Origin of the sequence: Lysinibacillus sp. RC79, from assembly GCF_041262405.1 — a bacterium.
Classification (GTDB): Bacteria; Bacillota; Bacilli; order Bacillales_A; family Planococcaceae; genus Lysinibacillus.
The window spans coordinates 1-54194 of sequence record NZ_JBGCCD010000034.1; the positions used below are offsets into that span (position 1 = coordinate 1).

At 36.0% G+C, this 54194-nt stretch carries 81 protein-coding genes and 1 pseudogene (1 of these 82 running past the window's edge); 15 read left to right on the top strand and 67 right to left on the bottom strand.

Annotation, left to right across the window (positions count from 1 at the left end; all coding sequences use genetic code 11):
- Window positions 1-227: 227 nt before the first annotated feature.
- Window positions 228-926 carry a hypothetical protein gene (locus tag ABH968_RS22720; protein ID WP_370047703.1) on the top strand — a complete coding sequence of 233 codons (699 nt, stop codon included), beginning with the start codon at window positions 228-230 and terminating at the stop codon, window positions 924-926.
- Window positions 927-1016: 90 nt separating this feature from the next.
- Here ABH968_RS22720 and ABH968_RS22725 read toward each other — a convergent pair whose 3' ends face one another.
- The 39 genes from ABH968_RS22725 to ABH968_RS22915 all read right to left on the bottom strand — a co-directional run bounded on the left by ABH968_RS22725 (window position 1017) and on the right by ABH968_RS22915 (window position 27905).
- Complete coding sequence (locus tag ABH968_RS22725) at window positions 1017-1358, bottom strand: YhjD family protein (protein WP_370047705.1); 342 nt, start codon at window positions 1356-1358, stop codon at window positions 1017-1019.
- Window positions 1355-1576, bottom strand: coding sequence for a transcriptional regulator (locus tag ABH968_RS22730; protein ID WP_370047707.1), 222 nt, complete (start codon window positions 1574-1576; stop codon window positions 1355-1357). The genes ABH968_RS22725 and ABH968_RS22730 overlap by 4 nt, the downstream gene beginning before the upstream one ends.
- Before the next feature lie 115 nt (window positions 1577-1691).
- Window positions 1692-2042: a hypothetical protein gene (locus ABH968_RS22735; RefSeq protein ID WP_370047708.1), complete on the bottom strand. Its 351-nt coding sequence runs from the start codon at window positions 2040-2042 to the stop codon at window positions 1692-1694.
- 416 nt (window positions 2043-2458) lie between these two features.
- On the bottom strand, window positions 2459-3202 hold the full coding sequence (locus ABH968_RS22740; protein ID WP_370047710.1) for a peptidoglycan recognition protein family protein: 744 nt from the start codon (window positions 3200-3202) through the stop codon (window positions 2459-2461).
- Entirely contained in the window at window positions 3202-3462 is a 261-nt protein-coding gene (locus ABH968_RS22745) for a phage holin (protein ID WP_370047712.1), read from the bottom strand. The genes ABH968_RS22740 and ABH968_RS22745 overlap by 1 nt, the downstream gene beginning before the upstream one ends.
- Complete coding sequence (locus ABH968_RS22750; RefSeq protein ID WP_370047713.1) at window positions 3452-3751, bottom strand: hypothetical protein; 300 nt, start codon at window positions 3749-3751, stop codon at window positions 3452-3454. Before ABH968_RS22750 ends, ABH968_RS22745 begins: the two co-directional genes overlap by 11 nt.
- Window positions 3752-3820: 69 nt before the next feature.
- A complete protein-coding gene (locus ABH968_RS22755) occupies window positions 3821-4210 on the bottom strand; it encodes a DUF2513 domain-containing protein (RefSeq protein WP_370047715.1) in 390 nt (129 codons plus the stop codon).
- 76 nt (window positions 4211-4286) lie between these two features.
- Complete coding sequence (locus ABH968_RS22760; protein WP_370047836.1) at window positions 4287-4442, bottom strand: XkdX family protein; 156 nt, start codon at window positions 4440-4442, stop codon at window positions 4287-4289.
- The gene (locus ABH968_RS22765; protein WP_370047716.1) at window positions 4442-4657 is read right to left on the bottom strand and encodes an XkdW family protein; all 216 of its coding nucleotides are present in this window, start codon (window positions 4655-4657) and stop codon (window positions 4442-4444) included. Before ABH968_RS22765 ends, ABH968_RS22760 begins: the two co-directional genes overlap by 1 nt.
- Complete coding sequence (locus ABH968_RS22770) at window positions 4657-6066, bottom strand: hypothetical protein (protein ID WP_370047718.1); 1410 nt, start codon at window positions 6064-6066, stop codon at window positions 4657-4659. Before ABH968_RS22770 ends, ABH968_RS22765 begins: the two co-directional genes overlap by 1 nt.
- A gap of 1 nt (window position 6067) precedes the next feature.
- Window positions 6068-6667, bottom strand: coding sequence for a hypothetical protein (locus ABH968_RS22775; protein WP_370047720.1), 600 nt, complete (start codon window positions 6665-6667; stop codon window positions 6068-6070).
- Window positions 6660-6968, bottom strand: coding sequence for a hypothetical protein (locus ABH968_RS22780; protein ID WP_370047722.1), 309 nt, complete (start codon window positions 6966-6968; stop codon window positions 6660-6662). The genes ABH968_RS22775 and ABH968_RS22780 overlap by 8 nt, the downstream gene beginning before the upstream one ends.
- Window positions 6965-7633: a hypothetical protein gene (locus tag ABH968_RS22785; protein ID WP_370047724.1), complete on the bottom strand. Its 669-nt coding sequence runs from the start codon at window positions 7631-7633 to the stop codon at window positions 6965-6967. The genes ABH968_RS22780 and ABH968_RS22785 overlap by 4 nt, the downstream gene beginning before the upstream one ends.
- Window positions 7626-8801, bottom strand: a complete 1176-nt coding sequence (locus tag ABH968_RS22790) for a baseplate J/gp47 family protein (protein ID WP_370047726.1) — start codon at window positions 8799-8801, stop codon at window positions 7626-7628. The genes ABH968_RS22785 and ABH968_RS22790 overlap by 8 nt, the downstream gene beginning before the upstream one ends.
- Window positions 8779-9135 (bottom strand): contractile injection system sheath initiator, encoded by a 357-nt coding sequence (locus tag ABH968_RS22795; RefSeq protein WP_370047728.1) that lies wholly within the window; start codon window positions 9133-9135, stop codon window positions 8779-8781. Before ABH968_RS22795 ends, ABH968_RS22790 begins: the two co-directional genes overlap by 23 nt.
- A gap of 10 nt (window positions 9136-9145) precedes the next feature.
- Window positions 9146-9685, bottom strand: coding sequence for a Gp138 family membrane-puncturing spike protein (locus tag ABH968_RS22800; RefSeq protein ID WP_370047730.1), 540 nt, complete (start codon window positions 9683-9685; stop codon window positions 9146-9148).
- Entirely contained in the window at window positions 9682-10518 is an 837-nt protein-coding gene (locus tag ABH968_RS22805) for a phage protein (protein WP_370047731.1), read from the bottom strand. The genes ABH968_RS22800 and ABH968_RS22805 overlap by 4 nt, the downstream gene beginning before the upstream one ends.
- Window positions 10511-10837, bottom strand: coding sequence for a phage baseplate plug family protein (locus ABH968_RS22810; RefSeq protein ID WP_370047733.1), 327 nt, complete (start codon window positions 10835-10837; stop codon window positions 10511-10513). Before ABH968_RS22810 ends, ABH968_RS22805 begins: the two co-directional genes overlap by 8 nt.
- Window positions 10834-11343 carry a phage baseplate protein gene (locus ABH968_RS22815; protein WP_370047734.1) on the bottom strand — a complete coding sequence of 170 codons (510 nt, stop codon included), beginning with the start codon at window positions 11341-11343 and terminating at the stop codon, window positions 10834-10836. Before ABH968_RS22815 ends, ABH968_RS22810 begins: the two co-directional genes overlap by 4 nt.
- A gap of 11 nt (window positions 11344-11354) precedes the next feature.
- Window positions 11355-13421: a tape measure protein gene (locus ABH968_RS22820; RefSeq protein ID WP_370047736.1), complete on the bottom strand. Its 2067-nt coding sequence runs from the start codon at window positions 13419-13421 to the stop codon at window positions 11355-11357.
- Between the two features lie 183 nt (window positions 13422-13604).
- Complete coding sequence (locus ABH968_RS22825; RefSeq protein WP_370047737.1) at window positions 13605-13871, bottom strand: hypothetical protein; 267 nt, start codon at window positions 13869-13871, stop codon at window positions 13605-13607.
- 5 nt (window positions 13872-13876) lie between these two features.
- Window positions 13877-14266: a phage structural protein gene (locus ABH968_RS22830; protein WP_370047739.1), complete on the bottom strand. Its 390-nt coding sequence runs from the start codon at window positions 14264-14266 to the stop codon at window positions 13877-13879.
- 15 nt (window positions 14267-14281) lie between these two features.
- Complete coding sequence (locus tag ABH968_RS22835) at window positions 14282-15304, bottom strand: DUF3383 family protein (protein WP_370047740.1); 1023 nt, start codon at window positions 15302-15304, stop codon at window positions 14282-14284.
- A gap of 4 nt (window positions 15305-15308) precedes the next feature.
- Complete coding sequence (locus ABH968_RS22840; protein ID WP_370047742.1) at window positions 15309-15791, bottom strand: phage neck terminator protein; 483 nt, start codon at window positions 15789-15791, stop codon at window positions 15309-15311.
- Window positions 15788-16147: a hypothetical protein gene (locus ABH968_RS22845; RefSeq protein WP_370047743.1), complete on the bottom strand. Its 360-nt coding sequence runs from the start codon at window positions 16145-16147 to the stop codon at window positions 15788-15790. The genes ABH968_RS22840 and ABH968_RS22845 overlap by 4 nt, the downstream gene beginning before the upstream one ends.
- Window positions 16147-16608 (bottom strand): phage virion morphogenesis protein, encoded by a 462-nt coding sequence (locus tag ABH968_RS22850; protein ID WP_370047745.1) that lies wholly within the window; start codon window positions 16606-16608, stop codon window positions 16147-16149. The genes ABH968_RS22845 and ABH968_RS22850 overlap by 1 nt, the downstream gene beginning before the upstream one ends.
- A gap of 1 nt (window position 16609) precedes the next feature.
- Window positions 16610-16969: a DUF4054 domain-containing protein gene (locus ABH968_RS22855; protein WP_370047746.1), complete on the bottom strand. Its 360-nt coding sequence runs from the start codon at window positions 16967-16969 to the stop codon at window positions 16610-16612.
- Between the two features lie 11 nt (window positions 16970-16980).
- Window positions 16981-17292 (bottom strand): hypothetical protein, encoded by a 312-nt coding sequence (locus ABH968_RS22860; RefSeq protein ID WP_370047748.1) that lies wholly within the window; start codon window positions 17290-17292, stop codon window positions 16981-16983.
- A gap of 13 nt (window positions 17293-17305) precedes the next feature.
- Window positions 17306-18211, bottom strand: a complete 906-nt coding sequence (locus ABH968_RS22865; RefSeq protein ID WP_370047749.1) for a DUF2184 domain-containing protein — start codon at window positions 18209-18211, stop codon at window positions 17306-17308.
- Between the two features lie 14 nt (window positions 18212-18225).
- Window positions 18226-18672, bottom strand: a complete 447-nt coding sequence (locus tag ABH968_RS22870) for a structural cement protein Gp24 (protein ID WP_370047751.1) — start codon at window positions 18670-18672, stop codon at window positions 18226-18228.
- Between the two features lie 13 nt (window positions 18673-18685).
- Window positions 18686-19747: a DUF2213 domain-containing protein gene (locus ABH968_RS22875; RefSeq protein WP_370047752.1), complete on the bottom strand. Its 1062-nt coding sequence runs from the start codon at window positions 19745-19747 to the stop codon at window positions 18686-18688.
- A gap of 35 nt (window positions 19748-19782) precedes the next feature.
- Window positions 19783-20661: a hypothetical protein gene (locus tag ABH968_RS22880; protein ID WP_370047754.1), complete on the bottom strand. Its 879-nt coding sequence runs from the start codon at window positions 20659-20661 to the stop codon at window positions 19783-19785.
- 52 nt (window positions 20662-20713) lie between these two features.
- Window positions 20714-21508: a phage head morphogenesis protein gene (locus ABH968_RS22885; protein WP_370047755.1), complete on the bottom strand. Its 795-nt coding sequence runs from the start codon at window positions 21506-21508 to the stop codon at window positions 20714-20716.
- The gene (locus ABH968_RS22890) at window positions 21501-22835 is read right to left on the bottom strand and encodes an anti-CBASS protein Acb1 family protein (protein ID WP_370047757.1); all 1335 of its coding nucleotides are present in this window, start codon (window positions 22833-22835) and stop codon (window positions 21501-21503) included. Before ABH968_RS22890 ends, ABH968_RS22885 begins: the two co-directional genes overlap by 8 nt.
- Before the next feature lie 9 nt (window positions 22836-22844).
- Window positions 22845-24308 (bottom strand): phage terminase large subunit, encoded by a 1464-nt coding sequence (gene terL, locus ABH968_RS22895; protein ID WP_370047758.1) that lies wholly within the window; start codon window positions 24306-24308, stop codon window positions 22845-22847.
- On the bottom strand, window positions 24286-25206 hold the full coding sequence (locus ABH968_RS22900; RefSeq protein ID WP_370047759.1) for a terminase small subunit: 921 nt from the start codon (window positions 25204-25206) through the stop codon (window positions 24286-24288). The genes terL and ABH968_RS22900 overlap by 23 nt, the downstream gene beginning before the upstream one ends.
- 62 nt (window positions 25207-25268) lie before the next feature.
- Window positions 25269-25775, bottom strand: coding sequence for a hypothetical protein (locus ABH968_RS22905; RefSeq protein ID WP_370047761.1), 507 nt, complete (start codon window positions 25773-25775; stop codon window positions 25269-25271).
- Between the two features lie 498 nt (window positions 25776-26273).
- On the bottom strand, window positions 26274-26549 hold the full coding sequence (locus tag ABH968_RS22910; RefSeq protein WP_370047762.1) for a hypothetical protein: 276 nt from the start codon (window positions 26547-26549) through the stop codon (window positions 26274-26276).
- Between the two features lie 942 nt (window positions 26550-27491).
- A complete protein-coding gene (locus tag ABH968_RS22915) occupies window positions 27492-27905 on the bottom strand; it encodes a LuxR C-terminal-related transcriptional regulator (RefSeq protein ID WP_370047764.1) in 414 nt (137 codons plus the stop codon).
- Between the two features lie 138 nt (window positions 27906-28043).
- On the opposite strand from ABH968_RS22915, the gene ABH968_RS22920 reads away from it, so the two are divergent.
- The 3 genes from ABH968_RS22920 to ABH968_RS22930 all read left to right on the top strand — a co-directional run bounded on the left by ABH968_RS22920 (window position 28044) and on the right by ABH968_RS22930 (window position 29086).
- On the top strand, window positions 28044-28235 hold the full coding sequence (locus tag ABH968_RS22920; RefSeq protein ID WP_370047765.1) for a hypothetical protein: 192 nt from the start codon (window positions 28044-28046) through the stop codon (window positions 28233-28235).
- Between the two features lie 93 nt (window positions 28236-28328).
- Entirely contained in the window at window positions 28329-28616 is a 288-nt protein-coding gene (locus ABH968_RS22925) for a transposase (RefSeq protein ID WP_370047766.1), read from the top strand.
- A gap of 317 nt (window positions 28617-28933) precedes the next feature.
- Entirely contained in the window at window positions 28934-29086 is a 153-nt protein-coding gene (locus tag ABH968_RS22930) for a YjcZ family sporulation protein (RefSeq protein WP_370047768.1), read from the top strand.
- A 72-nt stretch (window positions 29087-29158) separates the two neighbouring features.
- Here ABH968_RS22930 and ABH968_RS22935 read toward each other — a convergent pair whose 3' ends face one another.
- The 21 genes from ABH968_RS22935 to ABH968_RS23035 form a co-directional block, all read right to left on the bottom strand.
- Window positions 29159-29881 (bottom strand): phosphoadenosine phosphosulfate reductase domain-containing protein, encoded by a 723-nt coding sequence (locus ABH968_RS22935; RefSeq protein WP_370047769.1) that lies wholly within the window; start codon window positions 29879-29881, stop codon window positions 29159-29161.
- 31 nt (window positions 29882-29912) lie between these two features.
- Window positions 29913-30086 (bottom strand): DNA strand exchange inhibitor protein, encoded by a 174-nt coding sequence (locus ABH968_RS22940; RefSeq protein WP_370047771.1) that lies wholly within the window; start codon window positions 30084-30086, stop codon window positions 29913-29915.
- A gap of 231 nt (window positions 30087-30317) precedes the next feature.
- A complete protein-coding gene (locus tag ABH968_RS22945; protein WP_370047772.1) occupies window positions 30318-30731 on the bottom strand; it encodes a RusA family crossover junction endodeoxyribonuclease in 414 nt (137 codons plus the stop codon).
- Window positions 30732-30809: 78 nt separating this feature from the next.
- Window positions 30810-31208, bottom strand: a complete 399-nt coding sequence (locus ABH968_RS22950; RefSeq protein WP_370047774.1) for a hypothetical protein — start codon at window positions 31206-31208, stop codon at window positions 30810-30812.
- Between the two features lie 17 nt (window positions 31209-31225).
- On the bottom strand, window positions 31226-31405 hold the full coding sequence (locus tag ABH968_RS22955; RefSeq protein WP_370047775.1) for a helix-turn-helix transcriptional regulator: 180 nt from the start codon (window positions 31403-31405) through the stop codon (window positions 31226-31228).
- A gap of 8 nt (window positions 31406-31413) precedes the next feature.
- On the bottom strand, window positions 31414-32031 hold the full coding sequence (locus tag ABH968_RS22960; protein WP_370047776.1) for a dUTP diphosphatase: 618 nt from the start codon (window positions 32029-32031) through the stop codon (window positions 31414-31416).
- On the bottom strand, window positions 32009-32209 hold the full coding sequence (locus ABH968_RS22965) for a hypothetical protein (RefSeq protein ID WP_370047778.1): 201 nt from the start codon (window positions 32207-32209) through the stop codon (window positions 32009-32011). The genes ABH968_RS22960 and ABH968_RS22965 overlap by 23 nt, the downstream gene beginning before the upstream one ends.
- Before the next feature lie 13 nt (window positions 32210-32222).
- A complete protein-coding gene (gene ssb, locus ABH968_RS22970) occupies window positions 32223-32732 on the bottom strand; it encodes a single-stranded DNA-binding protein (protein ID WP_370047779.1) in 510 nt (169 codons plus the stop codon).
- Window positions 32729-32950 carry a DUF6877 family protein gene (locus tag ABH968_RS22975; protein WP_370047781.1) on the bottom strand — a complete coding sequence of 74 codons (222 nt, stop codon included), beginning with the start codon at window positions 32948-32950 and terminating at the stop codon, window positions 32729-32731. The genes ssb and ABH968_RS22975 overlap by 4 nt, the downstream gene beginning before the upstream one ends.
- A complete protein-coding gene (locus ABH968_RS22980) occupies window positions 32943-34370 on the bottom strand; it encodes a DnaD domain protein (RefSeq protein WP_370047782.1) in 1428 nt (475 codons plus the stop codon). Before ABH968_RS22980 ends, ABH968_RS22975 begins: the two co-directional genes overlap by 8 nt.
- Before the next feature lie 304 nt (window positions 34371-34674).
- The gene (locus tag ABH968_RS22985) at window positions 34675-35478 is read right to left on the bottom strand and encodes a PD-(D/E)XK nuclease-like domain-containing protein (protein WP_370047784.1); all 804 of its coding nucleotides are present in this window, start codon (window positions 35476-35478) and stop codon (window positions 34675-34677) included.
- Window positions 35429-36322, bottom strand: coding sequence for a hypothetical protein (locus tag ABH968_RS22990; RefSeq protein WP_370047786.1), 894 nt, complete (start codon window positions 36320-36322; stop codon window positions 35429-35431). Before ABH968_RS22990 ends, ABH968_RS22985 begins: the two co-directional genes overlap by 50 nt.
- 71 nt (window positions 36323-36393) lie before the next feature.
- On the bottom strand, window positions 36394-36624 hold the full coding sequence (locus ABH968_RS22995) for a YqaI family protein (RefSeq protein ID WP_370047787.1): 231 nt from the start codon (window positions 36622-36624) through the stop codon (window positions 36394-36396).
- Window positions 36621-36830 (bottom strand): hypothetical protein, encoded by a 210-nt coding sequence (locus ABH968_RS23000; RefSeq protein WP_370047789.1) that lies wholly within the window; start codon window positions 36828-36830, stop codon window positions 36621-36623. The genes ABH968_RS22995 and ABH968_RS23000 overlap by 4 nt, the downstream gene beginning before the upstream one ends.
- A 123-nt stretch (window positions 36831-36953) precedes the next feature.
- Window positions 36954-37289: a RyR domain-containing protein gene (locus ABH968_RS23005; protein ID WP_370047790.1), complete on the bottom strand. Its 336-nt coding sequence runs from the start codon at window positions 37287-37289 to the stop codon at window positions 36954-36956.
- A gap of 80 nt (window positions 37290-37369) precedes the next feature.
- Window positions 37370-37504 (bottom strand): hypothetical protein, encoded by a 135-nt coding sequence (locus tag ABH968_RS23010; protein WP_370047792.1) that lies wholly within the window; start codon window positions 37502-37504, stop codon window positions 37370-37372.
- Entirely contained in the window at window positions 37488-37754 is a 267-nt protein-coding gene (locus tag ABH968_RS23015; RefSeq protein WP_370047793.1) for a hypothetical protein, read from the bottom strand. Before ABH968_RS23015 ends, ABH968_RS23010 begins: the two co-directional genes overlap by 17 nt.
- Window positions 37742-38017, bottom strand: a complete 276-nt coding sequence (locus ABH968_RS23020; RefSeq protein WP_370047794.1) for a helix-turn-helix domain-containing protein — start codon at window positions 38015-38017, stop codon at window positions 37742-37744. The genes ABH968_RS23015 and ABH968_RS23020 overlap by 13 nt, the downstream gene beginning before the upstream one ends.
- A gap of 204 nt (window positions 38018-38221) precedes the next feature.
- Complete coding sequence (locus ABH968_RS23025; protein ID WP_370047796.1) at window positions 38222-38443, bottom strand: hypothetical protein; 222 nt, start codon at window positions 38441-38443, stop codon at window positions 38222-38224.
- Window positions 38440-39183, bottom strand: a complete 744-nt coding sequence (locus ABH968_RS23030) for a phage antirepressor KilAC domain-containing protein (protein WP_370047798.1) — start codon at window positions 39181-39183, stop codon at window positions 38440-38442. Before ABH968_RS23030 ends, ABH968_RS23025 begins: the two co-directional genes overlap by 4 nt.
- Window positions 39184-39194: 11 nt before the next feature.
- Window positions 39195-39437, bottom strand: coding sequence for a helix-turn-helix transcriptional regulator (locus ABH968_RS23035; RefSeq protein WP_370047799.1), 243 nt, complete (start codon window positions 39435-39437; stop codon window positions 39195-39197).
- A 162-nt stretch (window positions 39438-39599) separates the two neighbouring features.
- Here ABH968_RS23035 and ABH968_RS23040 point away from each other — a divergent pair, with 162 nt between their 5' ends.
- Both ABH968_RS23040 and ABH968_RS23045 read left to right on the top strand, forming a co-directional pair.
- Window positions 39600-40280, top strand: a complete 681-nt coding sequence (locus ABH968_RS23040; RefSeq protein ID WP_370047800.1) for a helix-turn-helix domain-containing protein — start codon at window positions 39600-39602, stop codon at window positions 40278-40280.
- Between the two features lie 32 nt (window positions 40281-40312).
- Entirely contained in the window at window positions 40313-41224 is a 912-nt protein-coding gene (locus ABH968_RS23045; protein WP_370047801.1) for a hypothetical protein, read from the top strand.
- Here the strand turns inward: ABH968_RS23045 and ABH968_RS23050 are convergent.
- Window positions 41186-41377 carry a hypothetical protein gene (locus ABH968_RS23050; protein WP_370047803.1) on the bottom strand — a complete coding sequence of 64 codons (192 nt, stop codon included), beginning with the start codon at window positions 41375-41377 and terminating at the stop codon, window positions 41186-41188. The genes ABH968_RS23045 and ABH968_RS23050 overlap by 39 nt on opposite strands.
- A gap of 433 nt (window positions 41378-41810) precedes the next feature.
- On the opposite strand from ABH968_RS23050, the gene ABH968_RS23055 reads away from it, so the two are divergent.
- The 3 genes from ABH968_RS23055 to ABH968_RS23065 all read left to right on the top strand — a co-directional run bounded on the left by ABH968_RS23055 (window position 41811) and on the right by ABH968_RS23065 (window position 45336).
- The gene (locus tag ABH968_RS23055; RefSeq protein ID WP_370047804.1) at window positions 41811-42248 is read left to right on the top strand and encodes an ImmA/IrrE family metallo-endopeptidase; all 438 of its coding nucleotides are present in this window, start codon (window positions 41811-41813) and stop codon (window positions 42246-42248) included.
- Between the two features lie 100 nt (window positions 42249-42348).
- Window positions 42349-43509 (top strand): tyrosine-type recombinase/integrase, encoded by a 1161-nt coding sequence (locus tag ABH968_RS23060; RefSeq protein WP_370047806.1) that lies wholly within the window; start codon window positions 42349-42351, stop codon window positions 43507-43509.
- 1191 nt (window positions 43510-44700) lie between these two features.
- Window positions 44701-45336: a GDSL-type esterase/lipase family protein gene (locus ABH968_RS23065; RefSeq protein WP_370047808.1), complete on the top strand. Its 636-nt coding sequence runs from the start codon at window positions 44701-44703 to the stop codon at window positions 45334-45336.
- A gap of 1097 nt (window positions 45337-46433) precedes the next feature.
- On the opposite strand, the gene ABH968_RS23070 is transcribed toward ABH968_RS23065, so the two are convergent.
- The 3 genes from ABH968_RS23070 to ABH968_RS23080 all read right to left on the bottom strand — a co-directional run bounded on the left by ABH968_RS23070 (window position 46434) and on the right by ABH968_RS23080 (window position 48583).
- Entirely contained in the window at window positions 46434-47711 is a 1278-nt protein-coding gene (locus ABH968_RS23070) for an IS110 family RNA-guided transposase (RefSeq protein ID WP_370047809.1), read from the bottom strand.
- Window positions 47712-47868: 157 nt separating this feature from the next.
- Window positions 47869-48033, bottom strand: coding sequence for a hypothetical protein (locus ABH968_RS23075; RefSeq protein ID WP_370047810.1), 165 nt, complete (start codon window positions 48031-48033; stop codon window positions 47869-47871).
- Window positions 48034-48271: 238 nt separating this feature from the next.
- Window positions 48272-48583, bottom strand: coding sequence for an inner-membrane translocator (locus ABH968_RS23080; RefSeq protein WP_370047812.1), 312 nt, complete (start codon window positions 48581-48583; stop codon window positions 48272-48274).
- 623 nt (window positions 48584-49206) lie between these two features.
- Between ABH968_RS23080 and ABH968_RS23085 the strand changes: the two genes are divergently transcribed.
- On the top strand, window positions 49207-49386 hold the full coding sequence (locus ABH968_RS23085) for a hypothetical protein (protein ID WP_370047814.1): 180 nt from the start codon (window positions 49207-49209) through the stop codon (window positions 49384-49386).
- 15 nt (window positions 49387-49401) lie between these two features.
- Window positions 49402-49674 (top strand): annotated as a pseudogene (locus tag ABH968_RS23090) (GNAT family N-acetyltransferase); the annotation flags it as partial.
- A gap of 142 nt (window positions 49675-49816) precedes the next feature.
- Here the strand turns inward: ABH968_RS23090 and ABH968_RS23095 are convergent.
- Window positions 49817-50068 carry a hypothetical protein gene (locus ABH968_RS23095; RefSeq protein ID WP_370047815.1) on the bottom strand — a complete coding sequence of 84 codons (252 nt, stop codon included), beginning with the start codon at window positions 50066-50068 and terminating at the stop codon, window positions 49817-49819.
- A gap of 300 nt (window positions 50069-50368) precedes the next feature.
- On the opposite strand from ABH968_RS23095, the gene ABH968_RS23100 reads away from it, so the two are divergent.
- The 4 genes from ABH968_RS23100 to ABH968_RS23115 all read left to right on the top strand — a co-directional run bounded on the left by ABH968_RS23100 (window position 50369) and on the right by ABH968_RS23115 (window position 52342).
- Window positions 50369-50998 (top strand): LysE family translocator, encoded by a 630-nt coding sequence (locus ABH968_RS23100; RefSeq protein ID WP_370047816.1) that lies wholly within the window; start codon window positions 50369-50371, stop codon window positions 50996-50998.
- A gap of 430 nt (window positions 50999-51428) precedes the next feature.
- The gene (locus ABH968_RS23105) at window positions 51429-51581 is read left to right on the top strand and encodes a YjcZ family sporulation protein (protein WP_370047818.1); all 153 of its coding nucleotides are present in this window, start codon (window positions 51429-51431) and stop codon (window positions 51579-51581) included.
- 238 nt (window positions 51582-51819) lie between these two features.
- Window positions 51820-52050 (top strand): GNAT family protein, encoded by a 231-nt coding sequence (locus ABH968_RS23110; RefSeq protein WP_370047820.1) that lies wholly within the window; start codon window positions 51820-51822, stop codon window positions 52048-52050.
- Window positions 52037-52342, top strand: coding sequence for a GNAT family N-acetyltransferase (locus tag ABH968_RS23115; RefSeq protein ID WP_370047821.1), 306 nt, complete (start codon window positions 52037-52039; stop codon window positions 52340-52342). The genes ABH968_RS23110 and ABH968_RS23115 overlap by 14 nt, the downstream gene beginning before the upstream one ends.
- Before the next feature lie 230 nt (window positions 52343-52572).
- Here ABH968_RS23115 and ABH968_RS23120 read toward each other — a convergent pair whose 3' ends face one another.
- Both ABH968_RS23120 and ABH968_RS23125 read right to left on the bottom strand, forming a co-directional pair.
- The gene (locus ABH968_RS23120) at window positions 52573-53403 is read right to left on the bottom strand and encodes a phosphoenolpyruvate hydrolase family protein (RefSeq protein ID WP_370047823.1); all 831 of its coding nucleotides are present in this window, start codon (window positions 53401-53403) and stop codon (window positions 52573-52575) included.
- Window positions 53369-54194, bottom strand: the 3' portion of a protein-coding gene (locus tag ABH968_RS23125) for a Tm-1-like ATP-binding domain-containing protein (protein ID WP_370047825.1). The gene runs 434 nt beyond the window's last position; only the last 826 of its 1260 coding nucleotides appear in the window; its start codon lies beyond the right edge, outside the window — the gene reads right to left on this strand; the stop codon is at window positions 53369-53371. The genes ABH968_RS23120 and ABH968_RS23125 overlap by 35 nt, the downstream gene beginning before the upstream one ends.

The following is a 54194-nucleotide window of genomic DNA, read 5'->3' on the forward strand; positions in this document are numbered from 1 at the left end:
GGCAAAATTAAAAACGAGTCCGGTGCAATACCGAACTCGTTTTACCCAAGCTGCCTAATGAAATAACCGTGTCTAACTTTTAGGGGTCACTTCAAATGAGTGGTTTTAACAGGTTATTCATTTTATAAAACAGCATTTACACTTATTTTCGGACTAATACTGACAACACTTTCCATTATTGATACAATTTAATAGAACTAACATATACAAAGGAGAATACTTTACAAATGAAGAAAAAATTAATTTTTAGTGCAGCATTAGTACTAAGCCTTGGACTAGCTGGATGTGGTGAAGATAAAGCAAAAGAAGAACCGAAAAAAGAGGAAACGCAACAACCTACTGCTGAAAAAGCACAAAAAGATTCTGGTGAAAAAGAGTCTAAAGAAAGTGCAGCTAGCGATGGTGAAGAAGTAAAAAATAGACCACTTACTAAACCAGGTCAATGGTCAATTGATGGAGAAGATAAGGTCACTCTAGTTAAAATTGCTGACCCTAAGCAGACTTATGATCTTGGACCTGTAAAATTAACTATTAATTCAGTTAAGCTATTAAAGCATTCAAATGTTTCGAATGAAATTTCAGAAACAATTAAAAATGTATTTGGTAAAGATATTAATGGTGAACTGAATACAATTCAAGTTACCTATAAAGTGGAAAATACTACTGATACAAATGTTATGTTCCGTACTGTAGATACTTTGACAACGGACACGAAAGCTCAAATTAAAGGTATAAATAACATTGCTCGAAATACTGACATTGGGACTTTCATGGGAAAAGTTGAAGCAGAAGGACTTTATATTTTACCTTATTTCAATGGTGCTTTAGATGACCTCAATATAGTGAATATTATCACAGGTGATGTATGGGAAAATGACAAGCCAAATAAACTTGGCGAAAGTCAAAAAATCGAAATATCATTTTAATATACAATAGAAGAAAGCCACTCATTATTTTTCAAATGAGTGGCTTTCTTTTGTTGTATAAAAATAGGCACTCTTTTATTTAGTGCCTAGTCAATTATTTTGGTGACTTAATAATAATTTTTCAACTTGCGTTTTTAATGCTTGATTTGCATATGTCAGCACTAGGTCTTCACCAGCTGTGGCAACAGTCAAATCACTAAAGTATTCATTAGACTTTTCCCATTTCACCACTCTAATTTTATCTTTAGCTAACAGCCTTTTAGAGTTGTAACATTCTTGAAATATGTCGTTTAAAAGTTTATCAAACATTGGTAAATATACTTTACTCAATTTTAGGTTTTCAATCACCTTGTAATCCCTTTGCAATGATTGAACAGCCATATCATAAACCACATATTTGTGCAGCAGTCGCCTTTGCTCAAAATTTATCATACAACGGAACGCTCCTTGTGGAAGACCGGAACAACCGCCAACACGCTATCAATCATGAATGTACGCTTGGCTTGCCTTGTAAAACAATATGCCTGAAACGAATTACCAACAATTTTAATAATCTTGATACGCCTTTGTGACACTTTACCGTCTTTGGCCATGTACATCATATTTAAAAATTGGTTGCGCTGCATTGCTTTAATCAATTGTTCTTTCATCATCTGCACTCCTAAAATAAGAACGTTTGTTTGTTTATATTCTAGAACAAATGTTTGTGTTTTAGCAAGAAAAAAAACCAGGCTCACAAATTTTTGTGAATACCTGGTTTTTTTATTAATTTTGTAAAGTCAGCGTCCCACCATAGACGTATTTAGCTGAAGTACTTTGACTAGAAATATAAAACAATTTGCCCGTGTAAACATATGGAGCGTATGGTGCATCTCGCGGTCTTAATCTTGTAGCATTTACATACGGTCCTTGATAAGATGAATACTCTTCAGAAACATACCAGTTGTCTGTTACGCGTAAATTAGTAATTGATGGTTTTGTTTCTTGTTTTGTTGAGTAATTAATTGATTTAGGTGATTCTGAAGGTTCAATTTCCTGTGCTGAGGAACTTAATGCTCCTGGAAAAATTAGAGCTCCACAAACAACTAAACCAGTAAATACTTTAGATATTTTCATATATTATGTACTCCTTTTGTTTTATAGTGTAGTTTTTTTATTTAATTGTATGAATGCTATAGCATATTAACTTACCCTCGAGTTAACTCAAGTTTATCAATACAAATGCCGAATTCTCAATGGTGGGTTTCCGAAATTTCATTTTCAGTCACCGCAATTTTTCGCGATGTATTATTCGCTTCATTGTCGTATACCGTCAAATCACGCCATCTATAACGCCATTTTTTGGCGTACCTACTATTTTTTATAGTACATAAGTAATTTTTTTAGTGAATTTTACGTTTAAATACTTGAAATTCTTATTTAGTTTTGTTCATATATTTAAATAAGAATTTTCACTAAACTGTCAATTTTAATATAATTATTTCAAGAAAAAAGACCAACTTGGCTAAAATTAGCTTTGCTGGTCATAGCTATTATTCAGCTACTATATTTGTTACCTGTGCTAACTTAGCTGTTTCAATTTTGCTTGCTCCTAATTTGGCTGCATCTATACCTGTAAACGTCCCTGTTTTAACACGCCATTTAGCGCCATCTGGTTCGATATATGCAACCCATCCGAAACGATGTTTTAATACATCAAGTACATTTTCGGCTGCTTGTTTTGTAGCGTATGTGCCAGTTAAGACACGATATTTACTAGTATCTGCGGAAGGCTTATGTTGCTGTGTATTACCACTAGCGTTTTTAACCATTGTAATAAATTGTGACCAACTAACTTTTCCAGCACGCATTTGACTAGGGCAGTTCTTACCACTGCAATGATTATGTTGGACCACATTACTAATTGGAATACCCTCATCCTTCAAGATCTTAGCAACTAACTCGGCTGTATTTTGTACAGCTTTTAAATAGTTGCCATCAGCATTTACACAAATTTCAACCTGAATACCTTCATTGTTTCCTTTATTACTTCCTGCAGCCCAACATCTCCAAGCATGTTCAAAAGATTGAACTGCTTCTTTGTCGTCCACAGTATAATGCCAGGAAGCTGAACGGCTATTACCATTGTATTGTAAACGTGCGTGTGCGTCCGCATCGGCTCCTGATCGTGTATTATCTGTTTCATGGACAACAATGTATTTTTTAGCATTACCCTTACCATAAGATACCTTGTTTGCTTGTACATCAGGAACAAGCTTTTTACGAGTTACAACCATTATTGTCCACCGTCCTTTGGTTTGTCATAATTTAATGCTTGTGCGCTATCTGATACGCCATTTGTTGTAGGGTCGATGATAATGCCTAGTAAACCTAAAATACTCAGAACCGTCTCTGAAATAGCTGTAATTTGCTCATTGTAAATAGTAATATCGACATTAAAAATGCCCGCTATTTGATTAGCGAGCACAATAAGTAATGCGATTAGTGATACCCAAAATTGTTTGTGTTGTAAGCGTACTTTCCAATTAATTTTCATGAATGATTCCCTCCACTTTATCCATTCGTTTATGTGCCTGTTTGCTTGATTCCTCTACACGAATAACACGCTCTGACAAGTCTGTTACACGCATTTCCTGTGCTTTTATATCAATCCTGATAGATTCTACACCTGAATTGATATTGTCTAATTTTGTACGTATTACAGCGGAATCAGAGGCATCACTTTTTACATCCTTATCACGATTACGATTGTAAGATAATACACCAATAATGGCGCCTAGTATCGTACATAAAATCCCTATTAACGCTACTGTTTGACTGTCCATAAAACACCTTCCTTTTTGCATAATAAAAGCCCTCCACAATTATCTGCGGAAGGCAAATTAAAATCGCTTTTATTCAATACCTAACATTTGTTTCGATTGTTGCATTGCTAAATTTTTCAAAACATCGAATGAAACTTTTGCAATTTCCAACCCTTTTTCTTTAGCTATACCCTTTGTTTTATTCCAAATGGTATCATCTTCAATTGTACTTAAATAATCTTGACCATCCCAAGTTAGTTCTACGTCATAGACAGAACAGATCCCCCCATAATCTTCAATCACTTTAAAGTTTAGTAAATTCTTTTGAGCCATAATTTTAATATGATAAAAAAGCTTTTCATCATTTCTTACTTGATTTACATCCGCATCTGCACTACGTCCTATATATAACCTATAATTATCTAAGCCATTAGCAGTATCAATTAAAATTTTACGAATAAGCTCCATATCTCTTCGCATTTGTCTCACCCTCTCTATAATATTTTTATTCTATAGAGAAAGTAGTAAACCTTTATTTTAGATAATAAAAATAACGCTAAGCTTCTGCTTGCGTTTCAAAATCTTGCTTTGTTATTTCCTTATACTGTTCAGGTGTGATTTCTCCGAATGGGTTAGCATCCGTTTTAACCGCAATCCGTAATTCTGCTGCAGTTACCCACTTAGATATAAATGCGATTTGCCAAAACCCCATCATTCTCCACCACCTTTCATTGAGATGAAATCAAGTTTTAATTGTGTCAATTGTGAACCAAGACTATTAATCAAGAGGTCTTTTTGAATGTTTTTTACTTTCTCTTGAGTCAACTCTTCACCTAAAGAAAGGACTTGTTCGTCAGTTGTTGGTAACGAACCTATCTTTTCAAGTTCACCCCATGAGCCATCAGGCAATCTTCTGCGTCTAAGCATTATTCAACCACCCCCATGATTAAATAGATTTTATGATCGATGTTAATGTTTGCTCTAGATGTGGTTAATTTAAGAATGATATTATCCTTCGGTTCTATAGTTTCATGGTAATATTCATCTTCAACAATTCCTTCAGCAACTGGTAATATTTTTTTTGGGTCTAATTCGAGTAATGTATATTGCTCCTGTTCACCTTTTAGAGTCATCGATAACTCAACAGTTAAATCAAGTTCCTTATCTCGCTGAATCCACAATAAAACGCCTCTTGCGGATCCAGATGGAGGATTAATTTTGTACCTCGTTACTGATTGCAAAATAGGCGTTTTTACTTCGTTTTTATTTAATTTTATCGTTTTGCTAGTCTTAGCTCCGTAATTGTCTACGACCTCAACAACAACTGTATTTTGACCAACAACTAGTTGAGAAAGCGATACTTCGAACTCCCATTCTCCACCTGGACCACTGTAGATTTCGATAGAATTATTAGCATTAATGCGTCGTGTAACTTTCAAGCTTGAATTAGCATCTTCATCCCATGCTTTACCACTGATTTTAAATTTGTCTAGATCAATAATTCCACTTGGTACGACAGCATCTACTGATAAAAGTGGTGCTCTGTTAGGAACAACATAAAATGTTCGTTCAACAACTGTTGACGATGCATTTTCACTATCTACAGCCCATACCTTCAATTTATGCTCTACACCATCGGCAAGCGTTTCTGTGAGGGCTGTATTACCATCAAATAACTTGCCACCTTTAAAGATGAGCTGTTTTGATAAAGGTATTTGCTTTTGACTTATATTTGTAGCTAATACTTTCTTAGCTTCGTTATTTATTTGGTAGTACACTGTGACCGATTGGTCTTTGTCTTGATCATAGGCATCGCCTGATATGTTTAATGTGTCGTTTTCGTAAAGTGTTTGATTGTTGCCAGGTGAAGTTAAATTTAATGTTGGTTTATTATTAACAGGTACGGCGAGACCTTTAACGTACCAATAACCATCGCTGTATCTACCATTTGCCGGATATTTGCCGTCCTCTGCAATAATGTTGGATTGTACTAGTGATCCTTTTGTATAGTAAGTACCGCCTCCGCCTGTTTGTACAAGTTTAGATGTACATGACGATTCTGCAAGCATGGTTACGCTTAGTGTCGCTACGTATCTATGAAGGGTATTACCACTAACGGCGTATACAGTTCCTGCATTAAAGCTACCTTGTATAGTAACGATACTACCAGAAGTGGCAAACTTACCTGTAGACTTGTCGAATGTGTATGAATTGTAGCCTTGTGCCGTATAATTTTGATTATTATAGGTTTCACTCGTCCATTGCTGTGCATACTCTTCAGTAATAGGAGAGGTGTTTGAAATCGCTGTAAACTTGTCATAATAATATTGCACCATCCTAAACCACCTCCACTAATTCAACTTTGTACGTTTGCCAATCACCAATACCCATTTCAGCATTAACGGTATCGATTTGGACATTGCTACGAGCCACTTTAGCAGCTTTTTTATATGCATTTTTAAGGGCTTGTACTTTAATAAAGTCTTTACCTACCTCAGTGATAACAACATCCTCATGGGCAACATCATCAAAAATAGTGACTTGCGTAAATGGTGTAAAACCATCAACACTAGCCACTTTTAAAGTGGTTTCGCCTTTTATTACAGCCTCGATAATATCCGTTAAGGCTCTGTCTAATGTGATTTTATTAGAACTACCGTCTAACACGTCAGCAAAAGTCCCACTGTTCCCTGGCACACGTCCATCAAGCTCTAGTTGTACACGCATTCGTTCTTGTTGTCGATGTATTTCAATCAAAAAACGAAAAGCATTATAGATTCCCCACTCGAAATTATTTGCGAATTCTGACATGAAAGGTGTACCATCATCGATGATTTCGGCAGTAACAGGATCAGTAACATCATCATGCCATTGTGTACGTTCATAGGGATTTTTTTTAAAATTAAAAGGTATTTCGCCATTCATTAGTTTATTCACTTACTTTCACTTCCTTCGCCTCAAGTTGCAGAGGAAAAGCAATTACATACCCCTGCGAACCTTTTTGATAGTTCATCGTTTTCACATACAATTCACGCCCATAACTATCGACTAAAGCAGCACGTGTTACTAATCCTTGTTCCATAGACAACTTCACGTACTTTCTTAGTCCATATTTCGTGCTAGTATGATAGATTTCTTTGTCATAAACGACACCATCAATATTAACCTTTGCACCCACGGCGAGATTACTTAAGAATTGTTCAACTAAATCTATCATCAACGGTTGTATTTCATTCAATTCCTCACACCTCCTGCTCTAAATCTGCCACAAATTCGATTATTCATAACAAAGCCATAAGACTCGTTTGGTACACTTAATAGTTCATTGCCTAAAGCACCGTGAGTTTTTGCAGTTTTAAAACGGCCGCATATTTTATAGTTGATTTGCCATGCATAAGTACCGGCATGTAGTATTAGAAATTCATTTAATTCATTTAAGAAAATGTAAATACCGACACCAGCTGTCTTTATTCTTTTGATTAATGTATCTGGAATACTTTTAGCAGATGCTCTAATATTCAGCAATAATGTAGCTGGTTCAAACTCCTTCCAACCTTCTTCAAAACCGATAAAATCATGGCCCATGTACGCATCCATAATCTGATTCATCGTATCTATATCACCTTCAGACAGGTTAAGGATACATTGAATTTTAATCATTTTCCGATATTCTTCGTCATCCCAACTACCTCGCGAGATACCTTCATCTTTACCTAGCCGATCTAATCCATATCCTTCAGCCTGCTCCACATCCCAATACTTTAAAATTGTTTGTTGGATAGCAAGATTTTCTACACCATTTTCAGCAATGATTCTTAGTAGCTTATAGTTATTACTATCTTCACCATTAGCATACTGGCGAGGCATACGATCTAGTAATGTTTGTAATCGTTGATTAGACAAGGTTCAACACCTCAATTTTGCTCTCGTCAGTTTCGGCAACTTCAGGAAAGGCAATTGCTATATTATGAGGTTCAAAAGTAAGTCCATCTGTCGAAAACTCTACTCTTACATCTTCAATGCCATCAATTGATAAGATACGCGCCTCAGCCTTTGTACAAATAACATCTTTACTCATTCCGACACCTGGATAAAGCGTGTTATTGTAAGTGCCGCCAACATATTTGACTATTTGAGCAATGACTAAATCATCTCCGTTTAACGGATATTGTTTACCTTTTTCGATGTATACTTTTACATATACTCTGACTGTAGTTGCCCTTGTAAAGCCAATTTCATGTATAATGCCTCGACCATCTTTATAGGTGTATACGGTTTGTCCATAAGCCTGTATGCCTCCACCTTTTTTCCTGAAGATAGCCATTGCAACAGCTTCATCTAAACCACCTAAAACAACCGTTTCAATCGAATGAGGTGGGCGTCCTTCTGCATCTATTTCATTTGTATCATTTTCAATAGCTATGGCAGCACGTACACCTTCTACTTCATCGAGCACGTTTGCCTCAATTGACTCAATACGTCTTGCTCCTAATTTTCCGAGTGAATCATAATATCGGTCTTGCAATTCTTCATCAGTTTCCTCATCTTGTCCATTAAAAAAAGCATCATGATTCACAACGGAATTGATGCCACTTTGTGGGTTCACGATTATACATATATCTCCTGGTTCTATATTGCCTATTGCTCCATATTCAAGTGCTTCAACAGGAGTAAGATAATTTCCATCTTCTACAGCATCAACAGCCTCTAATGCTTTAAAATACACATTGTACTTCGTCCGAAATAAATCACCTATGTTGATCTTTGAACCTTTGTCTAAATTGACAATGATCTCACCAGTTGCTTTAATCCACCGTTTACGAGTAATCACACGTTTAACATTAGCCTCTAGTGTTGCTCCTTCAGAGGTATCAACAAAGCGAGCGTTGTAGACCATTTCAAGTTGCTCATTATCTTCTGCCCTTTGTTGGGCCTGCAAATGAATCATTTTACCAACAGGTGTAAGATCAGATAAATCAGCGTCCTCACCATATAAGTCACGTGCTTGCTCCTCAATTATTGGTAAATAGTCTACAGTACGTTGTCGTTTATACCCAAATTTGGTTAACAACAGCTTCACCCCCTACCTCGTCACCATTTGTGGTACGAGCCCTGAAATTAATGGTTAAAAACCGTTTAATGCGATTAAATTCATAATCTACACTAAGCACTTCGGCTATTCGTGGCTCTTGATATAAACAGTCGTGCATAGCTTGCACAATTTGTTTTTTGTTGGGTAGTTTTTGTTCAATTACCGACCTACGAAAACCATGATTATCATTAAACATCCATTCTCCTACTCGTGTACGTAGCAGATGTTTTAAATTTTGAATAAGTTGCTCATCACCATGTACTAACTCGTTAAATACCCAATCCCCATTGTCGTCATATTTAAGTGTATGCATATCTTTCCTCCTACACTATACCTGTGGTCAAATCCCTTCCGTTAGCAGTGATAGTCCCGCCAATAAATTCAATATCATCAGCATCAACTCTAAATTTCAAGGATTTTATATCAATTTCACCAGCATCGTTTAATACAATTTTAGTTTGAAAATCCTTAGTACCGATAACCACATCATCAGGATGTTCATTTTCTATTGGATTTGTAAAAAGATTAATGCCACCAACTATAAGCGCATCATTTGCACTAAATGAGCGACTAGCAGCCTCTCCTCCACCAAAAAGTAGTGGGTCTATGTCAGCTTGAGAACAAACTACCAGCACTCTATCACCCTGTTTGTATGGTATCTGAATTACAAATCGATCTGTTTGATGAAATGCTATCGGTACATCTAAAATAGGTGTGGCATCTGGGTCATTAAGAGGTAACACATCAGCTTTAAACGTGTTCATATCTACCTCTAAGACCTCGCAAATTAGACATGTATTCATATTCATCATACTTTCCTCAATAGCTGTACTCATAAATTGAGTCATTGAAGTTTTTGTCATACTGGCACCACCTCACACTCTGTATAGTACTCTGTTCCTGACGTATCTCCTTTATGTTCACCTTTTGATACACGAAACACTCCGTTAACATTCCTTGAAGTTAGTTTAATAATGACATCTGTTGTAATTCGATGATTCAGTAACATTTTTATTTTGTAACCTTTAATTTTTTTCTTGTCATTTTTCAAGTTTGAGCTTTTTTCATCTTTTGTTTCTTCCTCAACTTCTTCTGGCTGATCTATCAAGCCAGTTTCCTTCGATATATCAAGCCCTAAGTTATCACCTTTTTTACTATCTCTGACAAATAGACGTCCTTTGTTTATATGCAACTTTGCCTTACAATCCTTTGCAATTTCAGATACAAGGAACTTAATTTTGCCATTGAGCGCTTTTCCTGAACGATAAATAAAATCAACAGGTAAATCAATGTCTCCAATCGCAAGACCTGCATCACGCGCTAATTCATGTAAAATGAGTGATGCAGGAGTATTCCGTCCGTAGGTCCGTTTAATAATTCCTTGTGTATAGTCCAAACTACAATCTATACACTTGAATGTCGTTATTTTGTCAAGCTCTTCCCACTTTGTTTCCTTCTTTTTAAGCGTGCCGCTAAAAATAACACCACTCTCATCTGCATATCCAGCACTTAAAATAGCTACTTGATTGGTAGCGATAGCGTTAATCGTATCGTCTTTCAAGTTATATACTTGAATATCAATCGTATCAACCTTTTCATTGTCACCGAACGGCACGCTAAATTTAATAGTTAATGGATCCGTAATTTCTCGGCCACTTACTAGAAATGTAGTTTTACGCATGTATAAATTACTCATCTGTTTCACCTACATATAAAAAGACCGTCTCATTCAGATTTTCGTAGGTGATACGAGTTGCTGAATTAGCTCGATCTTTGGGTATTAATTGTATTTTTGGTAAATCAATATCTACACGATTTCGAAATAACAGTCGATTAAGAATTAACTTTTCACCAATCACTATCACTCCACCATCTTTGAATAAATCAACAGTAAAAAAATCATGAGCCTGATTATAATTGACTTCTAACTCAAAAATTTCTCCTGCTAACTCAACTTCAAAAGAGTATGGTATTTCGTTTTTATCAATATCGATATACTCAATATACTCGTTCACTTACGTCCCCCTTTTTTAGACGACTTAGTTTTTGGTGGCGTTGAGTATTTCTTTTTGCTTGATTTTGATTTAGATTTAGGTGTTTTTTTCGTCTGTTGACGCCCCTTTTTACTAACTGGTTTAGTCTGTTGCTTAACAGGTATCGACACACTCACAAACTTAGCAACCTTTGCTACTTTTATTTGTTTAAGTGTCATTGTAAAAGTATAGCCATCTTTATTTTTGGCTCCGTAATCACGATTGAAATCTGTAATGACAACATGTTTTAAGGATGTCATGTAATTAAAATCGATGATTTCGCCTTTTTCTCGATACTGACGTAGTTTCAACACTTTTTCTTCAGTGTCATCAAGCATAATGCCAGTTAACGAGATGGTGATAGGATTACTTTTAACATGGTCTGTTGTCTGTTCACCATCTTCAAGAGCGTGGTCCGTTGTAGTAGAGGATTCAGGCATTGATACATTTGTAATTACATCGATTAATACATCTTTAATGTATGGCATTACTTCACCACCTACGTTGTCTGCATTTCTGAATCAAGAATATCACTAATAGCTTCACGTACTTTTTGAGCGATGTCCATAGGATTATCACCTGTAATATGGAAAATAAATTGATGACCGCCACCGCCTGCATTTGGTGATTGCTGAGTTGCGCCTGCACCTGCACCTGCGCCTCCCATGTTCAGCTCTGGTGTACCATTTGAGTTTTGCGATAACATTCCTGCATTCCTTAGTGCGTTGGATTGTTGCGCTGTCAATACAGATTCGTCTTTATGGAGTTTTGCGAAATACCCATCATAAGGTACACGCTCCAACCCTGTAGCATGTTCTGGTACGAATCCGCCGGCCGATATCTTGTTGACTGCTTTTTTTGGACCACTGTTTATATTTCCCCACTCCACCTTTGGGATAATAGGGACATTCACACCAGGTATGGCATTGATCTTTTCAATTAACCAGTTGATGCTACCAATCACATCATTAACAGCACTTGCGGCGGATAATTTAATACCATTCCATACATTTTCCCATACGGATTTTGTACTGTCCCACTGTTCTGCCATGGTAACAGCTGCTCTTATAATTAGCCCTATTGGGCCTAACACCAATGTAGCTACCCCTTTAAATTCACCAAGTTTATTCCACAACTCTCCTGTTTTTGTTCGCACGGTATCCCAATTTTGATATAAAAGTATACCCGCTGAAACTAATAACCCTATACCAGTTGCGACAAGTCCAATAGGGTTTGCGCGTAATGCTGCATTAAAACCTTGTGTAGCGATAGTAGATAATATTGTACTGTTTTTAAATAAATCTAATGCTGTTTTTACGGTAGAGATAGTTTTAAATACAGCAAAACCGCCTGCAATACCTGCTGTTGCTGCTATAACGGTCTCTTTATTGTCTTTAATCCAACTTAAACCGGTTTTAAATCCTTCTAACGTTGGGATCGCTACACTTTTAACAGTTTCAAATCCTTGTGTTAGTTTATCTCCTAGCTGTTTTCCGTCGATACCCTTTATTTTTTCAGCTATAAGACCTAAGGTGTTACTAAATCCTTTCCCTACTAAACTAAACACATTCTCAATTGATTTTAACGGTGTTCCAGCAAGTGCGCCTTGAATTGATTGGATAATGCCGGCCGTACCTCTTGTTACGGCAGTTTTCATGTTGCCCCATGATGTAGCGATGCCGGAACTACTTTCCTTAGCGATTTCAGCAAATCCACCTACACCGCCATTCAACGAAATTATCTTTTTATTAAAATCTTCAAACTTGATTTTACCTTTTTGCAGTGCAGTATATAAATCACGTTGCGCTGACTTGCCTGTATAGCCAAACGCTTTCGCTGTTTTATTAAGCGCGAATCCCATTGTTTCTTGTAGCGTCGACCAACTATCGGCCTCAACTTTACCCTTAGACAGCATTTTTACATACTGATCAAGACCACGTTCCGCATCTGCTGACGTTGATCCTGACGCGATGAATGCGTTATTTAACGATAGCGCTGTATCTGTCGCCATGTCTAAATCGCCGGTCATAAGTGCAATATTCTTTGTACTGCCGACAATGCCATCTAACGTCGTTGGTAGACCCTGAATACCATTAGATAATTTATCTATACTTGCTGAAGATTTTTCGCTAGCAAAGCCCATTTTTTCCATAACAGTAGGGAAACCGTTTAGTGTATCCACACGACCTATAGCGCCATCTATAGAACCTTTCACCATACTCATAGCTTTATCGATAACCTTGACTGCACCGATAGCTGAGCCAACACCGAGGATTGTACTTTTTAATCTACCAAAACTACTACCAATTTCACCGACTTTTTGGTTAAGTTTTCCGACGCTTTGCACACCAGTATTCATACTTTTGCTAACAGATGCTGCCGTACTCATACCAACTTTCCCCATCGAACTAAAACCAGATGATGTTTTACCTAGTTTTGATCCAAGCCCCATTACTGCACGTTCAGCTTCATCCATCTTTTTATCAATTTGATCAATAATTTTAGATGCTTCATCTTGAAAATAAATACCGACAAACATATCTCGCATGCTACTCGTGCTACTCATTTAATCACCCCTAGCATCTTTAATGATGCGAGTGTTTCTAGAATGGTGTCATTATCCCATTGCTCTACAGAATGAGGATCAATTTTGTAGTGAAAACCTATGATATACTTCCAAGACTTTTTCTCTGCTTCTTTTTCATAAAAAGAAGGGATGCTTTGCACCCCCGAAAAATTTCTAAGTTTATTACTGTCCTGTTCGAAGAAAGCTAAAGGCTTCGGTAGTGACCTCCTCTAACTCTTCCCATGATTCAAAATCATCCATAGTTAATCCGTTTGGTACAACTACAATATGTTTCAATATCAGGGGCATCATTCTTGAATTTAGAACTTTTCCATGTATTCCTGTTCCATCATCAACAATCTCAGCTTGTTTTGAATGGGGTACATTCTGGAAAGTGTATTCATTTCCTGCTGTCGATTTAAATTCTTTTGTTTTAGGTGTAAATGCCATTTGAATTAATCCTCCTTATAAGTTGCTGCTAGAATTGTATATTCGACGCTATCAACCTCTGCGCCGCGTGAAAAGTTTGGGTTTTTCGAAAAGCGACAATTTAGACCGCTTACGCGTTTCTTACGTTTAGAATCATTAAGTGAAACATTAAACGATTCTTTTGATTTTAATAAAGAATCAAGCATAGGTAATACACTTGAATCTTGTTTTAATGTAAATGTAAAAGTACCTGTATCGTCAGCAGATTCGTTATAAGTAACTGACCCATCAGCACCGACATGTTGACTAAAAGTATCTTCGTTTTTCTCTGCTTCGATTGGAGTACCATCCATAAATCCAGTTAGAATAATTCCTCCAACGATTGCAACCGTATCTTTAAAGTTAAAAGTTTCCACTATTTAAAGCCCTCCTTAAACCGTTAGTACACCACGGATTTGTACTTTTTCGAATGCTCCTGAAACAGTTGCAGTCCACCGAATATCTGGCAAGATACGTTGTGCAAGTGTATTTTTCGGAATATCTTTTCTTTTTGGGAAAGTAATTGTATACATCGGGTTGCTTGCATCATCACGAGCAATAATACCTTCCCCGGTTGTTGTGTCTTCGACAGTAGAAGCTAGTACACCCTCGACCTCAGCAACAGCCAAACCGATACCAGTATCAGTACCAGGGACTTTATCTCTTAATGCAAGTAAACGAAATACACTTTCTGCAATACGTGCTTTAAGATAATGTGTTGCTTGAATTACATCGATGTATTCACCACTTGTTGCAACCCCTTTTGAGTTCAATAACAGACCTGCTTCATTGATGTATGTTGATGCATTTGCCTCGTGAATACGATTAATTATTGTATTGTCATACTTTGCAGCACGTACACCTTGTACATTTTTGAATGTCCATGTGTAAGCCCCAATTTTCTTTGGCGCACATGCTCCGATTAATCCTTCAGCTACATACGTATCTGCTTCATCATGCACAAGGATAAATGTATTATCGTACTTTCCTTTTAGCGTTTCGGCTAATTCAACATTCGAAGTCGTAACTCCGTATAGCTTATCTTGTGTATTGGTCCACTCTGCAAGTGCTGTAATTTCTTTATCACCTTGTTCAGTACAAACAACATAATAAAAATCATTATGTGTTTTAATTAATTCATTCATCTTTGCTGTCAGTGCCGTCGCTTCACCTGTTTTTTGATCATAAGCAAATCCGTATACTGCTATTTCAGCAGGTCTTAAAGACTGACCAAACATTCGAGACAGTAATTTATATTCTTTTGTATTTTCATCAAAATCAGCAGCTACGTCACCGATATCCGTATATTCCTTGTAATCCATTTCTTTACTAGTAGCTAATAACAAAGGTAATCCAAAACCTTTTTCAGAAATCGGCTTTGTTTCTCTTGAAATTTGCACATCAACATAGCGCATTTAATCACCTTCCTAATTTCATTTCTACTTCTACTTTGTCGAAGTAATCTACTTCATTTTCATCAATTTCTAGGTATCGAATAATTACATCAAATCCGTACTTTTCATCATAAGAATCGACTAAGAATGTAGTTCGATTTTCTACATCTGTGATGCTTTCTACAGCAACATTAATATCTTCTAAAAACAAAGAACCTCGCCATTCAAACCACTTTCGAAGTTGTGAAGCTACTTCATAAGCGTTATCATGCGAAGTTCCATAAGTGTTAAATGAGATGGTTGTATTGCGTTCTTGCACACGAGTTTCTACTAATGCATCAGGTAAATTAGCATATGAGACATCTTCCTGTCCTACACCTTTACGATCACCTATCACTTTATAAGTTGCATAAGGTAAATCTGGCAAATCACCTGGTTGATCTGCTCGTACGATCGTTGTAGATGAATCTGTTGCGAGCTGATTACGAATTAATTTAACTAAATTCATTTCTTACGCCACCTCATGATATAGATGTGAACGTCCGTGTGATCTGTATAATCGGTAAATGCTTGAATAGTATACTTTTGCTCTTTATATTCAACTTGAGTACCTTCCGGAATTTCAGTTGTCGTAAGCAATTTCCGTTCTTTCGTGGTGTATTTGCCGTTTTCCATATAACTAAGTGCTTCACCGATACTTTTTGTTCCGGCCGTAAGTGGTAAAATAACGCCTATTAATTCTTCTGGCTTAGTTTTACCATCTACCCATTCACCATCAATGTACTCACCTGGTAAACTCATATGAGCGATGAATGGTACGCCTCGAGCATCAATAATCGGTTTAAATATCATTAATTCCGGCACTATACCTTCACCACCCTATAAGTAATGCGTTGACGTAAGCCACCTGTATCAATCAGCGGATTACTAGAGCGTTTTTGAGCTATAGTCGAAGGTGCGTTTGCAGGGCTTTTTAATTTAGTCAATTTTTCTTGAATATCACCTACCATTAATGCTCCGAGACGTTCACATAATGTGCGAGCATCTAATTTCGACTCTAATACAAGTGGTAATTGCTGCTTAACAAACTTAGTCCACGCATCTTGTTTTTCATTAAATGTCGATCGCATGAAAGACCGTTCAGGAATATTAATATTCGCTTTTCTGGTCCTTATTGTCGTACCGAATTCATGAACTCTAGCAATCATCACATATTCTCCATCACCAAATATCCCAACCTCAACAGCATAGCTTCTTAACTCTTTTAATTCCTGTTTTAATTGAGGAATCCTAGTAACATTTCTTACCTTTATGTTTTTACTCATATTACAGCACCAACAAATTAATTGATTTTTTTGGTTTCAATACTTCCTCTAACTCATCTAAAATCCGCTGATATTCTTGGCCAAACTTTGTTGCAAGAAGCCCAATATTCTTACTAGGGTCGCTGTATTGACGCTCGATAACATCGATTTTTTCACGGATTACTGTTTGGTCTTTAGAAACGCTTAAAATGGCTAAATGAGCAGCTAAATAACGTGCTAATCTCTCCTGATATATCTCTGGAGCAGACAAAGAGGACACTTCCAACGAAGCATCCCCAATGTACATTGTTAATCGTTCATCCGAAATCGAAGTAAACTCATCACTAAGCATTCGAATACGTTCCATTGATGTTAATAACATGTGAATCCCTCCTATTTTTCGGGATTTTTTAATTCTTCAATTCGTTTATCAATGGCATCAAGGACAGTTTTGCGATCTTCATCAGCTTTTAATCCATCGAGCATATCAATATCGAACGCATCTTCAATCATAGCAATCAATTCTTTGGCAGAAGGCTTTGATTTTTCGCTGTCATACACAAATTCACCTTGTTTATCTAAATGAGCTATTAATGGATGGGAAAGAAAACTCTCAAATTCCTTCTCATCCACTTTATTTGTACCTGGGTTCAGTGTTAAATCATTGGCTGTATATGAGTGGTTACCTTTGTTTTGTACTAACATTGATTAGTCCCCCTTAAATTCCATCTGCACGGCAAATAGCCATAGGATAGCGAATGATTAAGCCTGTTGTACGTTCTTCAAATGGTATTTTCGTGTTAGGGAATGCGTACTCTTGAGGATGACGTGTAATATCTAACGGAATCCCAAGCTCTACAACATCAGGCGAAGAATCAAGGACCACAAAGCATTCTGAACCTGCCAACCCTTTTTTAGCTAAATCGTTTACTTTTTCAATGCGTTTAAACCAGTTTTGAGATTTAATGTACTCCAATACTGATTGTTGAGTAAACTCGTTAAATGTTTTTTCGAGTTCTTCGTTTGAATCTGGCGTTAATAACAATGTATCAGCTTCATGCCCATTCAATTTGTTGATCATGTTTTTTGCTTTACGAATGTCAGCCACGATTTCTTTACCTGTCTTGTCTTTCCATTTCGTAGAAGTGCCTGCCTCGTTTTGCGGTGTTGCATATACCTGAATACCAACCGAATCCGTTAAACCTTTAATTCCATGAGTTTTATCACCTGAGAAAGCGATTTGATTTTCCTTTTCAGCAATAGCTTTGCGTACAGTGTCGGCTTTAGTGACGTCTATTTGTCGGTTTGCCATCTGTGCCTCACGTACCTCTTGTACAGAAATATTCATTGCTGCAGCAATGGAATAAATTTTAACTGTTTCTTCTGTTAAATCAGCATCTACTAAAGGTACATCTGTTGCGCCTGGAGCTAAGATTTTAGCAGCACCTGAGCGCGTCATTACATCATAGCTGTACGTTTTTGCTCCTGCCGGAATATCCGTTTTTAAAGAGAAAATAGATCGTGCTTTTAATTCTGATGCGTGTGGTTCATACACGCGATTGTCAATTGCGTTTAAGTCTTGCGGACGAATTAAAGCATCTCCGCGATATGATGGAATTGTCATGTAAAGGTTCCTCCTTAAGGTAAGTTAATTTCGATTTCTACTAATTGATCAGCAGTAGCATTGCCTTTGAACACAGCACTATTGATAGCGATTTCGCCATCCACTGTGAACTTCTGAGTTGCAGGGTCCACTTTAACAGCCTGGCCGTTGATAACATCGCCACCAGCAACTACAAAAATACGACCATGTTTAACAATCGCTGCAGGTTCGCCAACAGGATAGTTTTGGTCATCTTTCTTCTCTACCCAGTCATGAATGTTTTGAGCTAAAGCAATACCGATTACTGTACCACCTGTGGCAATTGGTTTAATCGCTGTACCAGTAGCATTAAGTTGTACTGCTGAACCAAAAGGAACTGTTGCTTCAACTGCGTATGTGTCTGCTGTGTAATCTTGGTAGCTAGATAATTGACCAGCTTTACCTGCAGGTTGCATATAATCCGGATAATTTGTAATAGGCATGTGTACGCCCTCCTTATGAACGCATGTTTAAGCGTTTATTTTTAAGTTCTTCTAACTGTTTATTGTTAGCTGCATCTCTTGTGTATGCAATATTAGGACCTGTGCTTGAGAAACCGTTTGATTGCACTTGCTCTACAGTTGCATCAAAAAAGGCGTTGATATAGTCGTCTGACTTACCATCACCTTTAAATTCATCCTTTGCAGTTGATATAACAGCCTCTTTAATCTCACGCTCTGATTTACCTGTGAAATCAAATGAATCACCTAAAAGAGGCTGTGCGGTATTAATTAGAGTCACTCTTGCTTCTACTTGCTTATCTAATTCATCTGCAGATAGCACTTGTTCTTTTAGAGTTGCGATCTCTTGATCTTTTGCTTTTAATGTCACATCTAATGCATCAAGGCGACCTTGCAATGTATCAGCACTATCACCTTTCATCTTCGCTGTTAATGCATCGATATGTGCTTTTACAGCTGGGTCTACCTCGTATTCTGTACCTTCAATTTTGATTTTTACCATTTCAGTATTTCCTCCTTTTTCATCAATTTGCCATGCGTCTGAGTCAGAACGTATAGCAACCTCTGGACCTGCACGACCTTTTTCTACAATAGCAATATGATTAATTTCTACATTTCGTTGTACAAACTCATACTGGTCGCCGTTATATGTTCCACTTTCTGCAACAACATCCGATAAGAAACCGATACTGATTTCGTTATATCCACCATGTATTTTTTCAATGAGTGCCTTATCTGTCACTGTCAACGAGATATATAGTTTAAAGTCTTCTACACGTGAATCTGTATGGCTCATACCCTTTGCGTAAGATTGATAATTATCAATCGTTACTGGTTCATTAGGATGTCCATCTGTTACAGGCTTAGATCGCGCTGAATAGATAGTACGGTCACTAAAGATTTCGTCAGGCAACTTCGCCTCCATTTGCACAGTGCCATCTTTGCGCGCATACGGAAAAACACCAGGACGAGTAATCGGCACATTGACCGTTAAATACCCTTCTGGTGTTTCCATGTAGTCTTTTATATAAGATGTGTCATAACGTTGTAGCTTCAAATTCTCACCCCCTCCCGATAAAAAAAGACATGCAATTAAGCATGTCTAACAGTAATTGTGTAATCATGATCTTCATCCAATAGATACAAATGATGTTGGTCGAAACTTGTTAGTTTAAATGATATTTCCTGTTTTATTTCAATACCTTTAGATTGCATATCTTCTTTAATATGTTCTTCCTCAGAAATTAATCTTAATTGTATTCTTCTTAATGTTTTCATAGTCTGTTGGTAAAGTCTAGTATCATTTATAGATGTTCTAGCTGCCGTTAATCCCATACCTGGGGCCATTAATACTAATAATTTCCCATGTGAATCTTTTATTTGTACAGAAGTATTTACTCCACACTTTCTCAATCTCATTAATTCTCTATCAGTTGGATCATGCGAAACCGACAAAACATCTTTAAAAGTAAATTGTTCTATTAGTTCTGGCCAATTATTATACATTTCTTGAATTACTTCTTTATCAGCCCAATGACCATGCTTATAGATATTAATAAAATAAACTGTGTCGAAGTGTTTATACGCAAACAAAATCGGTCCAGTTCTCTCTATTAAATTTTCGTGGGGTCTTAATTTATCTCCTAAATGAAAATGCATAATACCCCAATCCAAAAATAAATAATCATACTCTGATAAATCAAAAGCGCTTCTGTTGAAATATGGTAAGATATCACCGCCATTTCCAATGATATCCTCTAATTTATTTAGACCTTTTTGTAATTCAGAAGGACATTTAAAATTCTTAGATTTTTTGATATTATTTGGACCAGCAAAATCTTTTTTTCTTAAAAATGAGTAGTAAGTAATTATCAATTTCATGGTATCGAAATTATCAGGAACATCTAATCCACTTTCCATAATTTTCTTTATCATTATATTTTTATAATCATCTTGTAAATTTATTATCATTATCAACATCCCCTTATCCTTTTACAAGGATAAATGGATAAAAATACTATTGTCAATATAATTCCTCATCATCAAACACTGGTATTGCAACACACCTACAACGATAATCCTCACCCGGTAATACCTCACGACCATTTACTGTAGGTAGGTCATCATAAGAAAATGTTTTATCACTAAGTTCCTTATGTGAATCTCTCACTCTCTCATCATGCGATGTGAGCCATTTAAACTTATCTATACCAATCTGTTGGTGTCTTTCAGCAGTCATTTGACCTAAAATAGAACCAGTCTGATCTACAGCAATAAATTGCGCTCGGCTTTCAGCTACCTTAACCCGTTCAACTAATTGTTCACGAATTTGTTTAGCTGTTCGACCTTCCTTTACGCCATCGCGGATCACATTCTCAATTTCAGACAAGTATTCATCCTCAATGTTTTTGATAAAACTAACATTATCCTTGATTTTGTTGTTTAAAAAAGAATCTAACCATGGTTCTCTTTGAGTTGGCTCAATACCTTTAACCGCAAGTTGATTTTCAATGTTGTGTTTGTTAAAGCGATTGATGCTATTCACAAATTTTCGAGATGCTGAATGCGTTTTTCTTTCAACAAATACCTTATCAGCCTTGTTTTTAATAGCTTCTAGCATCCGTTTAATGTTATCTAAGATGCCATCGACAACAAACTCTGGACTATCTTGTCTGGATTCAATCAATAGTGGCTCAACATACTTTTCAAATTGATTAAGAGTTTCATCACCTAATTCAAGCACCATCTTTCGAATAGCTCGACTATAGGCAACAGCTGAAGCATCAGGGAAACGTGTTATAGGAACTTTTTTACTCATTGTGCTCACGGTATCCTTTGTAAACTTTATCAGCCATATCCTTTAAATCAGCTTCGTCACCACTAAATTTCATCTGATTAGTTAAACCAAACTGACCAAATCTAGATTCTCGCACCTCGTCTGTTGTGATAATCCCATTTAACAAATAGATCTGATCTGTTTCTGCGACAATCTTTCTGATTTCAGCATCTGTCTTAGCATCTACATTCCACAACGGATTGAATTGAATTTCCCACTCTAAAGATTCTGGATCAATACGTCCTCCAAATTCTTTTTCGGACACCATCAACATACGAATGAGCTTTTCTAAGTGCGGCTTCATTTCGCTCTCTTGATCTGCAACAATACGAGTATAATAATTCATTACGTCATATTGTGCCCCTGCTATAGTGCCCGATTCTTGACCTTTAATTACTGTTTTTGGCATTCGTGCAGAACTAGATAACAAATCCCACACAAAATCGAGTAAGTCTTTGATACCTGAAACTGAAGTACTTTGTTTTGTTAAGTCCTCACCTTCTGCAATCATCGCAAGTGCTTCTGTACGGAACATAAAATCCATAATCATGGACAATTCTTTTTTGTCCTGAGAACTTAGGTTTTCAATATCCTTAGATTTATACACTTTAAACGTAAAATCATGAAGGATTTGACCAACTGACCATACAGACGTGTCAAAAACCGTCAGAATGTCGTATAACGGTTCTAAAAGCGAGCGCCCTTGTGCTTCATCTTCGAATCGCCTTGTCTGGCTGTGAAACAAACGTGAGATGTGTACGGATGATTCTGTTGTTTGTGTCTGTAGTCCGTGGCTAGATGCACGATTAATACGTAATTGCTCCAACTGTCCGTATTTAATATCGAATACGTCCTCATTAATCAGGAATTCATTCACCTTCATTGAGCTGAATGCGTGGAGGTAATCGACTGAATACAATTTATCTATATTCAACTCTTCACTTAGCTCAAATTTAGAAGCTTGCGTTACCCCTAATGAAATAAAACCATCTCCCCTGAGCCGGTCATAAGAAAACATTTCTTTAAATGCTTTCTTTGCTTTAAGGTCAGCAAGCTTACTCATAATGTTACGAGCTAATTGTTCGTCTTCCATCTTCAAGGTGAACCAGTTGCGTGTCATATCTTCAGCAGGAATGTCGATGATGTTTTGAACAATGCGGCTATCACCATATAAGTTCGTGATTTCATCGTGCGATAATTTACGACCAACACCAGCAATCTGTCTGGTCAGCTTATCTTTATGATTCGCCTTACCATTCCCTTGCATGAAGTCATTGCGCATTTCCTTCGCTTGGTCAATTGTTTTCATCGTTCTCACCTACTTTCCTAATAAATTTTTATAGCGATCTAATGGATTAGAATTGTTTGTATATAGCTGATTCAATGCTTGTGTTGTCATATCCACTAAATCGTCATGTGCTGCATTAGGGAATGATACGAGCTCCTCTATCAGGTCCTCAACCCAAGGACACATATTTGGATGAGGTAGATATACATTTCCTGCCTCAAATAAAGGAGACACCGCATTTGCACGTGCCTCCTTTCCTCCATCAGGATCAACTGGAACAATACCACTAATCTCATCTTTTAACATTTCGATGATAGCTGAACCGTTCGCTTTATCCTCAATATATTTACTTCGTGCATTGGGCCACTTATCAGACATAGCACGAATCGCTTTCATTGTATCAGCGAAGCCCATTCGCCTGTGATCAATATCGAATAAGAAGTACTGCGCTTTTTTACGTCCCCACACGCCTCCAGCTACAAAGTCGCTTGTATCAGTACCTTTAAAAGTACAATCCCACGATTGAGCCATCTTATCAAAATGAGTAGGTAAAATAGCCACATCATTTGATAAAGCCCATTCTCGATGTTGCTCTTGGGTACGCACATAATATCGAATCCACTCACGTTTGAAGATTGAACCGCCTGCAGGAGAAGGTCTTTGTTGGTATAAAGCGTTCCATGTACGGCTTCCAACTTCGGCTTTTTTATCAGCTGCCCATTGTTCGTTAAACCCTAGTTCATGACACAACGGCTCTCCGGGTGCACGTTCTAACAAATCAGCTTCATCCTCAGCAATTGCTGGTAAGCGTAAGCGAACCCAACTACGCGGGCTACGTACAAGCAATCGACCAATTAAATCATCTTCATGCCAACGAGTCATAATGACAATAACGGATGCGCCATCGTGTAAACGTGTTGATAGAGTAGCTTCCCATTCATCCCATATGTTATCTCGTATAGTTTGGGAACTAGCTTCCTTCATGTTTTTGATAGGGTCATCGATAATCATTAAATCGGCACCTTGACCTGTAATAGAACCACCGATACCAGTCGCTATCATGCCACCTTGTCTACCTTCAACACCCCAGTCTTTAACAGCTGCATTTGCTTCAGATAATTGAATGTTAAACAATTCGTGAGCGTACTCATTGAATTTATTTCGATTTAATCTACCAAACTTTTTTGCTAACCCGTCAGAATAAGCAGCCGCAATAACTCGCTTATCTGGATTTTTCATCAAATAGTAACTTGGGAATGATTCAGTTACTGTCATCGATTTCCCGTGACGAGGAGGCATTTCGATTAACATTGATAGTTGCTCGCCATCCGCGATGCGCTGTAGCACTTCACAAATTAACTCCGTATGTCTGTAGTGCTCGTAATGACCATTATGAGCAAACTCTACATAATCACGGTAAAACTGGCGCGAGAGTTCTTTACTTGCTTCGTAGGCTAAGGCATCTAATTGCTCATCGCTTATTTCTTGCAACAAGTTCTCTCAACTCCTCTGTCGTTAGACTGCTCAAATCCACTGTACTAGCTGTTGTAATGCCGTTATCCTTTGTTTCTGAACGAGTTTTTGCTATATCAACTTTGACTTTCTCTTCTCGCAATCGCTTCAGTTCATTTTCGTTAAGTACGTCAGTATACTTCGCAAGGAATGCTAGTGCAGCCATTTTATCAGCGAGTTTCACTTTAAACATTCCGTCTTTACCTTTAGATAATTCAGTAATAAGCGTTCCGTCAATCTCTTCTGATTGATGCATAGCGAACTTGGTGTACGTATATGGAACAACTTCTGTTTTCTCTGACTTCTTCGAACCGTCTGGATTGTATTCCACTTCTGTTTCTGTTACTTCTGACTCTACCTGAGTAAAGTCAATGAAGTCTGTAATGTCGGCAAAGGCGATCGCTTTATATTTCTCTAGCACATCGTATTTATCTAAATCTAAACTTTCGAGTCTTTGCTTTTTCAACTCAGTAACAGTTTCTTTAATCTTAGCTTTGCTTAGCAACCTACTGCCGTTCGCCATCGCAGTTTGATAGCTGCATTCATATACCTTTTTGTATGCACTTGTAGCATTTAATGAACGGACGTAATACATACAAAAAAGCCGTTGCTTATCAGTTAATCCGTCATCACCTTCTAAATCAAAGGCGGTAACTTCTTCTGATTCAACGACTTCTTTTTCTTTGGATGCATCCTTACTAGAAATAGTTGCAACCTTCGCTGTTTTGGTTGCATCCTTTTTAGTTGCATCCCTCGACCATTTCTCACGGCTCTTACGGCTCTTCAATGTACCAAGCTTTATCTCATGCTTCTCAGCAAGATTAGCAAGAGTAATCTTCGTGGTTTCCCACTCTTGTTTTATTTCATCCCAATTAGCCATATCTCATAAACACCACCTCCAGATAAACAAAATAAAAAACTCTCCTGAAAAAACCAGAAGAGTTATATGTATTTAGATAATTCTTTTACGAAGTTATCAAGATTTTTAATTATGTCTCGAAATTCTTTTTCATCACCTTTTTGACATTTTATATTCCAAGTCGCATCAGAATATTTTTTTCTTAAAGCACTCAACTTCTGATACCATTCATAATCTACTTTAGATATTTTAACTTCTAGTTCCCTAGCTTTCTTGTTGATATTGTTGTTCTGTTCATTATCGACTTTCGAAAAATCTGATTCAATATTCTCTGAAATTATTTTTACACTAAAACACCAATCGTAAAGAGCCTTTACATCCTCTCTATTTGCAATTGCTGCGTGCTTTTTTTGATTACTTTTTTCGTACTGTATCCCTATATAAATCCCTAACAGAGTAGTGATACCAGATGCAATTCCTCCGATATATGAACCTAAAAAGCTTAACCAAGAATCAAAACTTCCTTTTTTATCATTAAATATTATACTGTCGCTAATCCATTCGATAAAAAACGGGATACCTACTATCACTGTTAATCCAACTAGAATTGAAATATATACTTTTTTAATAAATCACACCTCCGTCTATTCAATAATAAACCGGAAGATGAAATATATGTAATAACTTTTTGCTCTCAAAAGTAAGTACCGTTGCCCTAGCAGTCAAAGTAGAGGAATCTGCTCGATACTCACTTTTCAGGGCAAAATAAAAACATCCCGAAGGATGTTTCATTCTTTACCATTATCATTAACTTTTCTATTATGTTTACATGAAATATAAATCGCTACCCATAAACATAATGTTGAAATTACAACGACACCAAACATCGTGCTTCACCCTTCCTAATTACATTATAAACCAAACTGGAAGGTAATTCCGTAATACCTTTCTGCTGCTCTCAAAACCACACCAAACTCTGCCCTCTCGACTCATAGCGTTTTGGCTGTTTGATGCAGTTTTCAAAGCAAAAGAAAAACATCCCGTAGGATGTTTAAGTAAATTGTTATTTCGTGCTGTTCGATAAGTTGTTATTTTTTCTCTTTTTTCTGAGCCTTCCTATCCTCTAAATATTGGAAAATCAAATCATAGGATTCAATAAATGCGATAAACATAACTACAATTTCAACTCTTACATCTCCAAATAACATTCCAATACCTGAAGAAAAATACCAAATAGATTTTACTAGTTTGAAATAACCCTTCTTCCAAATAAAATCTAACGGTCTGAAAATTATATAAGCAAAAAATGAAAACGGAATTAGTATGTATCCCAATTCTGAAATTTTATTACCAAATTCAATCATCTGTTATCCCTCCTTATATTAAATACGGGATACTTTTAATAATGGTTTCATAAGTCTTATCTAATTAACTATTTTTGAGCGAATTCTCCTTACTTGCTGTTCGGGAAAATAAAAAGCCTTACCGTGCTAGGGATAAGGCTCGTCTACTGCGGTAAAATATTTATTTGTCGAGTTAGCTCACTTGCGAAACCGTGGTAGAGCTGCACCACGTTATATCGTAAAGCGAATGTGTTAGTGCATTTCCGTGCACTTGTTGCTCAGTAAGTTTGTTTTAGTAAGATTGACTAAAAGGAAAGTGGACGAAGTTCACATGATAACCACTCCTTCAGTTTTATTAGCCTTTTCCCTTATCTCTTAAAAATATGGGCCGGCCATGTATGTCTTGCCTCGAACAAGTTTATGAGGCGCAGGTCGGTCGTCGGTCTGTCTTTCCCTAATAATTAGTATTTTATAAATACCAAGGGAGGAAAACATTGCCGCACCGTCCTGCCTCCAATTTTACAAGATAAATTTATTAATACCTAATGTGTAACGTATAAAACGTTTGTAACATCTATCACATTTGTAACATGTGCTCATAGTGTTCAGTATTTCATTCTAGAATGTAAATACTGAACACTATTTCTTTTCTGAACTATTTTTGAAAACTAATAATATGATTCCAGATGCTATTAGACTTATGATTATTGATGTTGTGTCTAGTTTGAAAATATTCTTTAGTCCATTAATAAAATAAGACCATAAAATATATATGGTAATAGAGCTTAGAATAAACATCCTGAACCACCTGGGGATGGCTAGCCAAACTTTTAGAAGTTGTGTTGATAATTTTCCCACTTTATCCTCCTGTTAACAATATGACTTATTATTAATGTTCTTTTGGATTTTCATAGTATTCTCCTTACTGTACTTAATCTTTCATAGGAGCACAAGACCCCGATATCATGCCATCATTTGTTTTACGATGTTGTCCTTTATACGTTTAATACTAGTTGCTGATAAAGCCATGTGCTGTCCTATCCAACGTTGTGACTTGCCATCTAGCATCCAGTTCAACACTTGAACCTCTCTATCACCAGTAACATTATCAAGAAGCTTCTGAACCTCTAATAGCTTCTTCTCATACTCTGCAACACGTTTGATGTTCTTCGAACGTCTAATGGCCTCCTGCATAATTGGATCACCTACGCCACCTGCTGCCTTCGGTAGTGTAGCTTCAACCCCATACTGTGCCGTTTTTGCCCCGATAACCATTTCTGTACGCATTTCTTTGATGGCGTTAACCATCCAGTGGTAGTCCGTAATCATTGAATCTAAAGCATCTGGTGTAATAACTAATGTTCTTTCTTTTAACATAGGTTTGCCCTCCTAAGTTGTGATATAATAATTTCGAGAAACCTCAAAGGGCATAATCAATTCTAGGCTGTAGCGTCGTCATACGCTGCGGCTTTTTCTATGTTAAAATTTACATAACTTACATATTGAGGTGATGTTATGGAAAACAATAAATTAATCTGCAAGTCCTGCGGCGGTAATTCATTTGGCGAAGGTAAACTTGATGGCTATGCTGCCTTAAGACCAGTTGGCAATATTTTCTCTGCAGGATCTCCACTTATTTATACTGTGTGTCAAAATTGTGGAGAAGTAGCTTCAATTAAGGCTGCAAAACCACAAAAGTTCAAATAGTTTCGTACTGAAGCTGTAGCGTGTGACGACGCTGCGGCTTCTCTGTTTATCTGCAAATCCTCAAGGGTATAATGTGTAAAAAGGAGTGACATTTTGAAAATTTTATTAGTTTCCTCCAGCATAGTTGTCCCTGTGGTTATGCTTTATCTACAACATAAAAGCGATAAATTCAAAATGATTTTTAATATAGTTGCTGTTATATCAACAATAATTTTCGGTAGTATTGCGTCTACAACCATTTACCAAATCATTGTCGATGATGCTGTTTTTATGACTACAATTCATGCAATCTTTTTAAATCCCTTTTTCTTGGTGACTGGCGCTTACTTAGGGGTATTCATCATTTACAGATTAATGATTATGGCACTGGAAGAAAGATAACCTTTTGCTCATATTGTTCATTAGTTTCCTGTAGCATGTGACAACGCTACGTTTTTTTATTTTTAAATTTATTTCACAGGCAATTCACTATACAAACATAGCTATCACATCATAATAATAGTAAGGTAAAGCTAATTTAGCCTTACAACCTCCTAATCTATTTTACTAAGGGTCACTCCATCCCAAGTGGCCCTTTTTTTATGGTCTTATCTCACAAAAATATATTTTTTTAATGCCTATAGCTAAATGGTTTATCAACCATACTCCTTCTCTACAGCCAACATAATATATAGTAATAGTAAAAAGGAGGTGTTTTTATGGGATACTATGGCGGAAATGTTGGTGGCATTAATAACTGCGGCTGCGGCTATTACGGCGGCGGTAATGGTTCCACATTTGCATTAATTGTTGTTCTATTTATACTTTTAATTATTGTAGGCGCTACATTCATGATGAATAGAGAGTATTAACATTTCCGATTTAAGGGTCGCCCTCCCAGCCTGGTGACCCTTTTATAGTTACTTCATCATATTGTGCAGTAACTACACTACTGCACTGGCATAAGCGATTTCGCATAATATGCCACATTCACCCATGACTTCATCTTCAATTCTGCCTCGTTCTGGGTCTAACTCATCTAAGTAAATCCCTTTAATACACGTTGCACCGATTTCTCTTTCTAATGCAGCCATTTCGTAAAAACGTTCAGGGAAATGCTTACGAATCATATTCCAGTAGCCCATACCGCCTTTAACGCAGCCAACACAATTGTTATTACGGAATCCTAACTCATACATTAATGGTCGTTTAATGCCCAATCGTTCAAGCAAACCATGTACTTCATCTTTTGTCAGCATGGCATCTATTAAAGGAAAAACGTGTTCATGTTCTGGTGTTGTTTGTAACAACCGTTCTGCTCGATGCTTTTCTTCGCTGTCATAACCCCAGACATAGCGTAATACCTCATCTTGTGTTTGCTCCCAACGTTGCCTTACTTTACGCTTTAATTCACTTGTACAAGGCGCACCAGATGGACCATTGATATATCTTCGTTTTTTTATAATTTCAACTGCGCTATGTGTTGTGGCATTTTTTAAAGTCGTAAATTTGCATCCTAAAACTTTTTCGCAATCAGCTTTAAATCTATAAGTGTCTGGATGTTGTTCTTTTACATCAATGAAATAAATTTCGTCTATTTGATCTTTCAACAAATAGATTGATATAAAGCTGCTTACTCCACCACTAAACCAAGCAATAGTTTTCATTTTTACTTCCCTCCTTGCTGAACACTTTCTTTCAAAAGCGATACCTTTCACGTATTAATTTGATTTCATCATTAATTTTTGATAACAAAGCTTGTTCACTTTTCTTATCATCTTCAGAAATACTGTCACGCTTCAAATATTGCTGTAGTGCATGTTCAATTGTCTTTAAATTCTTGTATGACAACTTCGGAAATGAACCACCCAATTCTGGACCTCCGTTTCAATGTTACTTACTCCACCTACGCAAACGACTAATCTGCTCAAGCTCTTTCCCGATGCTCCTTAGTTGCCTATAAGTCTTGCATCTTCCACACTTTTTAGTAGGATCATAGACTCTACGTTTTGGGCACCCTTTACACTCCAGGTAAGCAATATGGTCCTGTTGATTGATTAGCCTTGCTCTACGCTGTTTGACTTCCTTGCGTACTGTGTTCATTCAGGCACCCCATTCAATAGTCACTACTGCTCTAGGATTATCTGAATACCACTTTCTAGCAACTAATTCTGTTACTTGGCTATCGTCATGCCATATAACCTTGCTAAGACCGTCTTTTATGCCCTTTGCCAAATTGTCGATGTCTGGCTTGGTTGTTGGTCTTAATTCACCATTTAGCGCCTGCTGTAGCTTTTTCTTACTATTGCTGATAGCTTTTGGCATCTTACGGTACACATCAATGCTCAACCTTATTTCCTCAGTAATAAGTGTTTCAGGTGCAAACTGTGATGCTACCAATCTCACGAATGATTTATAGTCCTTAGATTCTTTTGGATCAAATGTGCCGTTTCGTGTCACTTGTGGCCTTTGTTGAGCCTGTACGTCACCTGGTATTTCAATTTTGAGTACGTTCATGTTTGCCCTCCTGTTAGCACTCTTAGATTTCTGCTGATAAAACAATCTAATGCCGTTCTACCAGCAGCGTGTATTTACTTACTTAACTCGTTTGAAACTATCTATTTCGAAAGAATCGATAAAAGAGTCTATGTGACATTCTTTATCACTGTATAAATCAAATGTTCTAGATTCATAATCTACATCATCAGCAAATCCAACAACCTCGCCGTCAGTAACGATTTGACCTTCTTTAATGTCATTTTCCAATCGATATTGTTGCTGAAGTATTGCATTAATTACCTGTGTCCGCCAATAAGAATTTTTATTTTTATAAAGCTCTCGAATTTCGTTTAGATTATCTCCGAAGAAATCTGATTTCTTTTTATCTCCAATTAGTACTTCAATCAATATACTTGCACTTGAATGCCTTTCTAATAACTGTTTAGCCCACTCAACAATTTGTTTTTGATCTTCTAAGATTAATGGTGCTTCCATATCGTTGCTCCTCCTTATTAATCCTCAAGCTTAATAAGCTGTAATCTGTTATTTACTTCTCTTTTCGAACGTCTTTGATAAACACCTGACATATAAAATCGAATCGTTTCAGGCTTCACACCACGTTCTTCAGCTATCTCTTTCACCGTTCCTATAGCCACCATCTGCTCACCTTTGTAAAGTGCGTATTCGTTCATGTTGCACCTCAATAACTGTTTGCTTGTCTAGCGTGATTGATCTTATTCTTCTCAAAGTAAGCTTCTTCTACTTGATCCCATGTGAAGCCAAGCATCTTACCCAGAATGTAAAATTCACCAAACAGCACTTCCCACGAAATATAACTTTTCCATTTTCGTAAATCAAAAATGCTTGAAGCAACTCCGATGAATTGAACTGTAATATCAGTGTCAAAGAAATCTATATCATTCCAAACTAGTGATGTTGTAACGTCAATTTCCAACCCAATACTCAAAATGAAATGCAAGCAGTCAACGTATTCTTCAAGGAGTGGATTTGATTCACCGATTTTTCCAGTGCCTTTGCAATCCTCACATTCTTCGTAAACTTCTTGGTCGATGAGATTTAAGTATGATGCTGTCCCTTCTCCATAGCATTGCACACATAAATGCTCAACTTTCGTTCTCGGTTCCTGGTCCTTACTCCACTTTTTAAACCCTCTCCACTCATTCGCACATTCCCCTAGCTCAACCTGTAACGCTAGTAGCTTCCAATCAAGATTGTTCTGCCCTCGCAGTTCTGGATGCTCCTGCATGATGTGCTCGTCCAATGCTGCTTGTGTTTCAAATAATTTTGTTAAGTTCAATGTTCTCTGCCCCTTTTCCGAATTTCAGTAAGACTTGGTACGGTCTTGCCTCATATTCAAAGAATTTAATATCGCTGATTGGATACCATCGGCCACGTTCTTCAACTTTGATTTGTTTCTCAAGCGCTGCCCTTGTTTTAGCTCCAATGATTTTCTTATTAGGCTTTTTCGTTATCATCAGTAATCACTCCTTAGAATGGTAAATCTGATTCATCGACCTCAATCGGCCCCTTACTATTAGCAAATGGATCTTCATCTACCCTTGTATAACTTGGCTGGTTGTTATTACTGCCATAATTGCCCTGTGGAGCCCCTTGATACTGTCCACCTGTATTTGTACTAGATTCGTAGTTTGATGTGCCCTGTGAGCCTCCTGTGCCATTTGAACGTGGTTCTAAAAACTGAATGCTGTCAGCTACCACGTCAGTTGTGTAAATCCTTTTCCCGTCTTGCCCTTCATAACTGCCCGTTTGGATTCGCCCTTCCAAACCTATCAAGTTTCCTTTCTTCATGAAGTTAGCTAGATTCTCAGCCTGTTTTCTCCAAGCAACACAACTAATGAAGTCCGCCTGTTGTTCACCTTCGTTTTTAAACGTTCTGTTGACTGCCACTCGAAACTTACATGAGGCAACTCCATTTGGTGTGTACCTTAACTCTGTATCAGCTACTAGACGGCCAACTAAAACGACACGATTTATCAATTTAAAACCTCTTTTCTTTTAGCAATTCCTGCTTGAACATTGTTTTCTAAGTATCTAAGTTGTTGCATAGCATAGTGCGGGCAATTACTATCGCTTAATCGCTTTTGGACATCTTGCAGGACAGGGAGTGGGAACTCATACTCATGTCTAATTTGGTTTATACGTTCTGCTACTTCCTCAATCATGTTATCTCGAGTAACTTCCAACTTATCAGCCATTTGCTTCACCACTTTTTCTCATTCTTTCAATATTTTCTAAGGCTTTTTGTCTTTCAGCCTCGAAATCAATCGTGTTGTTATCAGGCTCAATATCTGGTGTTGGTGGCTCTTCTTTGTTATTACGATTAGCAAACCACTCAGGAACTACCTCTGTTCGACCTTTAGGCTTTTGATAAGAAGATTGATTAGATTGCTGTCGCTTGTTGTTTTTCTCTCTTTCCTCTTTTGCTTGTAACTGCTGATAAGATGTGATCATTTCCTTACGCCAGTTGATTAATGTTCCTTCTGCATATTTAATTTTGTTTCGAGCATTGTTAAATACTGCGTTTTGTAAAGCTGCAAGTATTAAGTCGACATCTTTATAGTCATCTAAGATGTAACCAAGATGTTCTGCAATGGTAGGAAGAACTGGTGTAATGTTGTGATTTGTAAATTCAACTAATCTAGCAAAATCAGATTGAGAAAAAACCGACTGACCACTCTTTTGTTCTTGTTCTTCTTTTTGTTTTTCTTTTTTGTTTTCTTTTTTGTTTTCTTTTTCTGTTTGTTTTTCTTTTTGTCCACGTATCGTATTCAAATAATTACGTAACGTATACGTATCGTAAATTTCATTTTTAACAGCTACAATTATCGAAACATTTGCCTCTGCTCGTTCATATTCAAACTCTTTCAAAGTGTTTATTTTTGCAATTACAGTTTCATAATTGACCGGAATTTCAGGATGTTTTAAATTCCAGAAATCAACTACTTCCTTCAAATCTGTTGTTCCGGATTTCAAATTATTAAATTTGTTGTAAGAGACTACTAGATTAGAAATCTCTGAACCTCCACCGTTTACTTGCGGATTGATATGATCCAGTTCAATATCTTTTAATTGAAGCTTTAAACCTGTGTAGAAGCATCGCTGACCATCTCGCAAAATGATGTACTCACGCTTATTAACATTGTCTAAATCCTTTGGTTTAGATTGCTTAGATGGTTCAGCGTAATTACTAGCACCACTCAATACATTGGTGTACAGTTGCTTCAAACTTTCATTGGGAACGGAATCAACAACGAATTCTAGTAAAGATGAATCTTTAACATCCTCTAATTCACGTCTAACACAGTCCATTATTGGTTTACCTGCTTTTATGAGGTTGTAACGTCCCCAATTACGTATCGCAATTTCCCTAGTTTCTTCGTTGTAACGAATCAATTTATGGTGATCTAGGAAACGTTGCATCAACGCATTAATTACTTCTGGCGAATAACCCAATTCGAACGCCATGTGTTTTTTTGTAATTTGATAAACACCGATTTGCTTCGTGTGTTCATTTGTTAATAAATAAAGGAAAAATAATTTATCCTCTGGTGTAAATTCTTCAATTACTTTGCCGTCTGTCCATAATGATGTATATACATATCGAAATTTAGCCATTTGCCCTCGCCTCTCCTTTTAACGTAATATTCAAATTTTTAACCACAGACTTATTAATAAAACCCATATTTTGAAGCATCAACCACCGCAAATGTTTTTTTATCTGTTTTACCAAAAGCTATTTGGAAAGCGGTTTTTCAAGTTAGGAAATAAGAAATAATTTCCCGGGTAAGCGCAAGAAATGACAAGTTTAGTCTTGCATTCCAGCAACAAGCGACTGATTTTATCATTTTCCTCCGCATTTCTGAAAATCCAAGCGGGCAATAAAACTCTAGTCTGTACATCATTCATCCAATTGCAGCATCTAATCTAGTAGATACTCAATTTCGAATGTACCTTCTAACTTCTTTGTAGCTCGGCAGTATTCGCACTTATCACATCGATGTGGTGTTTTATATCCTAGCTTCGCTTCTATAATGCTTGGTAGCATCGTTTGAACATATTCCTTTTCGAAGTCAAAACGTGTTGTATCAAAGTGTAAAACTGCTTTATCAGGTGGTGTTTCCTTTGTAACTGCCACGATATAAGGATCATAGTAACGCCCTGTATTCTGAAATATGATTTCTCGATAGACCCACATCTGCAGTACATAATCGAAGGCTTGTACAAATGAAACCCATGTATTATATTTCTCGCTCCAGTAACGTTTACGAAGCTCCTGAGTGCTTTTTAAATCACTGAAAAATCCACGGTCATGATTTATGTTGTCGATCTTGATTTTCCACTCTACACCGAACAATTCGCCTGTATAGATGACCTCTTTTTCACCTTGTAAAGCGAACATGCAAAACTCATCATTTTTAATAGTCTCAATCATGTCATCAGCTTTTTCGTAGTCTTTGTATTTGTTACCACGATTGTTATAAATGCTTTGGTGATTTTGTTCTTTAAAGTCAGCAAATACCTCATCACTTTCAAATGCAGCATGTAAATATGAACCCACCATTAATGCTGTAGAGGGAGGACGAGTAAACTCGCCCTTTACCTCTGCCAACGTTTTAGCTTCGCATTCCATAGCACTTTTAAACTGTGATACTGACATGTAGTGCTGATTTGCCTCATTCGAGTGATAGTTCTCGCTGTTCAATTGGAATGTTGTTTGTTGCATCTGGTTTCACCTCTGTTTTTTGCTCGTCTTTAAACGCTTCGCCTAAGCCGCTAGATTGATTTTTAGCATCATCTTTTGGGAACCAATCTTCAACTTTTGACATGCCATCTTTTAAGCTGTTGGCAATGTTAAGAAGTTCTACATAGTCATACTCACTGAAAGAATCAGCGTTGTAACCAAACTTTGTTTCTACCATTTCTTGAGTGACGCGATAATGGTCTTTAAAACCCTTTAACATAGAAGCAATTCGGTCTTTTAATGGACCTTTACTATTACCAGCAAGCGTTTCTGTACATTGCGAAACTGCTTTATCAACAATGTCTCCAGGGATAACACCTAGGATGCAAGAACGTAATCGTCGTGCCCCATCGTTTGCTACTTTTTCGTAAATGTCGCGTGGATCAGTTAATTGCTTCAAACCTTTTTTAGTACCGATTGCATGTTTTACTGTAAATACTTTTTCTTGGCGTACATTCGTTTCAAGGTCCCAGCAAAACGCTTTAGCTACTGATTCACCATTACGCTGCTCTAGCTCTTGGATGCCGTATGATAAGTTACCCCAGTTCTGAGCAATTGCCTCAGCTAAACGGATAGATGGACCTGTTACCTTTGTGCCGCCTTTTGGATAGCTGTACATTGCTGTTTGAGCAAGTGCCGGACGTTTACATGTATCTAATACACGTTGCTCAGCTTGGAATACGTTACGTGGAAACTGTTTCGCCATGAAAATCTGACCTTTAACTTCTTCCATTTCACGAGAAGCACTAGCTTGTGCTAGAGCTCCTCCTTGAAATTGAGGTTGTCCCATTTGAGGATTATTGAACTGTTCTGCTAAGTTACTCATTGAAATTCCTCCTGTAGTGCGCTATAATTGCGCTAAATATTTGATTTGTTTAAACCACTCTGCCAAGTGGTTTATTTTTTTGTGCAAAATGCCGCATTGTAATGATCCTCAAGGTAAGTGTGGATGTTATCCATGTGGACAATATCACCATTTGAAAACTCCATGTAATCGTCGTTGAATACGATTAAACTGCCGTATACATCTCGAAAATCTCTTTTCATTTCTACATAACGGAATGTTGGTATATTGTTTACTGGCTCTATAGTTCCCAATACCATCGGATTTTCTAAAAGTAAGTTCATGCAATTGCCTCCTTCTGCTTTCGTAATACTTCCGCATAAGATGCTGTTACAAAGCTTGTGTAACGCACATTGTCCTCAACAGCTACTAATGTGTAGATGACCCCATAAAATTCACTGATAATGTCGTACTCAGCAAAACGTTCCTCAAATACTTCTGTGTCTAGGTGGACCGTCTGCATTTTTGGTTTAAATGGTGTGATACTCATGATTTGTCACCTTCTTTCTGATGGAATCCCATCAAGCAGTTCACAATGTTTTGGCTAACCAGACCATTTTGAGGAGGATTATGAACTGCTTGACGAGAGCGAGATAACTCGCAAACGTCTTATTTATATGAACGAATCCACTACTGCTTTGAATAAGGCATCTTTTGTACGTTGGTACTTTGGTAATTCCTCATATCGCTTGATACATGGATGTGTTTTTAATTCAGGATCTTTTTTATTTCCATAAACCCACCCATCTTCAAGCTTTTGAGCTAACCAATTTTCGTGCATTTCTTCTGGAGTACGTTCGCTTTCTAAGGCGAACTCGACACCATTTATAGCAGATTCTTTTTGCCAATCTGGAGCTATATCCCATATTGTCTGTGTGAAATCACCTTGGCTTTCACAGTATGCTTTGTTTACGTTGTGACAAATAATTGCGATTTGTTCTATATTCATTTAATGACCTCCATGTGTTATAATTGATTTAGACTAATACCGCACGGCTGTTTAATCACTCCAATGATTAAGCAGCTTTTTTATTGCCAACATGTGATAACAACTGGTACTCCGATAACCAACATCGTTAACGCGGCACCAATACAAAATTTTCTGTGTGATTCTGGCGTTTCATCATCTGATAAGTAAAAATAGTTATCAAGCCATTTCCACAAACTTCTTCACCGCCTCACTTAGTAATCTTCTATCTTGTAAATCTTTAATAGCCCCCATGAAATTGTGTTGATCTTGTAAACGAACTTTTAATCTTTTGATTTCGTGCGTTGTTTTATTGATTTTTCGCATACACTCTGCTGATAAGTGATACTCGTCTCGTTTGTTGTGAATACCAATCGCTACTAACAAATCCTCGTTACAAGCCTCTAACATTGCTATTTCAAGTTTTAACTTTTCTACAATATCCATGAAAAGAACCCTCCTATAAACATTGGTACTGTTTGCATTAATTGAATTGCTGCATCAGCGCTAAATAATGCTGTTATAACTAATTCTTGTGAATTTGTAACTGCTGCTGCTTTCGCTAAAAAACCTGCCTCGCAAGCAATAAGATTTTGTTCTATACGACTAATCGTCGATTGTGTCGTGTGCATCAAATCTCCAAATGCCTCCTGTGAAAGCTTCGCTTTCTTACGGCACTTTTTGATCAGTCCTCCAACATCTAATTCCATATATATTCACCCTTTTTTTATGCAGTTTGCGCATATTATGCGTTCGTTGCATTGTTTCTTTATCAAGTTAGCTTTAATATTGAGATAAGAGGTTGATTTGCCCCAACCTCTTATGATTTCTACTAGATTGGTAGTTTGATATTTTATGAGGCCATTTGCCCTGGCCTCTCCTATTAAATTGCACCTGCTCGTGCTCATATATTTTTAAGACCATTCATTCATAATGATATTTTTAATAGTTTCTTTTGTTGGTCCAGCAAGCCAGATTCTTTTACTTCGTGGTTTGGGCTTTCTTTCAAACCTTTTAATTCTTGGATCACATAACAGATTAGCTTCAAGAAATGTTTTTTTATATCGTGTCTCTCGAATGATGTCATCGATATCCCAAAAAAGAGTTACATCATCTTCGATTTGCTCTTGAATCATATAGCAACCACCTTAGTCAAAAACTTATTAATGAAATAGGATTGCCCTTTACCCGTAATTTTTGAAGTTCTTGAAATGCTAATTTCTCCGCTAGAGTGATAAATTGGTGTTTCTTTGATTTCAAATAAACCTAGCTCCATACTCTTTTGAGTTGGCGTGTTATAGTCAGAACCTTTTCGTTTGATTAAATAGCCATTATCTCTAAGCCATTCGAAAAGTCGCTTTTGTCCTACGTCTATACCGTTTTGCTTCAAGATTTTTGCATACTCACCAATTAGAATTGTGGTTTTACTTGCTTGAATAGCTTCTGCGAATAAAACTTTCGGTTTCTGTTCTTCGACTTTTGCTACCAACATTAGTCGTTGTTTTTCTTCCTCAATCCATTTCTCAGCACGAGTAACTGGATCAGAAATTTCATAAGATGGTCGATTTTGTTCGAGCAGCAGATGTTCCATTTGATTAAATGCTTGAATATATTGCAACTTGAATTGAATTGCTTTCTTTCCTGTGAAGCCCATGGCCAGTAAAGTGAAACCATCTCGGTTCATGTAAAACATACGGTACAGTTGCTTATTTTGGGGATGTTCATACGTCCCTTCATGAAAGTAGTTTTGGGCTTCCTCAATTTTGAGGAGACCTTCGATTTCGCGTAAAACATTGTCATGACGCTTTTCAAATGATTCAGCTATCTGCAATGAAGTGGCCACTGCTTGCCTATTTTGAATGATTACTAATTTCATGTTAATGCCTCCTATGCAAATTGTTTTTCTTTCGGACACAATTTGTGTCCTTTTTTACTAAAAAAAATCTCATCAACTGTAGTTTTATAGTAATCCGCAATTTTTTTAGCTAATTGTAATGAGGGGGTTCTATCGCCTCTTTCAATTGCACCTAACATTTGGGTGGTAATTTTCAATTCTGACGCTATGTCGCATCTAGCCTTTTCTCCCCTTAGTTCAATTAAAGTTTTTCTAGTTTTATTTGACGGCTTCATTTTTTATCTCCCAACTAGAAACATACTGTTTCCTTTTTCTTTATCCTAACGGAAACAATGTGTTTCTGTCAACCATTTTAGAAACTTTTTGTTTCTTTTTTGCATTCACAATAGAAACGCATAGTTTCTACTTATATAATGTAATCGAGAGAGGTGAAATAAATGTTCGGGAAGAATTTAGCTAAATTGAGAAAAGATAGTAAATTAAGTCAATACGAACTAGCAGAGAGAATGAAATTGTCAAGAGGACAAATTGCAAATTATGAGCAAGGTAAACGTCAACCAGACTTTGCAACTTTATTAGATTTCGCGGAATTTTTCGGTGTTTCTACCGATTATTTATTAACAGGACAAGCAACCGGACAACTAACATTATTGCCAAATGAATACGGCATCTTTGAAAATTCAGATAATACAAGGTTTCCAATCCGATTAAAAAAAGCTATGTTAAATAAGGAGATGGATGTAGAGCGCCTTGCGAAAATTCTTGGTGTAAAAGAAGATATAATAAATTTCTATTTAAAAATCCCTACAATAATCTCTTATAAAGAAGAAGAAATGGTACTTTTAGAAAAAATAGCACTTATATTGGATATACCAATGAATCAATTATTAGGAAGAGATGAGCCTAGTGTTTTTAAAACCTCAAAAGACGAAAGAGATATCGCTAAACGTTTAGAAAGTTTCCGTCACGAAATAGAAAATAGTGATGGTCTTGCTTTTGATGGAGAACCAATGTCAGACGAAGCTAAGGAATCACTCATTGAATCTATGGAACATATTTTTAGACAAACACAGAGGATTAATAAGAAATATACACCTAAGAAATATAGAGATGAGTAGTAAAAAACAAAGCATAGCATTGGAGTGATTATATGTATAAACCAAGTCAGCTTAATGATGACTATGTTTTAAAAAAAGTAGATGCTGGAAAGTTTGAAGAAGCATCAATTGAGTTTTGGAAAAACTTCCTACAGAATTATCGAAATTATGTAGAAGAGAATTATCTGGTTTGGTATAAAGAATATCCTGATCCTTTTATATTTATGAAACCTACACATTGGGTAACTATTTTTTATAATCATCACATAGATTTCCATATTTTCAAAAACCCATCAGATGGTATGACGTTTTGTTATCAGCAATTTACAACACTAGGAGAAATGCGAGCTCATGACCGTTTAACTGAGGAACAAAAACGTGAAAAACTGCAACGGATTTTAGGCAAATTTGAAGTACCATTAACAGTTATTCAAATCAAATATGGTTTTATCCTTCCAGCAATAATTCCAGATTCGAACCACGTTTCTGAAGACCCTGATGATTTACCTGAAATGGGACTTATAAAAGGGAGAAATTATGCACAACTTCATGGTGATACGTTAATAAAAGAAAAAAAAGAACGTTTTAATATATTCGGACTAGATGAAATTGTCCATAAAATAAACTCCCCTAGTTTTGAATATGAATTAGGAGAGTCTATAAAAGCATATAAACTAGGGCTTTATTTAGCAGCAGCTTCAACTGCAGGAATTGCTTTAGAAAATATTTTAAGAATTCTAATTGCCAATAAAATCGGGGAAAATGCAATACCAGATAAATCTTACATTTGGAAATCAATAAATGAATTAGATAAAAAGAAAATATTACCTGGTCGTCTTAGAGCAGAAATACTTTCTCAAAGTGAGATACGTAATAGTAATGCACATACTAATGATGACCCTGTTCGTAAAGATACAGTCGAGACATTATACAGAATCGTCAGAGAAATTATTCTCTTGCTTTGATAAAGATTGTTTGATTTGCTCAAATTGACTTAAAAGTACTCCTGCTTCCTGAATTGACCATTCGTTCCAATCAGTTTCTAACGCTGAAATGATTGTTTGGATTTCCGATTTATTTAAAGCTATTAAAGTATAGTTGGAGTCATATATATACATTTTTACTCCCCTCCCTATAGTAAATAAAACTATGTAATTTATTTACTTAGTTGTTCTGATAATAATTCTGAGCGTGCAAATTGAAGGACCATTATTTAATTTCCTTCTACTTTACGCCAAATAGTACTTAAACAAATGAAGTTCCAGTAAAAAAAGCAACAGTCGATCATCTTTATTCGGTTATTGAAGATTTATCCTATTTGCTTTAATTGATTAGACAGCAGTTCAAACTGAGTATATAATTTTCTACTCAATGCTTACGTATCATCACATGAGTTTCCTTCTTTAGGATACCAAAGCGCACGTTGTAAATCTTCTTCTATGGCAATTACTTCTTCTTTACTTAAAGTAATTGTAATGAAATATCTGCCCCCTACTGAGTTACTTATAATAACCAGTATAGAATGAAATGATTAAGAAATGAAGTGATTGAATGTGGATAAAAACACTTATTGAGAAACAAAATATAAAGTATAATACTACGTGCCCATTCAAACTAGCAAAATATTTAAACATCCAAGTAATTGAATATGATTTACATGAAGAAATTCGAGGTTACTATAAATATGATAGACGCAACAAATACATTGTTATTAACAGTAACCTCAGTGAAGAATGGAAGCGAATTGTTTGCGCACATGAATTAGGCCATGCGTTATTACATCCAAGGTTAAATACACCTTTTATGTGCAATCGGACCTTTTTTTCAGTTGATAAAGTTGAAGTACAAGCAAATACATTTGCTGCGTACTTATTAATTCCAGATGAAAATTTGGTTGATTCATACGAGCAAATGACTATCTATGACATAGCTACCTTATATAATGTTCCTGTGGAATTAGCAGAGCTGAAATTTAAGGGGCTATTTTAATACATAAAAAAAGAACATACATTCTCGTTATTGAAAGGAGTGATGCTAACGATTTTCTTCATTATTGTGCCTGCTCGTGCTTAAATCGGGGGAAATCAACATGGTTAGAAAAAAATTCTATAATACAAAAAAAGATTGCATTTACTGGTACAAAGATTCGGAAAACGAAAAGAAGTTTGCATTTCGCTATAAGTACTATGACCGATTTGGAAAGCGAAAAGAAAAATCACAACAAGGTTTTGATACTGAACAAGCAGCTGAACGTGCGTTGATTGAAGTAAAGGCAAATATATTAGACGGAAATGATAGATATGTAGAAAATGCAAATTTAACGGTTGCACAATGGATGGAAATTTGGTTTGAAATGAAGAAAAATGTATGGCGGCCTGGCACGTATATACATTATCAAGAATCTTATATCAATCATATTAAACCACTCATCGGCCATTATAAATTGCAAAAACTCACTAAAATGACTCTTCAAAGAGAATTAATTGATAAATTAGTTTCATATAAGTTAAAACGTGCAACCATTCAGGGGATTTTTAGAGTTTTCAAATCCGCTGTATCCTATGCTGTAGAGGAAGAAATCCTGCCCAAAGATCGCTTTAAGAAAATGGACTTCAGTGCTGCACCTACTGGTGATAAAGATAATTTTTATACTGAAGAAGAACTGAAACAGTTTTTATCATGTGTGAAAGATAATGACCCTACTACTAGATATACAGCTATTCTATCTTTAGCGATGACAGGTATGCGTAAAGGCGAAATGATGGGATTAACTTGGAAAGACATCGATTTTAAAACAAAGTCTATTACTATAAACAAAGCTCGTACAAGAACTGGTCTTGGTCCACCTAAGAGCGAAAATGGTTACCGAAAGATTAGTATAAATGAGGAATTGTATGCTCAACTAAAGATTTATAAAGCCTGGTGTATAAAAAAGAAATGGGAAAACAGCATGCAACATAAAGACGAGGATTTTGTTTTCATTTCTAGGCAAGGTTGCCGTCCAATCGGCTTAACTTATGTCGAGGATGCAATTGATATGATTTGTAATAAGTATGAAGTACGAAGAATATCACCTCACGGATTAAGACATACAGTCGCTTCTATTTTACTCGCTCGCGGTGAAACACTTGTGACAGTAGCAAAAATACTTGGTGATGATCCTAATACTATATTAAAAGTATATGTTCATTCATTTGAGAAGGATGAAATTAAGTCTATTGACTACATGAATCAGTTTGCTAGTGGATGAAATCCAAGTAAAATAGTGTTTTACTAGTAATTTGGGGTACTTTCTGGGGTTCACTTTTTCTAGGACCTCTCCCCTCCCTTATATATCAACGGTTTATTCTTCTTTCCATCCAAATGATATAGTTCGCATGATACACCACACCCATTTGGTCGGTCTCAGCATATCGAATTTCAACTTGTTTCTCACTAACAAACATTTTCTTCACCTCGTCCTACATTATAGCGTAAAAATATTGATTTAGCGGGGTTTTTACTCTATTGATTAAGAAAAAGTAAAAAATCTGTTTTAACAAAAATCAAAAGTTAAATTTAGAAAAACATTTGGTAATAAATTTTAGTTTCCGTTTTTACCCGTTGTACCCCACTTAATTTGGGTACAAATAGGGGTTCACTACAAAATGAGTGGCTTTTTTATCAAGTAAAAATAGTCACTTTACTAATTAGTAACTTTCATTTGTTTATATAACTTAAAAGTAGTTCTCCACTTGTGCTTTAGTCATTAATCTAAAATTCAAAAGAAAAAACGATTCTGCAAAACGCTGCGGCTTTTTTAATGTATAGGTATCCTCAATTTGCACAAATTAATATTGAGTGTATCGCACGCACTTATTAGGTTGTGGCGTTAGTTGACCGTCACGGCCTCCCCTTTTGTTACTTAGGGTAATTCATTCATTTCATATCAGTGACCCTTTAATAGTTATTTTTCTATTCTACAGCTACAATTTAAAATTTTATTTTACTATTATTACATATAGAGGTGCTTTAATTGACTACATTCGGAAAATGCTTATATATCGCATTCTTTGTAACACTATTTTTATTTACTACTGTTTGGGATTATTTTAAAAACGGTAATTTGCCTTTGCTTGAAAATTTTCTCTTTTCCTTTTGGGTAGCAAGTTTTTTATTCATGGCATTACTACTTAGAAGTAAAAAAGATGAAACGGAAAAAAGCTAAAAACCAGAAGCTGATTTGAATATTCTAATCAGCTTTTTTACTGCACATTTTACTCAAATTGTTCAGTAGTTATTCTGTATAAAGCTCACTGTACCAACCACCAAGACATTTATAGTTCCAACAATTAGTAATGACAATCCTGTCTAGGCATCGTTTCCCCCTTCTTTTTAATGCTTCCCCATTCATATTTTGCTGAATATTATAAGAATTATAACTAATTAGTAGAGGTGAAATATGGATTTCAATCATTTACGTTATCTTGCGATAGGCGATTCCCTTACGGTGGGTATCGGTGTTCCGTTTTTGGACCCTGGATTTGTTGAATATTACAGATGTCTAAGCCAGCAAATTTTAAAAAAGCGTATTTTTTATCAAAAACATGCAAGGTCAGGAGCAACGACAGAGGATGTTTTAACTATGCTTAATGCCCCGATTGTGACGGAAGCTGTAAAGTGTGCAAATATCATCTCGATAACAGCTGGAGGAAATGATTTAATAAACGCTGCTAAAGGATTTCTAATCAATAAAAACGAAGAAAGTATATCTCGTGCTATTAAGCAATCAAGAAATAACATCTCAAAAATATTAGAAAGAATTCACCATCTAGACAAACAAGATAAATATATTTTACGGTTACAGAATTTATACAATCCATTTAGCGATATCCCTATAGCAGATGAGGCGATTAGAGCGTTTAATTCATCGATTAACAGTTTTGGTCGGGAATTGAATGTTAAAGTAGCTGATATCTATAGTGTATTTAAGGGAAATGAAAAAGCTTTAATATCATCAGGAGGAGTTCATCCTAATAGTAGGGGATACTATCAAATGGCATTAGCTCTTAGTAAGCTCGGATATTCCCCGTTATAGGGCTAAAGGTGTAAGTATAATCTAATCCTTTTCGTTTTAGGCTGTTTCCTCAAAGATTGTTTTGATATTTCATGAATCGAAAATATTACTTCATTATCCTGTTATTCCCCTTTCTACCGCGCATATTACCGAGAATATAAGATGAAAAACAGATTGGTTATTTATGGAATAATATACTATAATTGAATTGACTTAGAAACAAGAAACCGCTAGAGAGTGTAATTCTTCTCTAGCAGTTTTATATTATTCTGAAAGTTTAATCTTCAACTAACTCGCCCGTTAGCCATCCATGAAGCGCAAAAAACAGCTCTTCACCACAGAAAATGAAAGATGATTAAGTTCTTTCATGGGAGTTAAATAAGAAAAAAAGAGCTGCCTATGCAACTCAATGATCTTCAAGTAAAGCCCCCGTTAGCTTAATAACTGGTTGATTGAAAGGGAAATTATTAGTATCGCCATTACTATTATCAAATATGAAAAAATGGATTTTTTGTCTTTGCTAAAATCTCGTATCCTATTCACAAGTATATTTATAGATATTAATATGATAGCTATTTTCGTTAAGTTATCGAAAGTAAATCCAAGTATCGCTAGTAGTAATGCGATGATAGCAATAACAATTTGTATCTTATCTAACTTATTAAAAGTTCTTTTCACCATTTCTCCTTTCCGCCTTCACTTGCCAAATATTTCACCCTAAAATACAGTTAATTCCTTAAACTAACCTCCCTCTATAAACATTGATGTATCAACGGTTTCCACCATTCCGTGGTGAAGAAAAAATAATTTCCTACTTCATTTATAAACAGTGTTTTGAATTTATAGTTATAATTTACAAGCTAGGTGTACGCTTCGCTAAAACTAATGTAAATCATTAGCTTTTTTATCCACTATGTGATGCACAATGGATCTCTGCGATACTTATGACGACGTACCCTCCCATGTCTCTTAGCGTCATTTGCGCTTACATTCCTTCGTTCGGTCTATTCATAAGGCTGAGGCCTGCTATGCTGCTCCGGAGACTCATAGTCTGAGTTTAGTTATTTTGCTGGCTTCTCCGTGTCATCCTTCTTTTTATAGTTCGATGAAAGAGTTGATTACGCTGCCTCTACGAGACAGTAGAGGTCCTTCATCATATGTTGCTCGTTAAAAAAGACTTTCTTTTTGCATATGCCATGTAATACCTTCAGTAATTTACCACAGAGTATCACCATTGACTGCTTCCCCCGTAAGGGATTTTGTTGTCGTGTTGTGTAGTATTCATGAAGCTGTTTAAACGCTTCGTTATGACGAATTAGCGGTACTATTACTTTGAATAGGGTGTTTCTGAGCTTCTTTCGTCCTCGTTTAGAGATATGTTTTTGTCCCTTATGTTGACCGGACGAGCTCTCACGTAATGTTAATCCCGCTAGTTTTATAAGTTGGCGTGGATTTTCATAAAGTGCGAAGCATCCTACTTCTGATAGTAAATCAACGATTGTCGCATCTCCTAAACCAGGAACTGAAGCCAATATTTCATACTCCATTGTTGTTTGTGCCATTTCTGCTAATTGATTATTAACAGTTTCAATTTCAGTTTCTAATAACCGATACTGACGTAAGAGCGTGGCGATTTCATGTTGGGCCATCTGTGTTCCTTCTGTCAGTCCGATAGAGTTTTTCGCGGCTTCAATAAGAAGCTTAGCTTTCGGTAACTGTGGGGCTCTCATTCCCTTCACCTGTCGGTAAAGAAAGACCAGCTCGTCAGCTGTTTTCTCTTTAATATCTTTTGGTAATGGCGTCATTTCTAGTGTTGCAAGTGCCATCTTCCCGAAATTAGGAAAAACTTGAGTAAACTCTGGAAAGTAGCGATCAAGCCAACGAATGATTCGGTTTTTGATACTAGCCAAATCCTCCGTCAATTTTGAACGAAGAGTAGAACCAATACGAAGCTCAGCTTCAATGTCTTTCAGTATACGTGGATAGCTGAAACGTCCATCTTTTAATAAGCGAGCGATGACTAGTGCATCTTTTTTATCGTGCTTTGTCGGTAAGTTATCATCTAGTTCTTTCGAACGTCTTACGTGCATTGGATTCACCATGACAAGTGGGATTCCGTATTGATCTAAGAAATAGGCTAAGTTCATCCAGTAGTGGCCTGTAGGCTCAATACCTATTATTACTTCAGTTTTCTTAGCTTCCTTCATCGTTTGAAGAATCTTTTCATACAAGTTTTCGAAGCCTTCTTTCGATTGATGTACCGCAAAAGCTTTTTCTATTACTCGCCCGCGTTCATCGACAAAGCATGCGTAATGAATACGCTTTGCAATATCCATACCGACAACGAGTGTATTTTCAGTAACTTGATTAATTTTATTATTCCATTTAGAATGCATAAAGGAGTCCTCCTTGTTTGATGATGGGTCAATGGTCGTTGACACTCATGCATCATACTAGAGGGCTCCTTTTCTTTCAAGACCTCGAACATCCTTCAAACAGGAATGCTGCTTCGTTAATTGAATAGCAACAATCTTTTCGAACACAACTGCTTAATCAAAGAGTTTTTGTTATTATATCAATTTCTAAATTGTAACCATTCGACTTAAAATAACTATTAAATTGATGTTGGTTTGAAAAAATCGGTAAATCTTTAATATTCTCTTTTGGCATATCTGTTTCATCACCGTTTTTTAATACGCAAGTATACAAATCTTTCATTTTCACACCTTCTTTTCAAGAGTAATCCCAGTATTAATTAGAGGTCGTTTCCTCAAAGATTATTGCTTCTGGTTTGGCTATCTTATTCAACTAAAGCCTCCGCTAGTTCAAGAAGAAAATAGTTCTTTCTATTGCGTGATAAGATATTTTTCTTTGGAAATTGGACTTAATTCACTCCACACTAAGAAAAGCATTACTGTTGTTCAGTAAAGCCACCAGTTATTTGAGTAACGAATCATTACTTCACTTTTTTTATGAGATTTAAAACCCATCTTATAACTCCAATCAACAGAATGAGAACCCCATTAGCTAATGTTATAAGTCCTAAAAATGCTCCACCATAGCCTGCACCTTCCCCCGTTCCTCCAGAACTCCAATCATAAAAATGAAGAAATAAAGCACCACTTGAAAAACCGATCAATGGAGCAAGTACCATCATAATGATGCCTGATAGCATAAGATTTAATTTTTCTTTTCTAAACAATGTAAAGAAAACAACATTAAGAGAGATTAAAATTAAGATATACAATGTCAAAATTAAATCTTCCATAATATCCACCCCTTATTTACTTTACCATAAATAACCATCACCCTTGTTGAACTATTCTGCACCGTTAGTTGAATAACAACAATCTTTTCGAAAACAGCCTTGTTTTAAGTTATTTCTTATTATTTTTCTAGCAAGAGGCTGAGCATCATTGTCAGCCTTTTGCTATTTAATAAAAAAAGTTTCTTGTGCTTAGATACACCTTGATGAACCATATCAAATTCAGTTCTATTTGGTCTACATACCGATAGCTTTGCTCAGTCACTTTTCGAATTCTTAAAGCTTCCTTTGCTACGTATTCTTTCACATATTCACTTAACCTTGGTAAGAACCAAATGAATTAGTGTTAAAATACGCGTTTCATTACACGTATTTCACACAATTATAGTCAGGAAGTTACTGTGAAAATAAATAGATATAGATATAGATTGATGAATAAAGGTGTTGAAGGGATTAAATTAAATCCTCTTTTTAAATGGAAAACTCTTCTTCTCTTCATATTGCTCAGTATTCAATATCTTTGCTATATATAAATGGTCTTTTTATCGTTTATAATGTAAGTTGAATAATCATTAACCGGATTTTTACACAAATTCAGTAAAGAATTAAAAAAGCAGGAGGTATTTATGAATATTGACTTATTAGTAAATCGTCCAGAATATATAGAGGATGTAGCAAAATTAGTCTACAAGGAATTTGTTGTACCAACTAGCAGTAAGAAAACATATGAAGAAGTGGTCGATTTTTTTAAAGAAACATATGCAAATGAACTTCCAATTACTTTCATAGCGAATGTAGATGGTTAATGTGTAGGAACAGTATCCGTATTTGAAAACGATTGGAAAGGAAGACCTCAGTATAAACCTTGGTTAGCATCTTTATATGTTGAACCATCATATCGAAGTCAAAAAATAGGGTCTTATTTAATCGACGACTTGCTAAAACATATGAAAAAATTAGGATATACACACGTATTTTTAAAGATAGAAAATGCTTCAGCTTACTATGAAAAAAGAGGCTGGGAGCACATTGAAACAGTTCTAGATGAACAAAATGAAGATGTCGATATTTTTAAATATAAATTATTGAAATAACTAGGAGAGATTATTTAAAATTTCGCTTTCAAATTGTAGTTAGGGCATTGTTATATAAAGAGTAAATTTAACAATGCTCCCCACCTTCCTAAACAATTCCTTCCAATTATTCACTTACCCTATCTGTGCAAATAAATTTAATTTATTTTCTTTTATTTTTCCCAAATTTCTCATTACCACGTTTAAAATTACCCGTAATTTTAGCTAACAATAACTGTACTGCAGTTATATTATCTTCAACTTCATTGATTCTTACGATAAGACGCTCGGCGTCCCTATCCTTTACAATTTTAATTTGTTTACCTTCGTAATATATTACTACCGTTCCCTTTTTCGTTATTTGATAAGAAAATGGTTCTTCATCTAATCTGTTTCGTTTATCTATTTCGCTCACAACACCGTCTCCCTTATTCTTTTAGTTTCAAACATTATATTCAAATAAATCTGTTGGTTCACTTGTTTTCTTTATAATTTATGTATCTGGTGAAATAAATAATGGTTTCTCTTTTCACTGCAAACCGTAAAAGGATACCAATTCTGAGCTGTAGTGTATGTAAACTCCGCAGCTTTTTGCAGTAGAACCACTTATATTTTCCTTAGTGTTAATCCACTTGTGTAAAAAAAGCTTTTGTTTTTCATTCATTTACTTTAATATCGATAAGGGCACCCCAAAAAAAGAGATAGAGGTGCTAAAATGTACGGTATTATTAATTATGAAATGTTTTTATTAACAGGGATTTTACTAAATCTAATCCCTGGTGCGGACACCATGTATATTGTTGGTAGAAGTATTTCACAAGGTAGAAGAGCTGGTATTTTTTCTGTGTTTGGTATTATTACTGGTTCCTTAGTTCATACGTTATTAGTTTCTTTTGGCTTATCGCTCATACTTACAAAATCTATTGTATTATTTAATACCATTAAAATTATTGGTGTCATTTATCTCGTTTATCTAGGGATTAAAATGATACTGGATAAGTCAAACATAGGTTTCCAAGCGTCATCTAATAAATTAAACTTAAGAAAAATTTATATACAAGGACTTTTAACAAGTCTAACGAATCCAAAAGTTTCTTTATTTTTTATTGCGTTTCTCCCGCAGTTTATAGATGTTAAGGCATCAGGTCCTATTCCTTTTTTAATTTTAGGACTTACTTTTACAGCGACTGGACTACTATGGTGTTTATTTGTTACTTATTTCTCTTCGTACGTTACTAAAAAACTAAGAGGAAACCAAAAGGTAGGGATGATCCTGAATAAGATAACTGGAATGATATTTATTGGTATGGGGATTAAGTTGCTTCAAACGAAAGCCCCTCATTAAATTTGTATAACAATGCCCCCTATTAACAATGTTATATTGAATTTAAAGTAGTTTACTTTTATTGAACAGTCCTTTCAAATTTGAAGGGACTGTTTTTTTATTGATCCATTCTTTTTACTGCACATTTTCCTCAAATTATTCATTAGTTTAATGTAGCATGTGACAACGCTACGGCTTTTTTTATAAATCTATTTCACAGGCAATTCACTATACAAACATAGCTATCACATCATAATAATAGTAAGGTAAAGCTAATTTAGCCTTACACCTCCGAAACTTTTTTCTAAGGGTCACTCCTATCCCAAGTGACCCTTTTTTATTGTCTTATCCCACAAAAATATATTTTTTAATGCCTATAGCTGAATAGTTTAACACCCCACTCCTTTTCTACAGCTTACATATTATAGATTGTAGAAAGGAGGGATATTTTATGGGATACTACGGAAACGTTGGTGGTATAAATAATGGATGCTACTATGGTGGCGGAAATGGTAATGGTTCAACATTTGCCTTAATTGTTGTTCTATTTATACTTTTAATTATTATCGGCGCTACTTTCATGAATAGAGATAGAGAGTATTAACATTTCCGATTTAAGGGTCGCCGCCAGTCTGGTGACCCTTTTTAATTACTTTCCTCAAATCGTTCAGTATCATCTACCTTGTTTCATAATTTTGAACAGTTTTATCTATCATCATCGGCTCATCTATAGTACCCAGATGGTTTTAAGATTTACTAAAATTCTTCAGTAATTGTCTGTACTATACATACAATTTTCGGTATATTATGATATACCGAAAATTTTGAAAGGGGTACATATTTTGGATACAAACAATATATACATCAGGAATATGACTGATAATGATTATGATTTAATGGCCAAATGGTTAAGTACAAAAGAAGTTTTAGAATTTTATGGGGATATAAATTCACCATTTACAATAGAACAAGTAAGGAAAAAATATGAACCACGTGTTCGTGGTGAAATCCCAGTTTTTCCTTTTATTGTTGAGTTAGACGATATCCCCAATAGGATTTATGCAATACTATAAACTTCAAGAAGAAGAACAAAAAGAATTAGGATATTTAAATAATCAAGTGATTTTGGGAATTGACCAATTTATCGGTATCCCTAAACTGTATAATAAAGGCTATGGAACGATTATGGTTAGTAAATTTATTGAACTCATTATTAACATTACTGACGCTGAAATAATAATATTAGACCCTGAAGTTTCTAATGAAAGAGCTATTAGATGTTACGAAAAATGCGGGTTTTCAAAAGTTAAAAAAATTAATAATGAAAGTGCTTTGTTAATGGAATTGAAAAATACTAAAATCTAACTCTATATTATTATTCAACGCACAATTCCTTCTAAATATCCAACCTACTTCAAGATCCATAACAATCAACGTGATGCTTTCCTTAATTAAAAAGCGCGAGAAATCAATTTTAGAAACGTTGATTTCTCGCGCTTTTATGATGTGAAATTGTTTAATTTTGCTTTGAAAATATACTTATGTCCCAGCCTCTCTCAGACTTTCGAGAAAGGAAATTGTCTTCGATATGAAAATTAATTACTATTGTTTATACCCTTAAAAGCTTCGGTTTGCTCCTTAATTCCTTTTTCTGCGGCAAATCTTTCAATACTAGATGCACCAAAGAATCCAACAATTCCATCTACTCTTTCGATAATATAAGCAGCATCTTCCGGTTCTGCAATTGGACCTCCATGGCAAATTGCTAATATATCAGGATTTACAGACTTACCAGCATTAATAATTTTTTGGATTCGATCGACACAGTCATCTAAAGTTAATGCTGTTTGTGCACCAATCGTTCCCTTTGTCGTTAATCCCATGTGAGCCACTAAAATATCTGCACCCGCTTCAGCCATTTTCTTTGCTTGCTCTTCATCGAAAACATATGGAGTCGTTAGCAAATCTAATTGATGTGCTTCTCTAATCATATCTACTTCTAAATCATAGCCCATTCCTGTTTCCTCTAAATTTTGACGAAAAACACCGTCAATTAAACCAACTGTAGGAAAGTTTTGAACGCCACTAAACCCCTGATCCTTCAGCTGTTTTAGGAAAACACTCATCACTTTAAAAGGGTCTGTTCCATTAACACCAGCTAGTACTGGGGTGTCCTTTACAACGGGTAATACTTCATTACCCATTTCAACAACAATTTGGTTCGCATCACCATATGATAATAAACCTGCTAGAGAACCACGACCAGCCATTCTATAACGACCTGAATTATAGACAATCAACATGTCGGCTCCACCAGCTTCACTACTTTTAGCTGTAATTCCTGTACCCGCGCCAACACCTAGAAGAATATTTCCTTTATTAATTTCTTCTTTAAAACGATTCAATATTTCTTGTCTCTGTAACATGATCGTTGTCCCTCGCTTTATTTTCTATTAATGCAATTAATTTTTCCGCTGCAGCTAGTGCAAACTCTTCACTATTTATATCCGCATTGATTTCAACCATTTCCACTTTACGTTGGTCAACCTTTTCTCTTAATGTATCAAATAACATATTGTCTTCCTCTAAACCGTAGAAAGGCTGTCCTTCAACATCAAGACCTGATAACCCTTTTAGCGGCAAAAATAATGCCGTGTACCCTTTAGCTAAAGCTAATTTTTCAGCAATCACTTCACCTATTTGCTTGTTCTCTTCAACAGATGTGCGCATTAAAGTTACCGTTGGATTATGCTTATAAAATTTTCTTCCTTCAAATTTATGAGGGACAGAATCAAATGGACCAAAGTTAACCATATCTATTGCACCCACTGATACAACTTGTGGAATTTGTTTTTTTGAAGCTGCTTCTAAACGATGCGGTCCAGCTTTCAATACACCTCCAATTAATTCATCAGCCCATTCAGTAGTCGTGATGTCAAGGACTCCATCTATAAATCCATTAGCTATTAAATTCTCCATTGTACGACCGCCAACACCTGTTGCATGGAAAATTAATACCTCATATCCTTTAGTTTCTAAGAAATCTTTAGCCTGATTTATACAAGGTGTTGTCAGTCCAAACATAGTTGCAGCAATAAGAGGCTTCTTTTTCACGATCTTTTTATTTTCAAAGTTAAGCATACCTGCTATCGCAAAGACTGCATTTGTAAATATTTTTGTCGAAATTACATTTAAACCAGCTACATCTACTACTGAC

Excerpts from the sequence above, each read along its gene's own strand:
- ABH968_RS22720 (WP_370047703.1), top strand. The coding sequence starts at position 228 with ATGAAGAAAAAATTAATTTTTAGTGCAGCATTAGTACTAAGCCTTGGA.
- ABH968_RS22725 (WP_370047705.1), bottom strand. The coding sequence starts at position 1,358 with ATGATAAATTTTGAGCAAAGGCGACTGCTGCACAAATATGTGGTTTAT.
- ABH968_RS22730 (WP_370047707.1), bottom strand. The coding sequence starts at position 1,576 with ATGAAAGAACAATTGATTAAAGCAATGCAGCGCAACCAATTTTTAAAT.
- ABH968_RS22735 (WP_370047708.1), bottom strand. The coding sequence starts at position 2,042 with ATGAAAATATCTAAAGTATTTACTGGTTTAGTTGTTTGTGGAGCTCTA.
- ABH968_RS22740 (WP_370047710.1), bottom strand. The coding sequence starts at position 3,202 with ATGGTTGTAACTCGTAAAAAGCTTGTTCCTGATGTACAAGCAAACAAG.
- ABH968_RS22745 (WP_370047712.1), bottom strand. The coding sequence starts at position 3,462 with ATGAAAATTAATTGGAAAGTACGCTTACAACACAAACAATTTTGGGTA.
- ABH968_RS22750 (WP_370047713.1), bottom strand. The coding sequence starts at position 3,751 with ATGGACAGTCAAACAGTAGCGTTAATAGGGATTTTATGTACGATACTA.
- ABH968_RS22755 (WP_370047715.1), bottom strand. The coding sequence starts at position 4,210 with ATGCGAAGAGATATGGAGCTTATTCGTAAAATTTTAATTGATACTGCT.
- ABH968_RS22760 (WP_370047836.1), bottom strand. The coding sequence starts at position 4,442 with ATGGGGTTTTGGCAAATCGCATTTATATCTAAGTGGGTAACTGCAGCA.
- ABH968_RS22765 (WP_370047716.1), bottom strand. The coding sequence starts at position 4,657 with ATGCTTAGACGCAGAAGATTGCCTGATGGCTCATGGGGTGAACTTGAA.
- ABH968_RS22770 (WP_370047718.1), bottom strand. The coding sequence starts at position 6,066 with ATGGTGCAATATTATTATGACAAGTTTACAGCGATTTCAAACACCTCT.
- ABH968_RS22795 (WP_370047728.1), bottom strand. The coding sequence starts at position 9,135 with ATGCATACACTTAAATATGACGACAATGGGGATTGGGTATTTAACGAG.
- ABH968_RS22800 (WP_370047730.1), bottom strand. The coding sequence starts at position 9,685 with ATGACAAAAACTTCAATGACTCAATTTATGAGTACAGCTATTGAGGAA.
- ABH968_RS22805 (WP_370047731.1), bottom strand. The coding sequence starts at position 10,518 with ATGAGTAATTTATACATGCGTAAAACTACATTTCTAGTAAGTGGCCGA.
- ABH968_RS22815 (WP_370047734.1), bottom strand. The coding sequence starts at position 11,343 with ATGCCATACATTAAAGATGTATTAATCGATGTAATTACAAATGTATCA.
- ABH968_RS22820 (WP_370047736.1), bottom strand. The coding sequence starts at position 13,421 with ATGAGTAGCACGAGTAGCATGCGAGATATGTTTGTCGGTATTTATTTT.
- ABH968_RS22825 (WP_370047737.1), bottom strand. The coding sequence starts at position 13,871 with ATGGCATTTACACCTAAAACAAAAGAATTTAAATCGACAGCAGGAAAT.
- ABH968_RS22835 (WP_370047740.1), bottom strand. The coding sequence starts at position 15,304 with ATGCGCTATGTTGATGTGCAAATTTCAAGAGAAACAAAGCCGATTTCT.
- ABH968_RS22840 (WP_370047742.1), bottom strand. The coding sequence starts at position 15,791 with ATGAATTTAGTTAAATTAATTCGTAATCAGCTCGCAACAGATTCATCT.
- ABH968_RS22850 (WP_370047745.1), bottom strand. The coding sequence starts at position 16,608 with ATGAGTAAAAACATAAAGGTAAGAAATGTTACTAGGATTCCTCAATTA.
- ABH968_RS22855 (WP_370047746.1), bottom strand. The coding sequence starts at position 16,969 with ATGTTATTAACATCAATGGAACGTATTCGAATGCTTAGTGATGAGTTT.
- ABH968_RS22860 (WP_370047748.1), bottom strand. The coding sequence starts at position 17,292 with ATGTTAGTACAAAACAAAGGTAACCACTCATATACAGCCAATGATTTA.
- ABH968_RS22865 (WP_370047749.1), bottom strand. The coding sequence starts at position 18,211 with ATGACAATTCCATCATATCGCGGAGATGCTTTAATTCGTCCGCAAGAC.
- ABH968_RS22870 (WP_370047751.1), bottom strand. The coding sequence starts at position 18,672 with ATGCCTATTACAAATTATCCGGATTATATGCAACCTGCAGGTAAAGCT.
- ABH968_RS22880 (WP_370047754.1), bottom strand. The coding sequence starts at position 20,661 with ATGATAATAAATTTACAAGATGATTATAAAAATATAATGATAAAGAAA.
- ABH968_RS22885 (WP_370047755.1), bottom strand. The coding sequence starts at position 21,508 with ATGAGTAAAAAAGTTCCTATAACACGTTTCCCTGATGCTTCAGCTGTT.
- ABH968_RS22890 (WP_370047757.1), bottom strand. The coding sequence starts at position 22,835 with ATGAAAACAATTGACCAAGCGAAGGAAATGCGCAATGACTTCATGCAA.
- ABH968_RS22900 (WP_370047759.1), bottom strand. The coding sequence starts at position 25,206 with ATGGCTAATTGGGATGAAATAAAACAAGAGTGGGAAACCACGAAGATT.
- ABH968_RS22910 (WP_370047762.1), bottom strand. The coding sequence starts at position 26,549 with ATGATTGAATTTGGTAATAAAATTTCAGAATTGGGATACATACTAATT.
- ABH968_RS22915 (WP_370047764.1), bottom strand. The coding sequence starts at position 27,905 with ATGTTAAAAGAAAGAACATTAGTTATTACACCAGATGCTTTAGATTCA.
- ABH968_RS22920 (WP_370047765.1), top strand. The coding sequence starts at position 28,044 with ATGGAAAACAATAAATTAATCTGCAAGTCCTGCGGCGGTAATTCATTT.
- ABH968_RS22930 (WP_370047768.1), top strand. The coding sequence starts at position 28,934 with ATGGGATACTATGGCGGAAATGTTGGTGGCATTAATAACTGCGGCTGC.
- ABH968_RS22935 (WP_370047769.1), bottom strand. The coding sequence starts at position 29,881 with ATGAAAACTATTGCTTGGTTTAGTGGTGGAGTAAGCAGCTTTATATCA.
- ABH968_RS22945 (WP_370047772.1), bottom strand. The coding sequence starts at position 30,731 with ATGAACGTACTCAAAATTGAAATACCAGGTGACGTACAGGCTCAACAA.
- ABH968_RS22950 (WP_370047774.1), bottom strand. The coding sequence starts at position 31,208 with ATGGAAGCACCATTAATCTTAGAAGATCAAAAACAAATTGTTGAGTGG.
- ABH968_RS22955 (WP_370047775.1), bottom strand. The coding sequence starts at position 31,405 with ATGAACGAATACGCACTTTACAAAGGTGAGCAGATGGTGGCTATAGGA.
- ABH968_RS22965 (WP_370047778.1), bottom strand. The coding sequence starts at position 32,209 with ATGATAACGAAAAAGCCTAATAAGAAAATCATTGGAGCTAAAACAAGG.
- ABH968_RS22975 (WP_370047781.1), bottom strand. The coding sequence starts at position 32,950 with ATGGCTGATAAGTTGGAAGTTACTCGAGATAACATGATTGAGGAAGTA.
- ABH968_RS22980 (WP_370047782.1), bottom strand. The coding sequence starts at position 34,370 with ATGGCTAAATTTCGATATGTATATACATCATTATGGACAGACGGCAAA.
- ABH968_RS22985 (WP_370047784.1), bottom strand. The coding sequence starts at position 35,478 with ATGCAACAAACAACATTCCAATTGAACAGCGAGAACTATCACTCGAAT.
- ABH968_RS22990 (WP_370047786.1), bottom strand. The coding sequence starts at position 36,322 with ATGAGTAACTTAGCAGAACAGTTCAATAATCCTCAAATGGGACAACCT.
- ABH968_RS22995 (WP_370047787.1), bottom strand. The coding sequence starts at position 36,624 with ATGAACTTACTTTTAGAAAATCCGATGGTATTGGGAACTATAGAGCCA.
- ABH968_RS23000 (WP_370047789.1), bottom strand. The coding sequence starts at position 36,830 with ATGAGTATCACACCATTTAAACCAAAAATGCAGACGGTCCACCTAGAC.
- ABH968_RS23005 (WP_370047790.1), bottom strand. The coding sequence starts at position 37,289 with ATGAATATAGAACAAATCGCAATTATTTGTCACAACGTAAACAAAGCA.
- ABH968_RS23015 (WP_370047793.1), bottom strand. The coding sequence starts at position 37,754 with ATGGATATTGTAGAAAAGTTAAAACTTGAAATAGCAATGTTAGAGGCT.
- ABH968_RS23020 (WP_370047794.1), bottom strand. The coding sequence starts at position 38,017 with ATGGAATTAGATGTTGGAGGACTGATCAAAAAGTGCCGTAAGAAAGCG.
- ABH968_RS23025 (WP_370047796.1), bottom strand. The coding sequence starts at position 38,443 with ATGATTCAAGAGCAAATCGAAGATGATGTAACTCTTTTTTGGGATATC.
- ABH968_RS23030 (WP_370047798.1), bottom strand. The coding sequence starts at position 39,183 with ATGAAATTAGTAATCATTCAAAATAGGCAAGCAGTGGCCACTTCATTG.
- ABH968_RS23035 (WP_370047799.1), bottom strand. The coding sequence starts at position 39,437 with ATGAAGCCGTCAAATAAAACTAGAAAAACTTTAATTGAACTAAGGGGA.
- ABH968_RS23040 (WP_370047800.1), top strand. The coding sequence starts at position 39,600 with ATGTTCGGGAAGAATTTAGCTAAATTGAGAAAAGATAGTAAATTAAGT.
- ABH968_RS23045 (WP_370047801.1), top strand. The coding sequence starts at position 40,313 with ATGTATAAACCAAGTCAGCTTAATGATGACTATGTTTTAAAAAAAGTA.
- ABH968_RS23050 (WP_370047803.1), bottom strand. The coding sequence starts at position 41,377 with ATGTATATATATGACTCCAACTATACTTTAATAGCTTTAAATAAATCG.
- ABH968_RS23055 (WP_370047804.1), top strand. The coding sequence starts at position 41,811 with ATGTGGATAAAAACACTTATTGAGAAACAAAATATAAAGTATAATACT.
- ABH968_RS23060 (WP_370047806.1), top strand. The coding sequence starts at position 42,349 with ATGGTTAGAAAAAAATTCTATAATACAAAAAAAGATTGCATTTACTGG.
- ABH968_RS23065 (WP_370047808.1), top strand. The coding sequence starts at position 44,701 with ATGGATTTCAATCATTTACGTTATCTTGCGATAGGCGATTCCCTTACG.
- ABH968_RS23070 (WP_370047809.1), bottom strand. The coding sequence starts at position 47,711 with ATGCATTCTAAATGGAATAATAAAATTAATCAAGTTACTGAAAATACA.
- ABH968_RS23075 (WP_370047810.1), bottom strand. The coding sequence starts at position 48,033 with ATGAAAGATTTGTATACTTGCGTATTAAAAAACGGTGATGAAACAGAT.
- ABH968_RS23080 (WP_370047812.1), bottom strand. The coding sequence starts at position 48,583 with ATGGAAGATTTAATTTTGACATTGTATATCTTAATTTTAATCTCTCTT.
- ABH968_RS23085 (WP_370047814.1), top strand. The coding sequence starts at position 49,207 with ATGAATATTGACTTATTAGTAAATCGTCCAGAATATATAGAGGATGTA.
- ABH968_RS23100 (WP_370047816.1), top strand. The coding sequence starts at position 50,369 with ATGTACGGTATTATTAATTATGAAATGTTTTTATTAACAGGGATTTTA.
- ABH968_RS23105 (WP_370047818.1), top strand. The coding sequence starts at position 51,429 with ATGGGATACTACGGAAACGTTGGTGGTATAAATAATGGATGCTACTAT.
- ABH968_RS23115 (WP_370047821.1), top strand. The coding sequence starts at position 52,037 with ATGCAATACTATAAACTTCAAGAAGAAGAACAAAAAGAATTAGGATAT.
- ABH968_RS23120 (WP_370047823.1), bottom strand. The coding sequence starts at position 53,403 with ATGTTACAGAGACAAGAAATATTGAATCGTTTTAAAGAAGAAATTAAT.